The organism is Kitasatospora sp. GP82, assembly GCF_029892105.1.
Lineage (GTDB): Bacteria > Actinomycetota > Actinomycetes > Streptomycetales > Streptomycetaceae > Kitasatospora.
Window position 1 is genome coordinate 1 of sequence record NZ_JARZAJ010000024.1, and the last position, 57671, is coordinate 57671.

The 57671-nt window shown below is 71.9% G+C and carries 49 protein-coding genes and 3 tRNA genes (1 of these 52 running past the window's edge); 11 read left to right on the forward strand and 41 right to left on the reverse strand.

Annotated features, from left to right (window positions below; translation table 11 throughout):
• The coding region (locus P3T39_RS24035; RefSeq protein WP_280700909.1) for a phosphoenolpyruvate carboxylase at positions 1-447 on the forward strand (447 nt) is incomplete at its 5' end.
• Between the two features lie 80 nt (positions 448-527).
• On the opposite strand, the gene P3T39_RS24040 is transcribed toward P3T39_RS24035, so the two are convergent.
• The 6 genes from P3T39_RS24040 to P3T39_RS24065 form a co-directional block, all read right to left on the reverse strand.
• On the reverse strand, positions 528-764 hold the full coding sequence (locus P3T39_RS24040; RefSeq protein ID WP_280700910.1) for a hypothetical protein: 237 nt from the start codon (positions 762-764) through the stop codon (positions 528-530).
• A 194-nt stretch (positions 765-958) separates the two neighbouring features.
• Positions 959-1540, reverse strand: a complete 582-nt coding sequence (gene pth / locus P3T39_RS24045; RefSeq protein ID WP_280700912.1) for an aminoacyl-tRNA hydrolase — start codon at positions 1538-1540, stop codon at positions 959-961.
• A 107-nt stretch (positions 1541-1647) separates the two neighbouring features.
• A complete protein-coding gene (locus P3T39_RS24050) occupies positions 1648-2235 on the reverse strand; it encodes a 50S ribosomal protein L25/general stress protein Ctc (RefSeq protein ID WP_280700914.1) in 588 nt (195 codons plus the stop codon).
• Between the two features lie 285 nt (positions 2236-2520).
• Positions 2521-3498 (reverse strand): ribose-phosphate diphosphokinase, encoded by a 978-nt coding sequence (locus P3T39_RS24055; RefSeq protein ID WP_280700916.1) that lies wholly within the window; start codon positions 3496-3498, stop codon positions 2521-2523.
• A gap of 200 nt (positions 3499-3698) precedes the next feature.
• Positions 3699-5174 carry a bifunctional UDP-N-acetylglucosamine diphosphorylase/glucosamine-1-phosphate N-acetyltransferase GlmU gene (glmU, locus tag P3T39_RS24060; RefSeq protein WP_280700918.1) on the reverse strand — a complete coding sequence of 492 codons (1476 nt, stop codon included), beginning with the start codon at positions 5172-5174 and terminating at the stop codon, positions 3699-3701.
• 163 nt (positions 5175-5337) lie between these two features.
• Positions 5338-5408 (reverse strand) — tRNA-Gln (locus tag P3T39_RS24065).
• 244 nt (positions 5409-5652) lie between these two features.
• Here P3T39_RS24065 and P3T39_RS24070 point away from each other — a divergent pair.
• The 3 genes from P3T39_RS24070 (at position 5653) to P3T39_RS24080 (ending at position 8025) form a co-directional block, all read left to right on the forward strand.
• On the forward strand, positions 5653-6609 hold the full coding sequence (locus P3T39_RS24070; protein WP_280701071.1) for an acyl-CoA desaturase: 957 nt from the start codon (positions 5653-5655) through the stop codon (positions 6607-6609).
• Between the two features lie 220 nt (positions 6610-6829).
• Positions 6830-7432, forward strand: coding sequence for a TetR/AcrR family transcriptional regulator (locus P3T39_RS24075; protein WP_280701072.1), 603 nt, complete (start codon positions 6830-6832; stop codon positions 7430-7432).
• 98 nt (positions 7433-7530) lie between these two features.
• Positions 7531-8025, forward strand: a complete 495-nt coding sequence (locus P3T39_RS24080; protein ID WP_280700919.1) for a MarR family transcriptional regulator — start codon at positions 7531-7533, stop codon at positions 8023-8025.
• 168 nt (positions 8026-8193) lie between these two features.
• Here P3T39_RS24080 and P3T39_RS24085 read toward each other — a convergent pair whose 3' ends face one another.
• The 7 genes from P3T39_RS24085 to P3T39_RS24115 all read right to left on the reverse strand — a co-directional run bounded on the left by P3T39_RS24085 (position 8194) and on the right by P3T39_RS24115 (position 14248).
• Positions 8194-9093: a response regulator transcription factor gene (locus P3T39_RS24085; protein WP_280700920.1), complete on the reverse strand. Its 900-nt coding sequence runs from the start codon at positions 9091-9093 to the stop codon at positions 8194-8196.
• Between the two features lie 203 nt (positions 9094-9296).
• Complete coding sequence (gene galK, locus P3T39_RS24090) at positions 9297-10427, reverse strand: galactokinase (protein ID WP_280700922.1); 1131 nt, start codon at positions 10425-10427, stop codon at positions 9297-9299.
• An 81-nt stretch (positions 10428-10508) separates the two neighbouring features.
• Complete coding sequence (gene galE / locus P3T39_RS24095; protein WP_280700924.1) at positions 10509-11477, reverse strand: UDP-glucose 4-epimerase GalE; 969 nt, start codon at positions 11475-11477, stop codon at positions 10509-10511.
• Positions 11474-12577 carry a galactose-1-phosphate uridylyltransferase gene (gene galT, locus P3T39_RS24100; protein ID WP_280700926.1) on the reverse strand — a complete coding sequence of 368 codons (1104 nt, stop codon included), beginning with the start codon at positions 12575-12577 and terminating at the stop codon, positions 11474-11476. The genes galE and galT overlap by 4 nt, the downstream gene beginning before the upstream one ends.
• Positions 12578-12702: 125 nt before the next feature.
• Positions 12703-13371, reverse strand: coding sequence for a LuxR C-terminal-related transcriptional regulator (locus tag P3T39_RS24105; RefSeq protein ID WP_280700928.1), 669 nt, complete (start codon positions 13369-13371; stop codon positions 12703-12705).
• 306 nt (positions 13372-13677) lie between these two features.
• Positions 13678-13750: transfer RNA gene (locus tag P3T39_RS24110), tRNA-Thr, on the reverse strand.
• Between the two features lie 102 nt (positions 13751-13852).
• Positions 13853-14248 carry a helix-turn-helix domain-containing protein gene (locus P3T39_RS24115; protein ID WP_280700930.1) on the reverse strand — a complete coding sequence of 132 codons (396 nt, stop codon included), beginning with the start codon at positions 14246-14248 and terminating at the stop codon, positions 13853-13855.
• Positions 14249-14387: 139 nt separating this feature from the next.
• On the opposite strand from P3T39_RS24115, the gene P3T39_RS24120 reads away from it, so the two are divergent.
• Positions 14388-14984, forward strand: a complete 597-nt coding sequence (locus P3T39_RS24120) for a flavodoxin family protein (RefSeq protein ID WP_280700933.1) — start codon at positions 14388-14390, stop codon at positions 14982-14984.
• Positions 14985-15021: 37 nt separating this feature from the next.
• On the opposite strand, the gene P3T39_RS24125 is transcribed toward P3T39_RS24120, so the two are convergent.
• The 6 genes from P3T39_RS24125 to P3T39_RS24150 form a co-directional block, all read right to left on the reverse strand.
• Complete coding sequence (locus P3T39_RS24125; RefSeq protein WP_280700935.1) at positions 15022-16377, reverse strand: MFS transporter; 1356 nt, start codon at positions 16375-16377, stop codon at positions 15022-15024.
• Positions 16378-16495: 118 nt separating this feature from the next.
• The gene (locus tag P3T39_RS24130) at positions 16496-17797 is read right to left on the reverse strand and encodes an SUKH-4 family immunity protein (RefSeq protein WP_280700937.1); all 1302 of its coding nucleotides are present in this window, start codon (positions 17795-17797) and stop codon (positions 16496-16498) included.
• A 38-nt stretch (positions 17798-17835) separates the two neighbouring features.
• Positions 17836-19752 (reverse strand): ATP-binding protein, encoded by a 1917-nt coding sequence (locus P3T39_RS24135; RefSeq protein WP_280700939.1) that lies wholly within the window; start codon positions 19750-19752, stop codon positions 17836-17838.
• Between the two features lie 47 nt (positions 19753-19799).
• On the reverse strand, positions 19800-21974 hold the full coding sequence (locus tag P3T39_RS24140; RefSeq protein WP_280700941.1) for an SUKH-4 family immunity protein: 2175 nt from the start codon (positions 21972-21974) through the stop codon (positions 19800-19802).
• Between the two features lie 27 nt (positions 21975-22001).
• On the reverse strand, positions 22002-27254 hold the full coding sequence (locus P3T39_RS24145; protein WP_280701073.1) for a toxin glutamine deamidase domain-containing protein: 5253 nt from the start codon (positions 27252-27254) through the stop codon (positions 22002-22004).
• Positions 27255-27344: 90 nt separating this feature from the next.
• Positions 27345-27662, reverse strand: coding sequence for a hypothetical protein (locus P3T39_RS24150; protein WP_280700943.1), 318 nt, complete (start codon positions 27660-27662; stop codon positions 27345-27347).
• Positions 27663-27965: 303 nt separating this feature from the next.
• Between P3T39_RS24150 and P3T39_RS24155 the strand changes: the two genes are divergently transcribed.
• Positions 27966-29867: an FUSC family protein gene (locus P3T39_RS24155; RefSeq protein ID WP_280700944.1), complete on the forward strand. Its 1902-nt coding sequence runs from the start codon at positions 27966-27968 to the stop codon at positions 29865-29867.
• Between the two features lie 7 nt (positions 29868-29874).
• Here the strand turns inward: P3T39_RS24155 and P3T39_RS24160 are convergent, their stop codons facing one another.
• The 3 genes from P3T39_RS24160 to P3T39_RS24170 all read right to left on the reverse strand — a co-directional run bounded on the left by P3T39_RS24160 (position 29875) and on the right by P3T39_RS24170 (position 32161).
• A complete protein-coding gene (locus P3T39_RS24160) occupies positions 29875-30012 on the reverse strand; it encodes a hypothetical protein (RefSeq protein ID WP_280700946.1) in 138 nt (45 codons plus the stop codon).
• A 64-nt stretch (positions 30013-30076) separates the two neighbouring features.
• Positions 30077-31870, reverse strand: coding sequence for an ABC-F family ATP-binding cassette domain-containing protein (locus P3T39_RS24165; RefSeq protein ID WP_280700948.1), 1794 nt, complete (start codon positions 31868-31870; stop codon positions 30077-30079).
• A 75-nt stretch (positions 31871-31945) separates the two neighbouring features.
• Entirely contained in the window at positions 31946-32161 is a 216-nt protein-coding gene (locus P3T39_RS24170; RefSeq protein WP_280700950.1) for a hypothetical protein, read from the reverse strand.
• Here P3T39_RS24170 and P3T39_RS24175 point away from each other — a divergent pair.
• Complete coding sequence (locus P3T39_RS24175; RefSeq protein WP_280700952.1) at positions 32141-32245, forward strand: DUF6191 domain-containing protein; 105 nt, start codon at positions 32141-32143, stop codon at positions 32243-32245. The two genes, P3T39_RS24170 and P3T39_RS24175, sit on opposite strands and share 21 nt — an antisense overlap.
• Here P3T39_RS24175 and P3T39_RS24180 read toward each other — a convergent pair.
• The 6 genes from P3T39_RS24180 to rsmI all read right to left on the reverse strand — a co-directional run bounded on the left by P3T39_RS24180 (position 32233) and on the right by rsmI (position 38230).
• A complete protein-coding gene (locus tag P3T39_RS24180; RefSeq protein WP_280700954.1) occupies positions 32233-33147 on the reverse strand; it encodes a 4-(cytidine 5'-diphospho)-2-C-methyl-D-erythritol kinase in 915 nt (304 codons plus the stop codon). The two genes, P3T39_RS24175 and P3T39_RS24180, sit on opposite strands and share 13 nt — an antisense overlap.
• Positions 33144-34025: a 16S rRNA (adenine(1518)-N(6)/adenine(1519)-N(6))-dimethyltransferase RsmA gene (gene rsmA / locus P3T39_RS24185; RefSeq protein ID WP_280700956.1), complete on the reverse strand. Its 882-nt coding sequence runs from the start codon at positions 34023-34025 to the stop codon at positions 33144-33146. The genes P3T39_RS24180 and rsmA overlap by 4 nt, the downstream gene beginning before the upstream one ends.
• Before the next feature lie 34 nt (positions 34026-34059).
• Complete coding sequence (locus tag P3T39_RS24190; RefSeq protein WP_280700958.1) at positions 34060-34938, reverse strand: TatD family hydrolase; 879 nt, start codon at positions 34936-34938, stop codon at positions 34060-34062.
• Entirely contained in the window at positions 34938-36557 is a 1620-nt protein-coding gene (gene metG, locus P3T39_RS24195; RefSeq protein ID WP_280700962.1) for a methionine--tRNA ligase, read from the reverse strand. The genes P3T39_RS24190 and metG overlap by 1 nt, the downstream gene beginning before the upstream one ends.
• Positions 36558-36691: 134 nt before the next feature.
• Complete coding sequence (locus P3T39_RS24200; protein WP_280700963.1) at positions 36692-37141, reverse strand: hypothetical protein; 450 nt, start codon at positions 37139-37141, stop codon at positions 36692-36694.
• A gap of 246 nt (positions 37142-37387) precedes the next feature.
• Entirely contained in the window at positions 37388-38230 is an 843-nt protein-coding gene (rsmI, locus tag P3T39_RS24205) for a 16S rRNA (cytidine(1402)-2'-O)-methyltransferase (RefSeq protein WP_280700965.1), read from the reverse strand.
• A 251-nt stretch (positions 38231-38481) separates the two neighbouring features.
• Between rsmI and P3T39_RS24210 the strand changes: the two genes are divergently transcribed.
• Together P3T39_RS24210 and P3T39_RS24215 are read left to right on the forward strand one after the other, a co-directional pair.
• Positions 38482-40320, forward strand: a complete 1839-nt coding sequence (locus P3T39_RS24210; RefSeq protein ID WP_280701074.1) for a phospholipid carrier-dependent glycosyltransferase — start codon at positions 38482-38484, stop codon at positions 40318-40320.
• A gap of 124 nt (positions 40321-40444) precedes the next feature.
• Entirely contained in the window at positions 40445-42127 is a 1683-nt protein-coding gene (locus tag P3T39_RS24215; protein WP_280700968.1) for a penicillin-binding transpeptidase domain-containing protein, read from the forward strand.
• A 7-nt stretch (positions 42128-42134) separates the two neighbouring features.
• On the opposite strand, the gene P3T39_RS24220 is transcribed toward P3T39_RS24215, so the two are convergent.
• From P3T39_RS24220 to P3T39_RS24245, 6 genes are all read right to left on the reverse strand, one after another.
• Positions 42135-43730, reverse strand: coding sequence for a N,N-dimethylformamidase beta subunit family domain-containing protein (locus P3T39_RS24220; RefSeq protein ID WP_280701075.1), 1596 nt, complete (start codon positions 43728-43730; stop codon positions 42135-42137).
• A gap of 235 nt (positions 43731-43965) precedes the next feature.
• Positions 43966-45447, reverse strand: a complete 1482-nt coding sequence (locus tag P3T39_RS24225; RefSeq protein ID WP_280700970.1) for an amino acid permease — start codon at positions 45445-45447, stop codon at positions 43966-43968.
• Positions 45448-45936: 489 nt separating this feature from the next.
• Complete coding sequence (locus P3T39_RS24230; RefSeq protein WP_280700972.1) at positions 45937-47460, reverse strand: penicillin-binding transpeptidase domain-containing protein; 1524 nt, start codon at positions 47458-47460, stop codon at positions 45937-45939.
• Positions 47461-47463: 3 nt separating this feature from the next.
• Complete coding sequence (locus tag P3T39_RS24235; RefSeq protein WP_280700974.1) at positions 47464-48813, reverse strand: FtsW/RodA/SpoVE family cell cycle protein; 1350 nt, start codon at positions 48811-48813, stop codon at positions 47464-47466.
• Between the two features lie 342 nt (positions 48814-49155).
• Positions 49156-49827, reverse strand: coding sequence for an ABC transporter (locus P3T39_RS24240; RefSeq protein ID WP_280700976.1), 672 nt, complete (start codon positions 49825-49827; stop codon positions 49156-49158).
• 88 nt (positions 49828-49915) lie between these two features.
• Positions 49916-50743 carry an ATP-binding cassette domain-containing protein gene (locus P3T39_RS24245; protein WP_280700978.1) on the reverse strand — a complete coding sequence of 276 codons (828 nt, stop codon included), beginning with the start codon at positions 50741-50743 and terminating at the stop codon, positions 49916-49918.
• Positions 50744-50864: 121 nt separating this feature from the next.
• Here P3T39_RS24245 and P3T39_RS24250 point away from each other — a divergent pair, with 121 nt between their 5' ends.
• Together P3T39_RS24250 and P3T39_RS24255 are read left to right on the forward strand one after the other, a co-directional pair.
• Positions 50865-52172, forward strand: a complete 1308-nt coding sequence (locus P3T39_RS24250) for a VWA domain-containing protein (protein ID WP_280700981.1) — start codon at positions 50865-50867, stop codon at positions 52170-52172.
• Entirely contained in the window at positions 52172-53062 is an 891-nt protein-coding gene (locus P3T39_RS24255) for a peptidase (protein ID WP_280700982.1), read from the forward strand. Before P3T39_RS24250 ends, P3T39_RS24255 begins: the two co-directional genes overlap by 1 nt.
• Before the next feature lie 396 nt (positions 53063-53458).
• Here the strand turns inward: P3T39_RS24255 and P3T39_RS24260 are convergent, their stop codons facing one another.
• The 7 genes from P3T39_RS24260 to glp all read right to left on the reverse strand — a co-directional run.
• On the reverse strand, positions 53459-53647 hold the full coding sequence (locus P3T39_RS24260) for a hypothetical protein (RefSeq protein WP_280700984.1): 189 nt from the start codon (positions 53645-53647) through the stop codon (positions 53459-53461).
• Positions 53648-53995: 348 nt separating this feature from the next.
• Positions 53996-54069, reverse strand: a tRNA-Ala gene (locus P3T39_RS24265).
• 95 nt (positions 54070-54164) lie between these two features.
• The gene (locus tag P3T39_RS24270) at positions 54165-55187 is read right to left on the reverse strand and encodes a hypothetical protein (protein WP_280700985.1); all 1023 of its coding nucleotides are present in this window, start codon (positions 55185-55187) and stop codon (positions 54165-54167) included.
• 150 nt (positions 55188-55337) lie between these two features.
• Positions 55338-55964, reverse strand: a complete 627-nt coding sequence (locus tag P3T39_RS24275; protein ID WP_280701076.1) for a GNAT family protein — start codon at positions 55962-55964, stop codon at positions 55338-55340.
• Positions 55961-56461, reverse strand: a complete 501-nt coding sequence (locus tag P3T39_RS24280; protein ID WP_280700988.1) for a MogA/MoaB family molybdenum cofactor biosynthesis protein — start codon at positions 56459-56461, stop codon at positions 55961-55963. Before P3T39_RS24280 ends, P3T39_RS24275 begins: the two co-directional genes overlap by 4 nt.
• Positions 56458-56955 (reverse strand): cyclic pyranopterin monophosphate synthase MoaC, encoded by a 498-nt coding sequence (gene moaC / locus P3T39_RS24285; RefSeq protein ID WP_280700990.1) that lies wholly within the window; start codon positions 56953-56955, stop codon positions 56458-56460. The genes P3T39_RS24280 and moaC overlap by 4 nt, the downstream gene beginning before the upstream one ends.
• A gap of 89 nt (positions 56956-57044) precedes the next feature.
• Positions 57045-57671 carry the final stretch of a gephyrin-like molybdotransferase Glp gene (gene glp, locus P3T39_RS24290; protein WP_280701077.1) on the reverse strand. The gene runs 642 nt beyond the window's last position, so only the last 627 of its 1269 coding nucleotides appear in the window; the start codon falls outside the window, past its right edge; it ends in the stop codon at positions 57045-57047.

Sequence of the window (57671 nt, forward strand, 5' to 3'; positions counted from 1 at the left end):
TCAGGCCTCGCCGCCGCCCGCGAGGCCGGACTGGGCGACGTCCTGAAGGAGATGTACGGACAGTGGCACTTCTTCCGCAACTTCCTGTCCAACGTCGCCATGACGCTGGCCAAGACCGACCTGCGGATCGCCCGCCACTACGTCGAGCAGCTCGTTCCCGCCGAACTGCACCACGTCTTCGACCAGATCGTGGCTGAGCACGAGCTGACCCTGCGTGAGGTGCTGCGCCTCACCGGCGAGAGCGAACTGCTGGAGCACAACCCGGTGCTGAAGCAGACCTTCACCGTCCGCGACGCCTACCTCGACCCGATCTCGTACCTCCAGGTCGCCCTGCTGCGCCGCCAGCGTGAACTGGTCGACCAGGGCCGCCCGGAGGACCCGCTGCGGGCCCGCGCCCTGCTGCTGACCGTCAACGGCATCGCCGCCGGCCTGCGCAACACCGGCTGACGCCCAGTCACCACAGGGTCCCTCAGGGGCTGGCGTGAGCTTTAGGAGCGCACGCCGGCCCCTGCTCAAGGTTTCCCTTGTCAGTGGATGGTGATCTGGCCCGCGCGCTTGCGCTTCACCCAGAGCGTCGCACCGCCCGCGACCATCACCAGGCCTCCCGCGACGGCGTACAGCCCGGCCGATCCGCCCACCTGTCCGGCGACCGGCGGCGACAGCTGCGCCGCGGCCGGCTCGGGCGTGACCGCCGTGTCGCCCGAGGAGTCGGCGGCCGCTGCCGCCGGTGCACCCAGTGCGGTGAGGCCGGCGAACAGTGCCACTCCGCCGACCGCACGCCCCACCCGGACGCGTCGTGACCGAATCACGGTCCCTACCCCCAGATCCATGCCCTCAACCCTGCGTGTACGGGCAAGACCGTATCGGATCGGGACGGTCGATCCCACACCGATCACGCCCGTATCGGACAAGCGTTGCACGACCGTTGTGCAAGGGGGCGCGCCGGATTGACAGAGTGTCAGGAGTTGTATGTGCCCTGGGCGCGCTCCAGGCCCTCGGTGAGCAGCGCCTCGACCGCGTCGGCGGACCGGTCCACGAACCAGTCCAGCTCCTTGCGCTCGGCGGTGGAGAAGTCCTTGAGGACGAAGTCCGCGACCTCCATCCGGCCCGGCGGGCGGCCGATGCCGCAGCGCACCCGGTGGTAGCCGGGGCCCAGCGACTTGGTGATCGACTTCAGCCCGTTGTGGCCGTTGTCGCCGCCGCCCAGCTTGAGGCGCAGGGTCGCGTAGTCGATGTCCAGCTCGTCGTGGACGGCGACGATCGCCGAGGTCGGCGCCTTGTAGAAGTCGCGCAGCGCGGTGGTCGGACCGCCCGAGAGGTTCATGAAGGTCATCGGCTTGGCCAGCACCACCCGCTGCCCGGCCAGCCGGCCCTCGGCGACCTGGGCCCGGCTCTTGTGGGCCTTGAACCTGGCACCCATGCGCTCGGCGAGCAGGTCCACCACCATGAAGCCGATGTTGTGCCGGTTGCGGGCGAAGCCGTCCCCGGGGTTGCCAAGACCGACGATCAGCCAGGGGCCCTCGTACACGTCGTCACTCATCGAACCGCTCCTCACTCGATTCCCTCATCATCCCGGACACGCCGCTGCCCCGGCCGCTCCTGGGGAGCGGACCGGGGCAGCGGTCGGAAAAGCTTTCAGCGCAAGGCTCAGGCCTCGGCGGTCTCGCCCTCGGCGGTCTCCTCGACGGCCTCGGGGGCCTGGGCGCCGATGACCTGCAGGACGACGGCGTCGGCGTCGACGGCCAGCACGGTGCCCTTCGGCAGGGTGATGTCCTTGGCGTGGATGGAGGCACCGGCCTCCAGGCCCTCGACCGAGACGGTGACGGACTCGGGCAGGTGGGTGGCCTCGGCCTCGACCGGCAGGGTGTTCAGCACGTGCTCGACCAGGTTGCCACCGGGGGCCAGCTCGCCCTCGACGAGGACCGGGATCTCGACGGTGACCTTCTCGCCGCGCTTGACCAGCAGCAGGTCGACGTGCTCGATGGTGCGCTTGATGGCCTCGCGCTGGACGGCCTTCGGCAGGACGTACTCGTCCTTGCCCTCGATCGGCACGACCAGGAGGGCGTTCGGGGTCTTCAGAGCCATCATCAGGTCGTGGCCGGGCAGGTTCAGGTGAACCGGGGTGTGGCCGTGGCCGTAGACGACACCGGGGACGAAGCCGGCACGACGGGCGCGACGGGCGGCACCCTTGCCGAACTCGGTACGGGCTTCAGCGGCAAGGCGGATCTCGGACACGACTGCACTCCTCGTGAGAACTGGCGCGGGGGTGCAGGCGACTGGCGAGAAGCCGCCGGGGCCACACCCTCAAGTACATTGGGGGCCACTCGGCGGCGGACGGTACTGCGGTCGGCCAGGAATCGGCCGAAGCAGCGCGTCGATCACGGATCAGGTACCCGTACGGGCACACGACATCCCTCGCCGAGCAGTCTCAAGAGTCTAACCGCACCCCCTGTCGAGCACGAAATCGGCCCCGGTACCTCGCGGTACCGGGGCCGTTCGTACTGGGAGCCTACGGGGGTGTCAGTGCACGCCCTCGAACAGGCTGGTGACCGAGCCCTCCTCGAAGACCTCGCGGATCGCGGCGGCGATCGACGGGGCGATGGAGAGGGTGGTCACCTTGTCGAGCTGGAGCTCGGCCGGGGTCGGCAGGGTGTTGGTGAAGACGAACTCGCTGACCCGGGAGTTCTTCAGGCGGTCGGAGGCGGGACCGGAGAGGACACCGTGGGTGGCGGCCACGATGACGTCGGCGGCGCCGTTGTCGAACAGCGCGTCGGCGGCGGCGCAGATGGTGCCGGCGGTGTCGATCATGTCGTCGACCAGGACGCAGACGCGGCCCTTGACGTCACCGACCACCTCGGCCGAGAGGATGGTGTTGGCCTGGCTCATGTCGCGGCGCTTGTGGATGATCGCCAGCGGGGCGTCCAGGCGGTCGCACCACTGGTCGGCCACCTTCACCCGGCCGGCGTCCGGCGAGACGATGGTCAGCTTGGTGCGGTCGACCTTCTCGCCCACGTAGTCGCAGAGCATCGGCAGCGCGAACAGGTGGTCCACCGGGCCGTCGAAGAAGCCCTGGATCTGCGCGGTGTGCAGGTCCACGGCCATCAGGCGGTCGGCCCCGGCCTGGCGCAGCAGGTCGGCGATCAGGCGGGCCGAGATCGGCTCGCGGCCCAGGTGCTTCTTGTCCTGGCGGGCGTAGCCGTAGAACGGCAGGATCGCGGTGATGCTCTTGGCGGAGGCCCGCTTCAGAGCGTCGATCATGATCAACTGCTCCATGATCCACTGGTTGATGGGAGCCGTGTGGCTCTGCATCACAAAGCAGTCCGCCCCACGTGCGGACTCCAGGAAGCGGACGTAGATCTCGCCGTTGGCGAAGTCCAGGGCCTTGGTCGGCACCAGTTCGGTGCCCAGGGCCTCGGCCACCTCCCTCGCCAGCTCCGGGTGGGCACGGCCGGAGAAGAGCTTCAGTTTCTTCTCACCCGACGTCGTGATCCCGCTCACTGCACCGTCTCCTCGCGTTGCTGCCGCACATGAACCCGCCGCGCCGCGCCAGGCAGGGCCTGACCGGTGGTCAACGGGGGATTGGGAGTACGCCCGGACACGGGCAGTCGGCCCAGTGGCGCACGTATGTACTCCAGGTTACGCGCCCCGGCCGGAAGCGTCCGCCCCGGGACCACTCCTCAAGATCCCCCGTAACCCGTTCAGTCCTCGACCGTCTCGACCGTCTCGGCGGTCTCACCCGTCGCAGCCGCGGCGGCACGCGCCGAGGCGGTACCGGGGCGCTTGCGCTCCACCCAGCCCGGGATGTTGCGCTGCTGCGCCCGGGAGACGCCCAGCGCACCGGCCGGAACATCGCTGATGATCACCGATCCGGCCGCAGTGTAGGCGCCGTCCCCGACCGTCACCGGGGCGATGAACATGTTGTCCGAGCCCGTGCGGCAGTGGGAGCCGATGGTGGTGCGGTGCTTGTTCACACCGTCGTAGTTCACCGTGACGGAGGCCGCACCGATGTTGCTGCCCTCCCCGATCGTGGTGTCCCCGATGTAGGAGAGGTGCGGCACCTTGGAACCCTCGCCGACCTCGGAGTTCTTGATCTCCACATAGGTCCCGGCCTTGGCCTTGCGGGCCAGCTTCGTCCCCGGGCGCAGGTACGCGTACGGGCCGACGGAGGCCAGCTCGCCGATCTCGGCGCCGAACGTCGTGGCGTTGCTCACATGCGCGTCGGCGCCGACCAGCGTGTCGGTCAGGGTGCAGTTCGGGCCGACCTCGCTGCCCTCGCCCAGGTGGGTCGTGCCGTGCAGCTGGGTGTTCGGCAGGACGACCGCGTCCGGCTCGTACGTCACCTGGACGTCGAACCAGGTGGACGCCGGGTCCACCACGGTGACGCCGGCCCGCATCGCACGCTCGACCAGCCGGGCGTTCAGGATCCGGCGGGCCTCGGCCAGCTGGACCCGGTCGTTGATGCCCAGGATGTCGCGGAAATCACCCGCGACGACCGCACCCACCCGGTGACCGGCCGCGCGCAGGATCCCCAGGGTGTCGGTGAGGTACTCCTCGCCCTGCGAGTTGTTGGTGTTCAGGCGGCCGAGCGCCTCCACGAGCAGCTTGGCGTCGAAGGCGAAGACACCCGAGTTGATCTCGTCGATCGCCCGCTGGGCCTCGGTCGCATCCTTCTCCTCGACGATTGCGGCCACCGCGCCGTCGCTCTCGCTGCGCAGGATCCGGCCGTAGCCGAAGGCGTCGGGGACGACCGCCGTGAGGACCGTCACGCCGTTGCCCTGCTCGGCGTGCGCCTCGACCAGCGCGGCCAGCGTGGCGGCGGTCAGCAGCGGGGCGTCGCCGGTGGTGACCACCACAGTGCCGTCCAGCTCGATCCCGTCGGCGGACAGCGACTCCAGCGCGGTGCGCACCGCGTGCCCGGTGCCGTTCTGCTCCAGCTGCACGGCCGTACGCGCGTCCGGGTACTGCTCCGCCAGGTGCTGCTGGACCAGCTCACGCATGTGCCCGACCACCACAACCAGCTGACTGGGCGTCAACTCCTGGGCCGCGGCGACCGCGTGGCCGACCAGCGAGCGCCCGCAGATCTCGTGCAGCACCTTGGGCAGGCGCTTCGACTTCATCCGAGTCCCGCCACCAGCGGCGAGCACGATCACGGCGGCAGGATTGTTGGCACTCACGCGGGAGGCTCCTCGGTCGGTTCGGGGGGAGGGTTCACAGTGGGGAGCCCGAGCCTCGGATCCGCACATCCGTGCCCAGGCAGCACCGAGGATAGTGCGATCACGGCCGAGTGGCGTTCGGCCCCCGGCCTGCTCTGCGCTCGGCCGAGGGCTGCACAGTGTGCTCCCGGAGGAGGATTCGAACCCCCATAAGCTGGACCAAAACCAGCTGTCCTGCCCTTAGACGATCCGGGACGGACGTACTGCGCCGCCCGTCGAGGGGCAGCGCGGTCCACAGCCTACGGGGTTCGGGCCCGGGCATCCACCACCAATCGCAAAGAGCCTGCCACGCCGCGTGCCCGCCGCGCCCGGGCCCGCACTGCGACACGTGCTCCACTCCGGGATTCCCTGCTGTGCAGCATACCTACGATGCCGTAGGTTACGGCTACGTAGGTTTCGTTGCTCCCCCGCCGCTCCCACAAGGAACGCAACCATGACCATGCAGGCCAGCGAAGCGCCCCCGGAACCGACCGAGGTCGCGGCCACCCAGCTCTCGGCCACCAGAGGTGGCGAGCGACAGGGGCTCGCCGAGCGGATCGCGCTCGCGCTCTTCATCGGAGTGCCGTTCCTGGCCCTGCTCGCGGCCGCGCCGGTCGCCTGGGGGTGGGGACTCGGCGTGCGGGACCTGGCGATCATGGCGGTGATGTACTTCCTCACCTGCCACGGCGTCACGATCGGTTACCACCGCTACTTCACCCACGGCTCCTTCAAGGCCAACCACACACTGCGGATCGCCCTGGCCCTCGCCGGGAGCCTGGCCGTCGAGGGCCCGCTGGTGCGCTGGGTGGCCGACCACCGCCGGCACCACCGCTTCAGCGACAAGGAGGGCGACCCACACTCCCCCTGGCGCTTCGGCGAAACCGTTCCGGCGCTGATGAAGGGCCTGTGGTGGGCCCACACCGGCTGGCTGTTCGACCAGGAGCAGACCCCGCAGCTCAAGTACGCCCCCGACCTGGTCCGCGACCCGGCCATGCGGCGGATCTCCCGGCTGTTCTGGCTCTGGACGGCCATCTCCGTCCTGCTCCCGCCGCTGGTCGGCGGCCTGCTCTCGATGTCCTGGCAGGGCGCGCTGACCGCCCTCTTCTGGGGCTCGCTGGTCCGGATCGCCCTGCTGCACCACGTCACCTGGTCGATCAACTCCATCTGCCACGCGATCGGCGAGCGCCCCTTCAAGTCCCGCGACCGCTCCGGCAACGTCTGGTGGCTGGCGGTGCTCTCCTGCGGTGAGTCCTGGCACAACCTGCACCACGCCGATCCCACTTCCGCCCGGCACGGCGTCCTGCGCGGCCAGATCGACTCCTCGGCCCGGGTGATCCGCTGGTTCGAGCAGGCGGGGTGGGCCCATGACGTGCGCTGGCCCGACGCGGAGCGGATCGCCGCCCGCCGCACCACGTGAGCGAGCGCTCGGGCGGGCGTGCGCGAGGGCGAGCGGGCGGGCGTGTGAATCGAGCTGGGGCATGAGCCGCTCCCTGCAGCATGATGTAGGGGTGAACGGGAGCAACGGAGACAGCGCAGGCGGCCACCACCGGACCTCGGCAGCGGGGGCCGCCGGCCCCGAGGCCACCCGTACGCGATCCGCTGCGCCCACCCGGACCGGAAAGGGCGGCCGGGTCCGGATGACCGGCAAGCAGCGCCGCGAGCAGCTGCTGGACATCGGCCGGTCGGTCTTCGCGGAACGCGGCTACGACGGCACCTCGGTCGAGGAGATCGCCGAGCGGGCCGGGGTGTCCAAGCCGGTGGTCTACGAGCACTTCGGTGGCAAGGAGGGGCTCTACGCGGTCGTGGTCGACCGCGAGATGCAGCTGCTGCTCGACATGGTCACCGGAGCGCTGACCGGAGGCCACTCCCGTGAGCTGCTGGAGCAGGCGGCCTTCGCGCTGATGGACTACATCGACACCTCCACCGACGGCTTCAAGATCCTCGTCCGGGACTCGCCGGTCGCCCAGTCCACCGGCACCTTCGCCTCGCTGATCAGCGACATCGCCACCCAGGTCGAGGACATCCTGGGCCTGGAGTTCAAGGCCCGGGGCTTCGACCCGCGGCTGGCACCGATGTACTCGCAGATGCTGGTGGGCATGGTCGCACTGACCGGCCAGTGGTGGCTGGAGGTGCGCAAGCCGCAGAAGGCCGAGGTGGCGGCCCACCTGGTCAACCTCGCCTGGCACGGCCTTGAGGGCCTGGAGCGCCACCCCAAGCTGGTCGGCGAGCGGAAGCAGTAGGCGACGCGGGGGCCGATTCGGGGTTTCTTGATGTCGAGATTGTTCATCTTGATGTCAAGAGGCTTCATATCGACACACCCACCGATACACTGATCCACATGGAGGACGAGGTCGACCGCCTGGTCGCAGCATGGCGCCGCGAGCGCCCCGACCTCGACGTGGGGCCGCTTGAGGTACTCAGCCGGGTCAGTCGGCTCGCGCGTCACCTCGACCGCGCCCGCCGCACCGCCTTCGCCGAGCACGGACTCGAACCGTGGGAGTTCGACGTCCTGACCGCCCTCCGCCGGGCCGGATCGCCGTACCAGCTCTCCCCCGGCCAGCTGCTCACCCAGACCCTGGTCACCTCCGGCACGATGACCAACCGGATCGACCGGCTGACCGAAAAGGGCCTGGTCAAGCGCCTGCCGGACCCGGACGACCGCCGCGGTGTCCTGGTCCGGCTCACCCGGGACGGCCGCGACCGCGCCGACCAGGCACTCGCCGGGCTGCTCGCCCACGAACGCGCACTGCTCGCCGAACTCAGCAGCGACCAGCAGCACGACCTCGCCACCCTGCTGCGGCAACTGGTCGCCCCCTTCGACAGCGCAAGCTGAGATGCCCCGGGGCGCGGGGAACTGCGGGGCTCCGCGCGGGGCGTGAGGACCGGTCTTCAGGGGCGCGGGGAACTGCGCGGCTTTCGGTGGGGCACGAGGGGTTGGTTTTCAGGGGCGCGGGGCCCTGCTTGATCAGCCGCGCCCCTGAGAATGCGCCGCAGGCATCTGTCAGCCCGGGCCAGGCCGGGCGGCCGTGGCGGGGAGGGGCGGTTCGGAGGGGCTGACGCCGGCGCGGCGGGCCACTGCCACGGCGGCGAGTGTGGAGTGCACGCCCAACTTGCCCAGGACGTTCTGCATATGGGTACGGACGGTGTGCGGCGAGAGATAGAGCCGCTCGGCCACCGCCTGGCGCCCGAGCCCGGCGACCATGCAGCGGAGCACCTCCTCCTCACGCGGCGTCAGCGTCTCCACCAGACGCTCGCTCTCCGTCCGGTCCCGCCGGGCGGACGTCAACTCCCGTACCACTCCGGTCAGCAGGGCCGGGGGCAGATGCGTCTCGTCGCGCAGCACTCCCCTGATCACCGTCATCAGACGCGGCAGCGAACTGTCCTTGGCGACCCAGCCGCAGGCGCCGGCCTGAAGCGCCCGTACCGCCCGGCCCGGGTCGTCCTCCGCTGCGAGCACGACCGCGCGCAGCGCCGGGTGCGTACGGCAGACGCGGGCGAGCAGGGCCAGGCCGTCACCGCTGGGCGCGAGCGAGGCGGTCGGGGCGGGGTGTCCGCCCGAGGGGATCGGCATCGCCGGAACGCGGTGCGGCGTGCCCAGCGGCAGGCCGGGAAGGCGCCGCGGAGCCGCGACCGCGGGGATCCGTCTCGCACCGGACTGCTGCTCGGGTTCGGCGAGCGGACGCGGGCGGCGTGGCGGCGGCCCGGCCGGGGCCAGGTCGGCGTCGATGAGGACGACGTCGAAGGCGCGCCCCTCGGCACCGGCATGCTCCAGGGCGCGCTCGGCCGCGAGTGCGCTCCCCGCTGCGCCGACCTCGACGTCGGATTCGGCGGCGAGTGTCGCCGCCAGTGCTTCGGCGAAGATGCGGTGGTCGTCGACCACCAGGACCCGGATCCGCCCCATCGTCGTACCCCCTGCTCAGGCGCCCGACCCCCACCGGTACCGGACTCAGCGTACGGCGTGGGAGACAGCTCGGCGAAGCTTTGCCGAACTTTCGCACCACCGCCGGATCGGACACCGGAAGTAGTGAACCAGAGCCCGCTCCAGCCATGCTGAGGAACTGTCATGTCGGTTTCTCCGAGCAGGGACGCCCGCCCGGCAGCCGGTCAGACGAGGCGGCGGGCGCCCTGGGACGGGGTGGCCGCGAAGGTGCGGGGACGGGCGTAACCCGCGTCGGCGAAAGCGGTGGTGACGGCCTCGGCGACGGCGTCCAGGGCCCCGGCGGCGACCAGGGCGAGGACGGAGCCGCCGAAGCCGCCGCCGGTCATCCGGGCACCGAGCGCACCGGCCCGCACGGCCGTGTCGGCGGCCAGGTCGGTCTCGGGGCAGGAGACCCGGAAGTCGTCCCGGAGCGAGGCGTGCCCGGCCGTGAGAACCGGACCGAGCAGGGCAGGATCGCCCGCGTCCAGCAGTGCCATGGCCTGTTCGACCCTGACGTTCTCGGTGACCACATGCCGGACCAGCGGCCGCAGTTCGGCAGGCAGCCGGTCGAGTGCCGGTTTCAGCCCGGCGTACGGGAGGTCGCGCAGGGCGCGCAGTCCGAGCAGCTGCGCCGAGCGCTCGCAACCGGCGCGCAGTTCGGCATACGCGCCGTCGGCCAGGTCGTGCTTGACCCTGGTGTCGATCACCAGCAGCCGCAGGCCCTGCCCGTTCAGGTCGAGCGGCACCTGTCGGCGGGTGAGGTCACGGGTGTCGAGCAGGAGCGCACCGCCCTCCCGGCAGCACATCGAGGCCATCTGGTCCATCACGCCGCAGGGCACACCGACGAACTCGTTCTCGGCACGCTGGGCCAGCAGGGCCAGCTCCGGCGCGGAGAGGGCGAGTCCGTACAGGTCCCGGTACGCGGTGGCGACCGCGCACTCCAGCGCGGCGGAGGAGGAGAGCCCGGCACCGGTGGGGACGTCGCTGTCGAACCAGAGATCCGCACCGCCGACCTCGTGTCCGGCCGCGCGCAGCGTCCAGACCACGGCGGCCGGGTACCTGGCCCAGCCCTCGACGCGTCCCGGCATCAGATCGGCGACCCGCAGTTCGGTGACCCGGCCGTCGCCCTGCTCGCTGTAGAGCCGCAGCAGGCCGTCGCTCCGGCGGCGGGCGGCCGCGCGGACGGTGTGCGGCAGGGCGAGGGGCAGCACGAAGCCGTCGTTGTAGTCGGTGTGCTCGCCGATCAGGTTGACCCGGCCGGGCGCCGCCCACACCCCCGCCGGTGCGGCGCCGTACACGCTGTGGAAGTCAGCCATGATTCCCCTCGGTCACTGTCCCCCGCTACGAACTGCCGATCACACAGGGCCCATCACGCAGCGCCCATCACACAGCGCCCATCACGAACCCGCGCCGTGCCGGTCCAGGGCGAACGCCCAGGCATCGGCCACGATGTCGTCCAGCTGCGAGCGGCGCGGCCGCCAGTCGAGCACCTCGTGGGCTCGCTGCGCGGAGGCGACGAGTACGGCCGGGTCGCCGGGACGGCGCTCGGCGGTGACGACGGTGATCTCCCGGCCGGTGACGCGGCGGACGGACTCGATCACCTCGCGGACCGAGAAGCCGCTGCCGTTGCCGAGGTTGCAGATCAGGTGCTCACCGGGCCTGGCGGCGTCCAGGGCTGCCAGGTGGGCCTCGGCGAGGTCGGCGACGTGGATGTAGTCGCGGATGCAGGTGCCGTCGGGGGTCGGGTAGTCGTCGCCGTAGACGGCGATGTGCGGGCGGTGGCCGAGCGCGGCCTGGAAGACCAGCGGGATCAGGTGCGACTCGGGTTCGTGCCGCTCGCCGTAGGAGCCGTACGCCCCGGCCACGTTGAAGTAGCGGAGGCTGACGGCAGCCAGGCCGTGCGCGGCGCACTCACTGGCGATCAGGTGGTCCACGGCGAGCTTGGTGGCGCCGTAGGTGTTGGTCGGGGAGGTGCGGGCGGTCTCGGCGATCGGGACCACCTCGGGCTCGCCGTAGACGGCGGCGGTGGAGGAGAAGACCAGCTTGCGCACGCCCGCCTTGCGCATCGCGCTGACCAGTTCGAGCGAACCGGCCACGTTGTTGCGCCAGTACTTCTCCGGGTCCGTGACGGACTCGCCGACCTGGGAGGAGGCGGCGAAGTGCAGCACCGCGTCGTACGAACCGTCCAGCACCTCGGCCGCGTCCTGGACGCGGCCCCGGACGAACTCGGCTCCCGCCGGTACGCCGCCCAGGAAGCCGGTGGACAGATCGTCGAGCACGGTGACCTGGTGGCCGACCTCCAGCAGGTGGCAGGCGACCACGCTGCCGACGTAGCCGGCACCACCCGTGACCAGGTACTTGTTCACGTTGCAACCTCCCGCAAGTGCTGTGCCGCCGCCTCTGGCGACACGTCGTTGACGAACGCGTCCATTCCGGATTCGACCCCGGCCAGGAACTTGAGCCTGCCCACCGTACGCCGGATCGTGAACAGCTCCAGGTGAAGCGCGAGTTCGTCACCCCCACGGGTGGGGGCCTGGTGCCAGGCCGCGATGTACGGCGTCGGTGCGACCGGGGCAGTCTGCCCCCGTTGGATGAAGAGCCGGTCAAAACGGCGCAGCAATTCGAGGTAGAGCAGGGGAAACTCCGCGCGTTCGGGTTCGGTCAGGCGGGTCAGGTCGGTGACCCTGCGGTTGGGGTAGAGGTGGCACTCGTAGGGCCAGCGGGCGGCGTACGGGACGAAGGCCGTCCAGTGCTCGCCCGCGAGGACCACCCGTTCGGGGTCGGCGCGTTCGGCGGCCAGCAGGTCCTCGAAGAGGTTGCGGCCGGTGCGGGCGCGGTGGGCCGTGGCGGCGGTGAGCATCTTGACGGTGCGTGGGGTGGTGAAGGGGAAGGCGTAGATCTGGCCGTGCGGGTGGGCCAGGGTGACCCCGATCTCGGTGCCCCGGTTCTCGAAGCAGAAGACCTGGCGGACGCCGGGGAGGGCGGCGAGGGCGGCGGTGCGGTCGGTCCAGGCGTCCAGGACCAGGCGGGCCCTGGCCTCGGTGAGGTCGGCGAAGGAGAGGCCGTGGTCGGCGGTGAAGCAGACCACCTCGCAGCGGCCGGTGCCGGGGGAGGAGAGGTGCAGCGGGTCGGGGCTGCCGCTGCCGCCGGTCGCGGTGCTGCGGGCCAGTGAGGGGAAGCGGTTCTCGAAGACCACGACGTCGTAGTCGGCGGCGGGGATCTCGCTGAGGCGGCCGTCCCGGGAGGGGCAGAGCGGGCACTCGTCGGCCGGGGGGTGGTAGGTCCGGCCCTGCCGGTGGGCGGCGATGGTGACCCAGTCGCCGGTGGCGGGGTCGCGGCGGACCTCGGAGAGCGGGGCGCCCCGCTCCAGCGGCCGCAGGTCGGGGGCGTCCCGCACGGCGGAGTCGTCCGCGTCGAAGTAGATGAGCTCGCGGCCGTCCGCCAGCCTGGTCATGGTCTTCTGCACGGCCTCCCCTTCCCGGACGCAGGATGGGAACATATTCAAACAGAAAGCACCATGAGTCAACATGTGTGCGCAACATGTCCCGCCAGGGGAGCGGACGACAGGTCGGGCGGCCGGGGCGCTGAACGTCAGGCGCGGTGGGCCCGGTCGAGGAGACCGGTGCGGGCGGCGACAGCGGTGGCTTCCAGGCGGGTGCGGGCGCCCAGCTTCATCAGGACCCGCTGGACGTGGGTGCGGGCGGTACTGGGGGCGATCCCCATGCCGGCGGCGATCGCGGCGGTGTCCTCGCCCTCGGCGATCCGCAGCAGCACCTGGACCTCACGGCGGGTCAGCAGCCGCAGCAGTCGCAGCGCGTCGTCGTCCGGCTCGGCCATCGGCCGGAGCAGCCGCTCGAAGGCCCCCTGGAGGACATCCACGGCGACGGCGGCCTCCCCCGCCCTGACCCGGACGATGGCCCGTTCCACGACCTCGATCCGCTCGTCGCTGCGGACGTACCCGGCAGCCCCGGCGGCGAAGGCGGTGGCGACCCGGCCGGGCTCGCCGACCGGACCCAGAACGACGACGGAGATCTCGGGGCGCTCCCGCCGCAGGCGGCGTACGGGGTCGAAGGCGTCCGGTTCGCCGGGACCCGCCACGCCGAGCAGGCAGACCTCGGGGCGGCGTCCGACGATCAGGTCACCGACCGCGCGGGAGGGCGAGCCGACCGCGAGTACGCGGTGCCCGCGCAGCTGCAGGGCCGTCGCCAGCGCCTCCGCCAGCAGCCGGTGGTCGTCGACCACCACGAGCCGAACGCCCATGGCGCCCTCCCAGTCCCAGCTCGGTGGCGCGAAGCGACACCACATGGCTACAGCAGTGCGCCGTCAGGCGCCGGTCAGGGCTTGGCCGTCATGAGATCGCTACGGCAGCCGGACGAGAAGCCCCTCCCTCGGAACGGGGAGGAGTCGCTGACGCACCATCACAGCGCATTCCGCACTCGATCCGCTAGGCCCTGTCCGGGGTCGGGGGTGCTGCCAGGATGCGTCTACCCGAATGTGCTGACGGGACACCAGCGGGATGCGAAGAAGGCCCCCGCCTTGCGGCGGGGGCCTTCTTGCTCTCTGCGGAGCCCCCATGCGGAATCGAACCGCAGACCTTCTCCTTACCATGGAGACGCTCTACCGACTGAGCTATAGGGGCCTGTCCCGCGGGTTTCTCTCCCGCTCGAACGAGGAAGACATTACCCGGTCATCGGCCCGAAAGTGAAATCGGCCGATCCGACGACGGCCGGCCGGTGCCGCACTACGCACAGGCCGCACCGTGGGCCGCGTCGAACTCCGTCCTGGCCTCCAGCACCGAGTCGCTGTTCTCCTCGACCCAGTGGGCGATCGGGACGACCCGTTCGGCGAGCGAGTGCCCGAGCGGCAGCAGGTCGTAGACGACACGCGGCGGCGTCTCGGGATGGACGGTGCGGCGCACCAGGCCGTCCCGTTCGAGCCCGCGCAGGGTCTGGGTGAGCATCTTGCGGCTCACCCCGACGACCGAGCGCTGGAGTTCGGAGAACCGCTGCTCGCCCAGCTTGTGCAGGCTGAGCAGCAACAGCAGCGACCACTTGTCAGCCAGCTCGGCGAAGACGTTCCTGCTGGGACAGAAGGCGGCGAAGACGTCGTAGTCGGGGTGCTGCTGCTCAGTTGCCATGCGATCCAGAGTACGCCGACGGTCTCTATCCCGCACTTGGTAACCAACGGAGACTTGGTCTATATTGGAGACCAGGCCGGGGAGGCGGCACCACGCCTCCCCGGTCCTCGCGCCCCGACGTCTCAGGAGTCAGTTCGCCATGACCACCACCCGCCCCACCGTCGCCATCGCCTACCACTCCGGCTACGGCCACACCGCTGTGCTCGCCGAGGCCGTTGCCCGCGGTGTCGTCACGGGTGGCGCCGAGGCCGTCCAGATAGCCGTCGACACCATCACCGACGAGCAGTGGGCCCAGCTGGACGCCGCCGACGCGATCGTCTTCGGCTCGCCGACCTACATGGGCACGGCCTCGGGCGCCTTCCACACCTTCGCCGAGGCCTCCTCCAAGCGCTGGTTCACCCTGGCCTGGAAGGACAAGCTGGCCGCCGGCTTCACCAACTCCAGCTCCAAGAGCGGCGACAAGCTGCACACCCTCCAGTTCTTCAGCATCCTGGCCGCCCAGCACGGCATGCAGTGGGTCGGTCTGGGCCTGCACCCGGGCTGGAACAGCACCAGCGCCTCCGAGAACGACATCAACCGTCTCGGCTTCTTCCTCGGCGCCGCCGCCCAGAGCAACAACGACCAGGGCCCGGAGGGCGTCCACAAGGCGGACGTCAACACCGCCGAGCACCTCGGCGAGCGCGTCGCCAAGCAGGCCGCCGTCCAGGTCGCCGGCCGCGCCGCCCTGGGCATCTGACCCGACGCGAGCACCGCGCCCGGCACCGGGCGAGGCGTCAACTCCCCCGAGCCGCCGTGCCCCCGACTCCGCCGAGGGCACGGCGGCTCCGTGCGTCCAGCGTGCTGCCGCGCGTCTCCGCCAGCGCGCACAGGCAGAGCAGCGACACCACCCCAAGCCCGGCCAGGTACCAGCCGACCGGCTCCGCCGTGCCGTACGTCCCGGTCAGCCGGGTCGCCACCAGCGGTGCCGTCGCCCCGCCGACCACCCCGCCGATGTTGTAGGTGAGCGAGGCCCCGGTGTACCGCACCCGGGTCGGGAACAGCTCCGGCAGATACGCCGCCACCGGCCCGAACAGGCAGCCGAGCACCACCAGCGCACCGACCACGGCCAGCGCCACCAGCGGTGGCCGTACCGTCTCCAGCAGCGGGAAGAGCAGCAGCGCCCAGCCGATCGATACCACGGTGGCGAACTGCAGCGTCCGGCGACGGCCCCAGCGGTCACTGAGACCGGCGGAGCACCAGGCCGCCGCGCCCTTCAGCACCGCTCCCCCCATCAGCAGGGCAAGCATCAGATTGCGGCCCACGCCCAACTGCTCGGTGGCGTAGGCCAGGGAGAAGGTGGTGGTCAGATAGAACAGCGCATATCCGACCATAGTCCCGCCCCCCGCGAGCAGCACCGTGCGGCCGTGCTCGCGCAACACTTCAAGGGCGGGGGCCTTGGCCCGTTCACGCTCGTCCGCGAAGACCGGCGTCTCGGTGATCCGCATCCGGACGAACAGGCCGACCGCGACCAGCCCGGACGAGGCCAGGAACGGCACCCGCCAGCCCCAGCTGCCGAACGTCTGCTCACCGAGCGTCTCCGAGAGCAGCAGGAACACCCCGGTGGCGAGGAAGAATCCGGCGCAGGGCCCGAGTTGCAGGTACGCGCCGTACCGGCCGCGCCGATCGGGCGGGGCGTTCTCGGCGAGCAGCAGCGCCGCACCGCCCCACTCCCCGCCCAGGCCGAAGCCCTGGAGGGTACGCAGCAGCACCAGCGCCGCCGGCGACCAGAACCCCCACGCCCCGTACCCGGGCAGCAGCCCGACCGCCACGGTGGACAGGCCCATCAGCAGCAGCGAGGCCACCAGCGTGGCCTTGCGGCCGAGCCGGTCGCCGAAGTGGCCGAACAGCAGCGCGCCGAGCGGTCGGCCCGCAAAGGCCACCGCGTACACCGAGAAGGAGGCCAGCAGGCCACCGGTGCGGCCGAGTTCGGGGAAGAACACCCGGCCGAAGCCCAGGGCCGCGGCGGTGCCGTAGATGAAGAAGTCGTAGTACTCGATCGTGGTGCCGATCAGGGCGGCGACGGCAACCGGACGGAGACTCGCACCGCCGGGCGACGGCGCGTCAGGAGTTCTTGCTGGTGCAGGAGTCATGACGCCCACAGTGACGCTCCGCCGACCTGCGACGACAGCGTGCACGCGGGTGATTCGGAAGCGCCGGTCCCGGCATCCGCCGGGGTGGTGCGCCGTCGAACGACCGCCCGGGCGGGGCCTAGAGCAGGCCGTCCCAGAGCTGCTCGACGATGACGGCCCACCAGTTCTCCGGATCGCCGAACACCGTGCCGTCCAGCGCGGCCAGTTCCCGCTGAAGGGCGTCCACCGCGGCGCCCGCGGCATACGGGTCGAGGCCGCGCAGAGCGGGCCTGCGGGCCGCGAACAGCGCCAGGCAGCGGACGTAGCAGGAGACGTCGGCGTTGAGGTAGCGGCCGGTGCCGTTGTCCGGGTCCACCGCCCAGAGGCGGCCGACGCCCGCGCCGGTGCCACTGCCGCCGTCGCCGCACTGGACGGCGATCAGCGCATGCCCGTCCGTGCCCAACAGGACGTACTCGGCGAGCACTTCGCGGGCCTGGTCGGGGACCCGGCTGCCCCGGCCGGTGGCGTCGAGGTGACCGGCGACGTCCACCAGCGAGGGCAGCACCTCGAAGAAGCCCTCGACCCCGACCGGCAGCCCGGCCCAGAGCAGGGTCTCGCGGGACGCCTCCGGGAGCCGGCTCCCCGAGAGGTCGACGGCGTCGAAGCGGTGCACACCGTCCGCGCCGAACTGCTCGGCCAGCCGCCGCCCGAGCTCCGGGTCGCGCTCTGCCTCGGCCGCCGGCACCGCGCGCGGGAAGGGCACCCGGTTGGGGCGCGGCGGCACCGGGCGGCCCGCGCCACGGAACAGCTGCTCGGTGGATTCGGTCAGTGCCCGCACCCCGGCGGCCCGGCGGTCGTAGCGCGGGCCGTAGTCCTGGGCGTACGAGAAGGAGGCGGCGGGCAGCTCGGCGAGCAGCGTCGCCGCGCAGTAACCGCCGGGCAGTTCGCACGGGCGCAGGTCGGTGTGGACGGCGAGGACGTCCTCCGGCGGGACGCCCTGATGCCGAAGGCTGCGCCAGGCCCGCACCTCGGGGTGGCCCAGGCCGGGTCCCGACATCTGGAACAGGCTCTGCTCCTCGCCCTGCGCATCCCGGTAGGTCAGCACCGCCGTCGAACCCGGTCCGGTGACCGGCGGCAGCGCCGGGTCGTACGATCCCGCGCCGAGCTTGTCGCGGTAGAGCTGTACGACCTCCTCGACCGGCACGGACGGCCAGGTGGTCAGCTCACCGGTCTCGCGGTCCACCACGGCACAGGCCGAGCCGACCTCGGCCGGTGCCCGCCGCTCACCCGTGGCCGGGTCGGCGGCAGCGGCCTGCTGCTCGGCCCAGACCGCCCAGCCGAGGTCGAACTCGTGCACCGCGATCGGGCGCCACTGCTCCTCGGGCAGCCCGCCGTTGATCCACTGGTGGGCCGCCTCGATCGCCTGCTCACGGGTCGTCACGCGGTCGCTCTCCTTCGGAGCCGGATGGGTGATTCAGACTATCGGGCGGCAGGCTCGACGTGCCCTGCGTGAGACCGGCCGGGCACCTGCCCGGGCTTTCGTGGTCGCCGGGCTTCGGCCCCCGATGCCGCCGCCACCAGGCACAGCGCGCTGACGCCCCGGGCATCGGCGAGCAGCAGGACACCGTCCGGGGTGAGGTCCGCACCCCCGAGGGGCTCCGCCGAGACGAACGCGGCCACCTGCTCACCGGCCGCGCCGCTGTCGTCCAGACGCCAGACCCGCAGGTAGTCGCCGCCGACGCTGAGCGCCAGACCGGCGGCGGCCCGCTGCTCGCCGCTCGGCCGGGTCAGCCCGTCCGGGGCGGCGGCCAGCGGCTCGCCCGTCCGGGCATCGAAGGCGACCAGCCCGGCCGTACCTCCCTCGGCGGCCGACCCGGCTCCGGGTCCTGGGACGACGGCCACCAGCGCGGCCGCGCCCTCCGGGGTGAGCGCGGCCGTGACGGCCGTGACCCCCGGGAGCGGCCTGGCCCAGAGCGTCCGCCAGGGCAGCGCGGACCCGAACTCGGCCGCCGCCACCCCGTCCTGACGGAAGGCGTGCTCCAGCAGCGCGGCCCGCAGCTCGGGCCCCGCCTCGTTACGGGTGAACAGCGGGGCCAGCCGGAGCCAGGTACGGGCCTGCGCGGGCAACGGCACGCCGCTCGCCACCAGATGCTCGACGGCGGCCCGCAGCGACACCTGCTCGGCGTGCAGCAGGAAGCCCGGATCGGCCAGCAGCTCCGGCAGCACCCCGCCGTCCAGCGCATGCCCGGCCAACTGCTCGCGCAGATAGGGCGCGGCGGCCTCCCAGCGGTCGCCGCCGCCCGTCGGGAGGGTGGCCAGCAGTGCCTGGGCGATCCGCCGCTGCGCCTCGCGGGCGGCGCTGCCGAAGCGTTCACGGACCTCGTCAGCGACGGCCGGGTGGACGATCCGGACGGCCGGATCGTCCTCCTCACCGTCCAGTTCGATGAACGGCAGCAGCAGCGCCTGCCCCTCGGCGATCGCCCGGGACAGGTCCTTGCCGGCCACCGCCGAGGCGAGCGCCGCCCAGAGTCCGAACGGCAGCGCGGCGCCAGGACCCGCCAGGGCGAGCGGCGCCAGAATCCGGCGGAGCGTCAGCTCGTTCACCCCGCAGCGCTCGGCGTGCAGGTCCAGCGCATCGCCGACGCCGCCCGGCAGCCTGACCGGTCCGCCCTCGGGCGTGGCCCGCAGCGAGTGGGCGGCGAGCTGGACCACCAGCGGGCTCCGGGCGTGACGCGCCAGGTCGACCGGAGCCACCGGCAGCCCGTCCACCGCCGCCCCGGCCTGGAGGGCCAGCGCCTCCTCGTCCGCCCACGGCTCCCGATCGAGGTCGATCACCCGCGCCAGCCCGGCGGGCAGCTCGCGCACCAGCCGGTCGGCCTGCGCACGGGGCAGGTCCGCGAGCAGCCGGACGTCCGGCGCGAGCGCGAGCGGGCGCAGCACCTCGGCGGCGACCCGGGCCGCTTCCTCCGTCGCCCGCAGCACCCCGGCCCGGTCCGTGTCGGCGACCACCACCGAGGCGGCCTGCCCCCTCGGCTCGGCCAGCGACCGGTACAGCTCCTCGGTGCGCTCGGCCACCAGACCCAGCTGGTCGGCCACCGACCAGAGCAGCTGGACGGCACTCAGCCCGCTCGCGCCGAAGACCATCGGCGCGGCCTGCCCGGCGGGCGGCACGGTGGCCGGATCCAGGGTTTCCAGGTCGAACTGCTCGCGGTACCCGGGCTCGCACAGCATCAGAAACCCTGTCAGCAGCCGTGACCGGCCGCTGCCCGGGTCTCCCGTCAGCAGCACCACCTTGGGCGCACCCTCGCCCCCGGCCCGCCAGAGCGCCAGCTCGCGCAGGGCAGCCGCCCGTCCGCCGACATAGGGATGCGGCTGATAGGTGGTCAGGTCGGTCACGTCGCAGTCTCCAAAGTCAGATGCCTGATGCCCTCGCCCGCCTGCGCTCAGCCCCAGTTGGCCGGCTCCAGGACGTACTCCCAGCAGTCGGAGGCCGCCGCCTGCGGATCGACACCGTCCAGCCACAGCCGAAGCTCGGCGAGCACCTCGTACTGGTCGGGCCCGTGGTGCACGCGGTAGACGTCCAGGTACCGGGACTCCAGCGCGACCATCGAGAGGAACGAGCGGAGGCCGGTGCCGACCAGCGGCTCGCGAGGGTGGTCCCACTCCGAGGCGTCGGCGGGCAGCATCCGCAGCACCCTGCCGTCGGCGCCGTCGAGCAGCAGCGGGCAGCCCATCCACTCCCCGAGGGGGTAGAACGGCCCGCTCCCGTCGGGCTGTTGGGCGTCGTCGACCGAATCCCAGGCCTGCGGCACGAAGCCCTGAGGCGTCAGCGGGTCCAGCCAGAGGCCGATCAGCCCCTCCAGCGCGGGCACGCCGACCTCGGTCAGCACCCGCCGGGTCGGCTCGTGCCGGACTCCCTCCGGGACGTCCTCCGGACGCAGCCGGTGGACGGTCTCCGGCCGGAAGGAGCGCTCCAGCAGAGCACGGGTGTCCGCGCCCTCCGCGGCTTCGTACGGCCGCGGAAGGACCTCGCCGTAGGGGAGGGCGAGCGGAGCCGGCCGGCTGTCCGGAACCCGGCGGAGCAGCGCGGGCTCGATCCTCAGCGCGCAGGTCCCCTGACTTCCCGCCACCACCAGCAGGTCGCCCACCGCGCCGAACTGCTCGGCGCCGGGATGGTGGAACACGCCCAGGCGGCGTCCGTCCGCCGCGTCGAAGACCTCGGCGGACCGCAGGCCGGGTTCGATGCGCAGCCGTGGTGCGGCCGGGGAGTCCTCGGGGAGCAGCTCGAGCTCGTCCGGCTCCTCGTCGGCCTCCAGCGGACCGGCCAGCAGCTCGCCGGTGCCGGCGTCCCGGACCAGCGCGTTCCCGTCCTCGTCCTCGACGAACACCGCCGGACCGCCCGCCCAGGACACCGCCGCGACCCCGACGGGTCCGGCGGCGAGAGCGGCCCCGGGCAGGGTGAAGTCGCCGGCGGCCCGCCAGTGGGACCAGGCCGTGGTGAACGGCAGCGGCTCCGGCGAAGCGGCGGCGAGCTGCGCCGCCCGCTCGAACAGGCCCCGGGTGAAGGCATCGTGGCTCAGCCAGGCCACCCACTCGCCGTGCGGGGCGCCCGCCAGACCGTAGCCGGTCAGATAGTGCAGGGCGGCGGCGTCCGTGCCCGGGGCGATGCCGTCCCGGTAGCAGGCGCCGAAGCCCTCCAGCAGTGCGTCCTGCGGGACCCGGGCGAGGGCGCGGGGGTCGGCCAGCAGGTCGTCGAAGCGCCCGGCCGCCGCCGCGTGGCCGGGCAGCGAACGGCTCGCCCAGTCCGCCGGGGTGCCGGCGAGCAGCGCGGCGGCCATCCGCTCGTGGACCAACTCTGCTGCCGCACCGGGAAGCTCCCTCAGCGCCTGGGCAACGGCGGCCGAACGGAGGCCGATCAGCGAGTCCGCGCCGACGGACAGCCAGGGAAGCTCGTCGGCCCAGGCGAGCAGCTCGTCCTCGGCCGCCTCGACCTCGGCCGCGCGGCACAGTGCGGCCCATGCCTCGACCGGGACCTCGCGGAGTTGGGCATGTGCCAGCGCCCGCAGGGCCGCTACGGCACGCGGCGGGACAGCCTGCCGCACGGCCTCGGCGACCGTCTCCCGTGAGGCGCCCGGCAGTTCGATCACCCGGCAGTCCGCCGGTCGCGACTGCGGCGCCGACGCCACCTCGGTGACCAGTCTGAACGGAGCGCGCTCCCGGGCATACCCGAGCGTGGTCAGCACCTGGGCGACCCGGGCGGGCTCGCCGCTGGTACTCAGGGCGCCCGCCCACTGGGTGTTGGCCACCAGGACGGTGCGGGGCTCCTTCTCGCCCCGGAAGAGACGCCCGAGGTCGTCGAGGCTGTCCACACCGTCCCGCTGGGCCGGGTCCAGCTGGTCGATCAGCCCCCGGACCAGCCCGTCCGCGCTCAGGCCGCCCGCGTCCACGTAGAGAGCCTCGGGGAACCGGGCCCGAAGCACCTCCAGCAGCGCGGTCTTCCCGGCCTCCGCCGCTCCCGAGGCCCCTGCCACGTAGAGCCGTCCAGCCCGTTCCGGGCCGCTCAGCCAGGCGCGGGCCTCCTCGACGGCGGCGGCCAGGGCGGCCTCGTCACGACTCACGCGAGATCTCCATCCACATCCATCGGGTCATTCGTCCAGGTCCATCGGGGTGGCGGTGTTCGGACTGTCGACGTCCATCGACTCGGGCTGCGAGGGCAGATGCGGTTGCGGCTGCGGGTTGGCCTGCTGCTGGGGCAGGTGCGGCTGCTGAGCCGGAGCGGGCTGCGGCGCCGGAGTTCCGTGGCCCAGGCCGTTCTTCTGGGCCTTCTCCCAGGCCTGGCCGACCCGGGTGACGTGCTGCCTGAGATCGGCGTCCATGCCCTTCTTCTGCTTGAGCCACGCCTTCTCGTACGCCGCCTTCTGCTTGTCGTACTCGTCCATCTTCTCCTTGGCGGCCTTCTTCGCCTCCTCGTCGGCCCCCTTCGGCGCAGGCGCGGGCTTCTCCCCGACCGGGAAGTCGGGCATCTCGCCCTTGCGGTAGCCCGTCGCATAGTAGATGGGGGTTCCCCCGTACTTCGTCGACAGGTAGTCCGAGCAGTGGCCGTGGCCCGGCCCCCTCCCGCACGGCTCCCGCTCGGTGTAGAGGCTCACGACCTCGTACCTCTTGTCGGCCGTCCCGTGTTCCTTGTTGAGCTTCTCGATCCAGTTGCCGAGGTGCGGCTCCGAGTGCAGCGGCCTGATGCCCTTGCGGTCGGCCGACGGCGGCACCGAGCTCTCCACCACGTAGTGGACATCGCCGGTCGTCTTGTCCTTGACCTCCACCACCGCGTAGTTCTTCTCGGTGAAGTCGGGCCGGTGCGGCCCCGCCTTCTCGACGGCGCCGGTCACCGTCTTCGTCTTGAAGCCGGATTTGATCGCGTCCCGGACGCCCTTCTGGCCCTTGAGCGCCTGGTCCGCCTTGGTCTCCGAATGGTCCACCGCACCACGGGACTTCCCGTCCTTGGCACCACCCGGCAGATCACCGCCCTTCGAGTCCTTGCCGTCCCGGGCGGCCTTGTCCGACTCCGCGTACGGGAAGTCCCGGTGCTCGGGGCTCTCCCCGACACCGTGCTGCCCGTGGAACGAGTGGCTCATCCGGCCGAGCGCCGCCACCACCGCACCCTGCTCACCGGGGTGCATGTCGCGGAAGCCGGGCAGCGCATGCTCCAGCTCGCTCTTCTTGAAGGTCTGGCCGTTGGGGCCCTCGGTCTTCTGCAGCATCTTGGCCAGATGCTGCGGGTTCTCCTCGGCCCAGCGGTCGAGCTGCTTGTAGACGTGGTCCATCTCCACGGAACGGACGGGGTTCGTCTCGCGCAGCTTCTTCTGCTCCGCGTCCGCGTGCACCCCGTGATCGAGGTGGTCCGTGCTCTCCGGGTCGCCGTGGCGCGGGTGCTCGGTCTCCTTGCCCTTGCCCTTGTCCTTCGGGGCGTGGTCGGTGCCGTCGTCGTGCTTGGCCTCGTGTTCGGAGGAGCCGGCGGGCGGCTCCTTCTCCACCTTCTTGGCCGGCCGGTCGTTGCCCTCGCCGCCGTCCAGGGGGCGTTTCTCGCGGCCGGCCGGATCGGCGGGACGACGCGAGTCGTGCGAGGTGTGGTCCGCCGAGTGGTGATCCGCCTGATGGTCGATCGGACGACGGTCGCGGTCGAGGGGGATGGCCCAGACGCCGTGCTTGCCGTCGTGGATCGGGTGGTCGCTGCGCGCGCCGGTCTGGTTGTCGAGGTAGGTGATCTTGCCGTTGTGGTTGACCGCGTTCCAGGCGTGGGCGCGGCCGTGCGCGTCCTGCGTGATGATGACGGCCTGCGAGCCGTGGCCCGACTTGTGGAGCTGGTCCTCCAGGTGGTGGTACGCCTGCCGGCCATTTCCCAAGTCGCGGAACGGAGCGCCGAGTTGCTTCTCCGCACGGTCACGCCCGCCGTGCTCACCGGCGTCGCTGCCGTCGTGGCTGCGGGGCGCGGCGGCGGTGGGGTGGCCGCTGTAGGTGTCGGCGCTGGAGAGCGCGACGTCGAGGCAGTTGTTGTTGCGGCCCGGCTCACGGTGACCGTCGCCGTTGATCGCACCCGGCCAGTCGCCGTGCGGGTCCGGGTGGCGCTGCGGGGTGCCGTCCGGATTGCGCGGGATCCGGCTCTCCAGCTCGTGCTGGTGCCGAGGCTCCACCGGGGCCAGCCCGCCCGGGGTGTCGTGCGGGCGGCTCTCGGAGAGCGGGTGGTCGTGAGCGGGAGCGTGGTGCTCCGGGGTGTTGTGGTCAGGGGTGTTGTGATCAGGGGTGTTGTGATCAGGGGTGTTGTGATCACGGGCCGCGTGGTCCTGAGAGGTGTGCTCCTGAGGCGCGTGCCCCTGGGGAGCGTGGGCAGGCGCCTTGTGGTCGGGGGTGCGGTCGGCTGCCTTGGGGCCGTTGTCCTGGTGGTGCGGGGTGGACTGCTCAGGTACGCGGTGGTCCGACGGGCGCGGCTCGGACGTACGCGGCTGCGGCGTACGGGAGTCCGGGCGGTGCGGGGTTGCCGACGGGCCGTCGGCCGACGGGCGGGACGGCCGGACCGGGCCCGGTGCGCCCGAGCCTGTCCCCCGGGCGGGACGTGACGGAATGCCGCTGCCGCCACCCTCCGAAGGCGTACGGGACGGGCGCACCGGGCCGGTGTTCACCGGCTGGGCGCTGTGCGCGGGACCGCCGCCGCCCTCCGTCGGGCGCGGCATCCGGGACGGAGCAGTGCCGGTCGGTGCGGCAGCACCGGCGGCCGGGGCTCCACCCGGATGCGGCATACCGCCGGGCATACCACCCGAAGGCGGCGTCGCCGCAGGAGAGTTGTCCTGACGGGCCCCGGAGGCGGGCGGGGCGTCCGCAGTGGTGTGCGGGCCCGTGTCGGTCGGGCGCTCCATGGTGCCGGCGGACGCGGATTCGGTACGGGCCGGGCCGTCGGGGTGCTCGCCACCCTGACGGTGCGTCGGCTGCGAAGCCGCGCCGCCACCGTCGTGGGACCTCACCGGCCCCGTGGTGAAGCCGCCCGAACCGCCCGAGGCGTGCACCGGGCCGGTGGCGAAGGCACCCGGCACGGCGGAGGGACGCGCCGGACCGGCGTTCTGCGCGCCGCCGTGATCTCCACCCGAATCGGCAGGACGGTCGGCGGGACGGTCGGCGGAGTGCCCAGCCGGACGGTCGGCCCCGGACTGATCGCCATGGTGACTGCCGCCGGCGTGATCTCCGGACGAAGTCCCGGTCGAGGAGGACGTGTTGTGGTTCGGTGCGGATTCACCGCCGCCCGAGTGGTCCGGCCCGTGTCCGGCAGGACCGTTGTGGTCCGCCCGGCCCTGCCCCGAGTGGGACGCGTTCGGGGCGGAGTTCGTCGAGGTACCGGTGTCACCGTGCGGTTGCGACGGGCCATCGTGCCCGGACGTGCCCGAGTGCCCACCCGCCGGAGCGCCCTCCGACCCCTGCCCGCCATGCGACGGCCCAGCGGCACCACCCGAGTGCTCGGAGGAGCCACCGCGCTGCGGCGGATTCTGACCATGGGACTGGCCCTGCCCCTGGTGCGAACCCGACGGAGTGGCGGAACCACCCGAGTGATCAGCCGACCCACCATGCTGCGGTGCCTCCTGACCATGGGACTGGCCCTGCCCCTGGTGCGAACCCGTCGAGGTGGCGGCACCACCCGAGTGCTCGGAGGAGCCACCGTGCTGCGGCGCCTCCTGACCATGGGACTGACCCTGTCCCTGGTGCGAACCCGTCGAGGTGGCGGGGGCACCCGAATGCCCGGTGGCGCCACCGTGCTCCGACTGTCCTCCCGTGCCCTGATGCTGCCCACCCGCGTGGCCGTCCGACGTCTGCCCACCGTGCGAAGGAGCGGGGCCACCAGCCGAGTGATCGGCCGACCCTCCGTGCTGCGGTTGCTCCGACGGCCCCTGATGCTGCCCACCGGCAGACGAACCGTCGGATCCGTGCCCGGCGGCAGCACCCCCGTGCTCGGACGAACCCGCGTGGCCACCCGGCGCCTGCCCACCGTGCGAAGGAGCAGGAGCACCATTCGAATGACTGGCCGGCCCACCGTGCTGCGGCGCCTCCTGACCATGGGACTGGCCCTGGCCCGGGTGGGAGCCGGTCGGGGCGGAGTTCACGGACGTGCCCGCGCCACCGTGGTGCGGCTGCGACTGCGTCCCGGGACCGGCGGCCGAGGAGGAGTGGCCACCCGCGCCCGAGCCTGCCCCGTCGGAAGTGTGGCTCGGCGTGGGCGAGTTGTGAACGCGTGTGCCGAACGGATCGGACGCGGGCCCCGAGTCGGGACGCGGGCGCGGGATGTTCGTGCTGTGCTCGCCGGCACCACCGTTCCCGCCGGTGTGCGAGCCGGTGACCCCACCACCCGTGGGTGCGGAGGTGGTGGTGTGCGAGGAGCCGCCGCCACCGGAGCCCTCCGAAGAGCCCCCGGAGTGGGCCCCGCCCGAGTCGCCGCCCGAGCCCGAACCCGGACCTGACGAGTCCGGCCGCGTACTCCCCGTGTGCCCGGACCCACTGCCGCCGCTGCCGCCACCGCCGTGCTCGCCGCCGCCTCCGTGGCCGGAGCCTCCGGTGTCACTGCCACCGTGCCCGCCGCTGCTGCCGCCACTGTCGCTGCCCGAGTGGCCCCCGCCACCGTGGCCGCCTTCGCCGCCACCCGTCAGGTGGTGCTTGGCCTTTCCCGCCGCGCCGGAGACCAGGCTGTCCCGCAGGCCCTGCCCGAAGGAGTTCGGCATGTCCTTGACCGAGTCCTTGGCGGCCTTCACCCCGGCGCCGCCGATCGCGCCCAGGTCGAAGCCCTGCTGCGCGCCGAAGTTCATCTTGACGCCCTGCTTGACGAACTCGCTGACCATGGCCTCCAGGGCCTGGATCACCGGCTCCTTCAGCGTCTGCAACAGCGTCTGGACCAGGGCCTTGCGCAGCTCGTCCAGGACCTTCCGGACGATCAGCCGGGTCGCCTGGGTGGCGGCGGCGACCCCGACCTCCGAGAGGCCGAAGGTGAACGGTGCCGCCGCCTGGGCCGCGATGATCTCGACAGCCAGCGCGATCAACTGCGCGATGATCGCGACCTTGCCGGCCACGGTGGCGATCGCGGCGGCCTCCAGCGCGGTGGCCATCAGGTCGGCGGCGGACTTGGCGTCGTTGAGGTAGCCGCCGCCGTTGTCGAACTTGCGCCACATCTCGGCGAAGGCGTCGATCTCCTTGCCCGAGTTGTCGCCGGTCACCCGCTGCGCGGAACTGGTGCCGCGCTCGCGCAGGCGGTCGACCTCCTCGCCGAACTTCCGCCAGACCGCCGCTGCTTCCTGCAGCTTGTCCTCGTCGGCGTGGGGCCAGTTGTAGCCCAGCATCTCCAGCACCCAGACGAGCTCGCCCGGCAGCATCAGTGACACGCGCTACTCCCCCTGCTCCCCCGCTCCCCGTGAGCCGGGTCTCGATCCATCAGGTGTTCCGCAACGATCCCGGACCGAAGGTCAGTAGACCTGTCCCAGTCCGGTGCTGAGCTGTTCGTCGGTGCTGCTGACCGCGTCCGCCATCTGCTGGAGACCCTCTCCGATCTTGCCGATCTGCTCCGAGAGGTGGTCCATCGACTCGACGATGCCGTCCTTGGCGCCCTTGTAGACCACCCCGAAGTACTCGCCGATCTGGTCGTCGCCCCAGGGCTCGCCGAGCGCCTCCAGGCCACTGGAGAGAGTCATGGTGGCGCGCGCGAAGTCGTTCGAGATGCTGTCGAACTCCCGCCCCTCGCCCTGGAGTTCCCACGGCTTGATGTCGAACTGGCCGTCAGCCACCCGGTCCGCCTCCCCCTGAAGCCTCTTGATCCTGACTCCCCGGCAGAGGACACGCCTGCCGGTCTGTCAGGGTACCTAACTATCCGCCGCGGGCCCCACCCGTCCGGGCCATCCGTGACAACAACTCCACAGAGGCACTCCGTCGGCCTCGACGGCGCGTCGATAGACTTGGGTCCGGCCCGGTTCGCCCTGGTCCGACCTCATCTGCCGCGCAATGTCGCACAGCAGCGATGCCCGGACGCCTCCCGGACTCTCCCGCCCCGGCGGCCTGGCAGGCCTCAGCGGAAGGCATGTGATCCCCTCTTGTCAGCGTCCGACCGCTCGCCCGCGTGGTGGGCCCACGCCGCCCGTCCGGCCAGGCCGCCGCTGCCCCGGGCCCTGATGGTCAGGGCCGCCCTCGGCATGGGGACCCCTCTCGTCCTCGGCCTGCTGTTCGGGCGGCTCGACCTCGGCGTCTTCGCCGGTCTCGGCGCGATGCACGCGACCATGAACGACCGCACCGAGCCGACCCGGCTGCGCGCTCCGAGGATCGCCACCGCCCTGCTCGCCTCCGCCCTCGGCATGCTGATCGGCGCGGCGCTCCAGCACGCGGGCAGCCGACCGCTGACCGTCGGTCTCGCCCTCACCGCCGTCGCCTTCGCCTCCGGCGCGATCAGCGCGACCGGACCACGCGGTTCGGCCGCCGGCATGCTGCTGCTGGTCTCGGCCTCCCTCGGCGGCGGCATGGCACTCCCGCACCCGTGGTGGGTGGCCCCCTTGATGATGCCGATCGGCGCGGCCTACGTCGTCCTGCTCGGCCTGCCGCACCGTGCGCGCGCCGGCTTCCCGCGCTCGGACCCGCGCCGCCGTGCGCTCGCCGCCGCGTACGAGGCCCTCGGCGACACGCTCGGCGCACTCGGCACGCCGCAGGGCGCTGCCTCCCGCCAGGTACTGACGGCCCGGTTGAACCAGCTCCAGGACCTGCTGCCGCACGCCCGCCCCGGCCGCCCCGAGCCCGCGCACGTCCAGCGGCTGCGCCGGATGTACGAGGCAGGGCTGGCGGCGAGCGAGACGGCCACCGGACTGCTCTGGGCCTGGCGCCCGGTCCCGCCGGAGGTCGCGGCACTGCCGGGTGCGCTGGCCCGCGCCGTCCTCGGCGGCCCGCAGCCCGCGTACCCGGACTGGGATCCCGACACACCGGGGCTCAAGGCACTGGACGTCGCCCTGCGCGCCGCCACCGACACCGTGGCCGGTCGGCCCGCCGAACTCGGCACCGCTCCCGCCCCGCCGCCCGACCCCTGGCGACTGCGGGTCCGGCTGCTGTCCCGCGGTTCCGTCCGGTACGGCCTGCGGGTCGCGCTGTGCATCGCGGTGGCGGAGGCGACCACCACCGCCCTGCCGCTCAACCGCAGTTACTGGGTGCCGATGACGGTCGCGTTCGTCCTCAAACCGGACCTGGGGTCGGTCTTCCTGCGCGCGGTCAGCCGCTCGGTCGGCACGGTGCTCGGCGTGGCCGTGACGGCGGCACTGCTGTCGCTCACCACCGACGAGTGGGCGCTGGCCGTGATCGCCTCCGTCTGCGTCGCCCTGCTGCCGTACTCGGCGGCGGCGCACTACGGGCTCAACACGGCCGTGATGACTCCGATGGCCCTGGTGCTGGTCCAGCTCGGCGGGGAGAGCGGGGCGGCCGAGTTCTGGCCGCGCGTCCTGGACACCGCCCTGGCCAGCGTGATCGTGCTGGTCTTCGGCTACCTGCTCTGGCCCGAGCGGCCCCCGCACCGGATCGAACCGCGCCTGGTCACCGCCGCCACCACGCTGCGCGAGTACCTGGCCTCGGTGGTCGGGAACCCGCAGACGCCCGTCTCCGAGGTCTGGCTGCGGCGTACGGCCTACCGGGCGCTGGCCGACGCCCGCCAGGAGGTGCAGCACGGGCTCACCGAACCCCCGCCCGCCGGACGCCTGGCCACCCAGTGGCTGCCCGCGACCGCCGCCCTGGAACGTCTCAGCGGCGCGGTCGCCGCGTACGCCGCCCAGATCCGCTACGGCGGCCGGGTGCCCGAACCCGGCGAGATCGACCGGGTGTTCAGCGCCCTGGACCGCCTCACCGCCGCCGCCCGCGCCCACCAGCCGCCGACCGTAAAAGCCGCCCGGCCGACCGGACCGCACGATCCCTCGCACAGCGCGATCGGCCGGGCGGCCGACGAACTCGATGTCCTGCTGGGCTGACGCTACATCAGCAGCAGGCCCCATTTCCGCCGTCCTTGTGGACGAGCGGCGCGGGTGCCGGAGCCGCGGAGCTGGGCACCGCCACGAACAGCAGCGCGGCTCCGACGATCACCCCGGTGACAACGGCGACAACGGACTTGAGCACTGCGCACCTCCCCCTTCGAATGCTCGAACGATGCCAGGAGTCAAGCCACATTGACGACGAAGTGTCAATGGTCGGCGAGCTCCAGCCAGGCCATCTCCAGCTCCTCCTTCTCGTCCCGGACCTTGCGCAGCTGGGCGTCCAGCTCCGCGACCTTGGAGAAGTCGGCGGCGTTCTCCGCGAGTTGGGCATGCAGCTTGGACTCCTGCTGGTCCAGCTTGGCGATCTGCCGCTCCAGCTTCTGCATCTCCTTCTTCACCGCCCGCAGGTCCGCGGCCGGCTTCGCCGCCGCAACCGGGGCGGCGACAGCCGGCGCAGCCGCCTCGGCCAGCTGGGCCCGGCGCTCCAGGTACTCGTCCACGCCGCCCGGCAGCATCCGCATCCGCTGGTCGCCGAGCAGGGCCTGCACGGTGTCCGTGGTGCGCTCGATGAAGAAGCGGTCGTGGCTGATCACGATCATCGAGCCCGGCCAGCCGTCGAGCAGGTCCTCCAGCTGGTTGAGGGTCTCGATGTCGAGGTCGTTGGTGGGCTCGTCCAGGAAGAGCACGTTCGGCTCGTCCATCAGCAGGCGCAGCAGCTGGAGACGGCGGCGCTCGCCACCGGAGAGGTCACCGACCGGCGTCCACTGCTTGTCCTTGCTGAAACCGAACTGCTCGCACAGCTGACCGGCACTCATCTCCCGGCCCTTGCCGAGGTCAACCCGGCCCCGGACCTGCTCGACGGCCTGCAACACCCGGGTCTGAGGGTCCAGTTCGGCGATCTCCTGGGAGAGGTACGCGAGCCGTACGGTCTTGCCGACCTTGATCACGCCGGATGCGGGCTGCACATCGCCCTCGGTGGCGTACGCGGCCTGCATGGCGCGCAGCAGCGAGGTCTTGCCCGCGCCGTTGACGCCGAGCAGGCCGATCCGGTCGCCGGGGCCGAGCTGCCAGGTGAGCCGCTCGAGCAGCAGCTTCGGCCCCGCCTTGACGGTGACGTCCTCCAGCTCGAAGACGGTGCGGCCGAGGCGGGCGTTGGCGAACTTCATCAGCTCGCTCTTGTCGCGCGGTTCCGGGACGTCGGCGATCAGGGCGTTGGCGGCCTCGATCCGGTAGCGCGGCTTCGAGGTGCGGGCGGGGGCGCCGCGGCGCAGCCAGGCCAGCTCCTTGCGGGCCAGGTTCTGCCGCTTCTGCTCCTCGGTGGCCTCGATCCTGGAGCGCTCGGCACGGGCGAAGACGTAGTCGGAGTAGCCGCCCTCGTACTCGCGGACCTCGCCGCGCTGGACGTCCCACATCCGGGTGCAGACCTGGTCGAGGAACCAGCGGTCGTGGGTGACGCAGACCAGCGCCGAGCGGCGCTTCTGCAGGTGCTGGGCGAGCCAGGCGATGCCCTCGACGTCGAGGTGGTTGGTGGGCTCGTCCAGCACGATCAGGTCGGGCTCGCCGAGCAGCAGCTTGGCCAGCGCGATCCGGCGGCGTTCGCCACCGGAGAGCGGGCCGATCACGGTGTCCAGGCCGTCGGCGAAGCCGGGCAGGTCGAGGCCGCCGAACAGGCCCTGGATGATGTCGCGGATCCGGGCGTCGCCGAGCCACTCGTGGTCGGCCCGGTCGGCGATCACCTCGTGCCGGATGGTGGCCTCGGGGTCGAGCGAGTCGTGCTGGGTGAGCACCGCCAGGTGCAGCCCGCCGGAGTGGGTGATCCGGCCGCTGTCGGGCTCCTCCAGCTTGGCGAGCATCCGGATCAGGGTGGTCTTCCCGTCTCCGTTCCGCCCGACGACCCCGATCCGGTCGCCCTCGCTGACGCCGAGGCTGACCTTGTCGAGCAGGATGCGCGTCCCGTAGATCTTGGTGATGGACTCGATGGTGGCGAGGTTGACGGCCACTGCTGCTGCGCTCCTGGGAGGGGTCGGGAGTGTTCTCCGACCTCCCAGCCTAGTGGTCGCCGTCCCCCGAGCGGGCTACGGGAAGATCGCCTCGATCACCACCACCACGAGCGCCCCGAAGAAGGTCAGCACCGCCACCGCCCCGAAGAACAGGAACAGGCCGAAGACCCGCCCGGTACGCGCGGTGCGGGTGCAACCGCCACCGAGGAGCTGCACGCCCTGCTCTACCCGGGCAAGCGGGTCCAGCTGGAAGAGCGCCGGATCGCCCTGGTGCTGCGCGACGACGAGCACGACGGCGCCCCGAAGCACACCGGCATCGACCTCGCCCGGGGCACCGCCCGGATCAGCCGGCCGCCGGGCCCTCAGCGGACCTGAGCGCCCGGCACCGGCCCGTACGTCGCCTGGGCGGCCCGGCAAGTCCCGGACTCCTCAAGGGACTTGGCGATCTCAGCAGCCGCGTCGGCGTCCTTCGCCAGGAAGGCGCAGGTCGGTCCCGAGCCGGACACCAGGGCACCGGCCGCCCCTGCCTCGATACCGGCCCTGAGGGTGTCGGCGAGGGCGGGGCGCAACGAGAGGGCGGCGGCCTGGAGGTCGTTGGTGAGGGCGGCGGCCAGGGCGACCGGGTCGCCGGCGGCGAGCGCCGCGAGCAGCGCCGGATCGGCGTCCGGGGTCGGGACGTCGGCCTCCGAGGAGCCGGTGCCCGCCTCCTCGCGCAGCCGGTCGCACTCGCGGAAGACGGCCGGGGTCGAGAGCCCGCCGTCGGCAACGGCGAAGACCCAGTGGAAGGTGCCGGTGACCGGCAGCCGCTCCAGCAGCTCGCCCCGCCCGCGCCCCAGCGCGACACCGCCGACCAGCGCGAACGGCACGTCCGAACCGAGCTCGGCGGCCAGCTCCAGCAGCGTCTCCAACGGGGTGTCCAGGCCCCACAGCGCGTCACAGGCCACCAGCGCGGCAGCCCCGTCGGCGCTGCCGCCCGCCATGCCGCCCGCCACCGGGATGGACTTGGCGATGTGCAGATGGACACCCGGCTCGATGCCGTGGTGCGCGGCCAGCAGCCGGGCGGCGCGGGCGGCGAGGTTGCTGTCGTCCAGCGGGACGCTCGCGGCATCCGGTCCGGTGCAGGAGAGGCTGACGCCTTCGGCGGCCTCGGCCGTCACCTCGTCGCCGAGGGCGACCGCGAAGAAGACGTTGGCCAGGTCGTGGAAGCCGTCGGCCCGCAGGCCGCCGACCCCGAGCTGGACGTTGACCTTGGCGGGGACGCGTACGGTGACGCTCACTCGGAGTCCTTGGCGGGCTTGTGCTCGGCGATGGCGGCGAACTGCTCCACCGTCAGCATCTCGCCGCGCAGCTTGTGGTCGATCCCGGCGGCGGCCAGCGCCTGCTCGGCGGCGGCCGGGGAGCCGGCCCAGCCGGCCAGCGCGGCGCGCAGGGTCTTACGGCGCTGGGCGAAGGCCGCGTCCACCACCGCGAAGACCTCCGCGCGGCTGGCCGAGGTCTTCGGCGGCTCGCGTCGGATCAGCGAGACCAGTCCGGAGTCCACGTTCGGCGCGGGCCAGAAGACGTTGCGGCCGATCGCCCCGGCCCGCTTCACCTCCGCGTACCAGTTGGCCTTGACCGACGGCACCCCGTACACCTTGTTGCCGGGCTTGGCGGCGAGCCGGTCGGCGACCTCGGACTGCACCATCACCAGCGTGCGCTCGATGCTCGGGAAGGTGGCGAGCATGTGCAGCAGGACCGGAACGGCCACGTTGTAGGGGAGGTTGGCGACCAGCGCGGTGGGCGGCGGCCCCGGCAGCTCGGCGACCTCCATGGCGTCGCTCAGCACCAGGTTGAAGTGCTCGGCCCGCTCGGGCATCCGGGCGGCCACGGTGGTCGGCAGGTGCTGGGCCAGCAGCGGGTCGATCTCCACCGCCGTGACATGTGCCGCGACCTCCAGCAGCGCCAGCGTCAGCGACCCGAGGCCGGGCCCGACCTCCACCACCGCGTCCTCGGCCGTCACCCCGGCGGCCCGGACGATCCGGCGCACGGTGTTGCCGTCGATGACGAAGTTCTGCCCGCGCTGCTTGGTCGGCTTCACGCCGAACGCCTCCGCCAGCTCGCGGATGTCGGAGGCGCCAAGAAGGTGGCTGTCAGGGGTGGGGTCGGTGCTGCTCACGCGCCAAGGATACGGGCGGACGGGCCCGGCCCGATCAGTAGCCGAAGGCCCGCGCCGTGTTCGCCGCGATCGCCGTGGCCAGTTCGTCCTCGTGCAGGTCCAGGGTCGCGGCCATCGAGCGCACCGTGACCGGGATCAGGTACGGCGCGTTGGGGCGGCCCCGATAGGGGTGGGGGGTGAGGAAGGGAGCGTCGGTCTCGACCAGGACGCGGTCCAGCGGCGTGACGGCCAGGGCGTCCCGCAGCGGCTGGTTGGCCTTGAAGGTGACGGGCCCGGCGAAGGAGAGGTACCAGCCGTGCTCGGCGCAGATCTTGGCCATGGGGGCGTCGCCGGAGTAGCAGTGGAAGACGGTGCGCTCGGGCGCACCCTCCTCCAGCAGGACGGCGATGACGTCCTCGTGCGCGTCCCGGTCGTGGATGACCAGCGCCTTGCCGTGGCGCTTGGCGATCTCGATGTGCCGCCGGAAGGACTCCTTCTGGATGTCCACGCCCTCAGGACCGGTGCGGAAGTAGTCGAGCCCGGTCTCGCCGACGGCGCGGACCTGCGGCAGGGCCGCCAGCGCGTCTATCTCGGCGAGCGCCGCGTCGAGCGCCGCCGCGCCCCCGGCCGGACGCTGCTGCCCCGACCAGCCGTCGGGGTCACCGAGGAAGATCCTCGGCGCCTCGTTGGGGTGCAGCGCGACGGCCGCGTGCACCTGCTCGAACTCCTCGGCCAGGGACGCCGCCCAGCGCGAACCGGGTACGTCGCAGCCCACCTGGACGACCGCGGTCACCCCGACCGAGGCGGCCTTGGCCAGGCCCTCGGCGGGGGAACCCGACTGCATGTCCAGGTGGGTGTGCGAGTCGGCCACCGCCACCGCCAGCGGCTCGGGCAGCGGTGGCGGGGTGGCGCGGTCGTCCTTGGCGTTGGCCATCAGGCTGCGGGCTTCTCTTCCAGGCGGGGGAACAGGATGTCGCCCTTGGTGACGGTGGTCCCGGCGGGCAGCCGGCCCCAGTCGGCGACGGTGGCGATGGTCTGGGCGCCCAGCGCGCCCAGCGACGCCTCGGCGCCGAGGGAGTCCCACAGCTTCTGCGAGGCGACCGGCATCAGCGGGTTGAGCAGTACGGCGGTGGCCCGCAGCGCCTCGGCGGCGGTGTAGAGGATGGTGGCCAGACGGGCCTGGCCCTCCTCCGATGTGTCCTTCGCGACCTTCCACGGCTCCTGCTCGGTCAGGTAGCCGTTGACCAGCTTGACGAAGTCGAAGACCGCCGCGATACCACCCGCGAAGTCCAGCTCCTCGCCGATCTTCCGGTCGGCCAGCTCGGTGGCCTTGACCAGCGCGTCGGCGACGACCTGCTCGGCATCGCCGTGGGCGGTCGCGGAGGGCAGCGAGCCCTCGAAGTACTTGCCGACCATGGCGGCGACGCGCGAGGCGAGGTTGCCGAAGTCGTTGGCCAGCTCGGAGGTGTACCGGGCCGTGAAGTCCTCCCAGGAGAACGAGCCGTCGGTACCGAACGGGATCGCCCGCAGGAAGTAGTAGCGGTACGCGTCCACGCCGAAGTGCGAGGTCAGATCGGTCGGCGCGATACCGGTCAGGTTGGACTTGGACATCTTCTCGCCGCCGACCATCAGCCAGCCGTTGGCGACGACCCGCTTGGGCAGCGGCAGACCCGCGGCCATCAGCATCGCGGGCCAGATCACCGCGTGGAAGCGCAGGATGTCCTTGCCCACCAGGTGCACCGAGGCCGGCCACAGCTCGGCGAAGCGCTCCGGGTCCGCACCGTAACCGGCGGCGGTGATGTAGTTCTGCAGGGCGTCCACCCACACGTAGAGCACGTGCTTCTCGTCCCAGGGCAGCGGCACGCCCCAGTTGAAGGTGGACCGGGAGATCGACAGGTCCTTGAGGTCCTGCTCGACGAAGCGCAGCACCTCGTTGCGGGCGGAGGCGGGCGCGATGAAGTCCGGGTTCTGGGCGTAGAACTCCAGCAGCTTCGGGCCGTAGGCGGAGAGCCGGAAGAAGTAGTTCTCCTCCTCCAGCCACTCGACCGGCCTCTTGTGCACGGCGCAGAGCTTCTCGTCCTCGCTCGCGCCGGGCAGCAGTTCGCCGGGCAGCTTGTACTCCTCGCAGGCCACGCAGTACGGGCCGGAGTAGCCGCCCTTGTAGATCTCGCCCTTGTCGTACAGGTCCTGGACGAACTCCTGGACGCGGTCGGTGTGCCGCTTCTGGGTGGTCCGGACGAAGTCGTCGTTGGCGATGTTCAGGTGCTGCCAGAGCGGCTTCCACGCCTCCTCGACCAGCTTGTCGCACCACTCCTGCGGGGTGACGCCGTTGGCCTCGGCCGTGCGCAGGATCTTCTGACCGTGCTCGTCCGTGCCGGTGAGGTACCAGACCTTCTCGCCGCGCTGGCGATGCCAGCGGGTGAGCACGTCGCCCGCCACGGTCGTGTACGCGTGGCCCAGGTGCGGGCGATCGTTCACGTAGTAGATCGGAGTGGTGACGTAGTAGGCCGAGGTCGAGGGCTCGGTGGTGCTGTGGTCTTCAGTGGCCGCCATGCTCCGAAATCTTAGCCGCGCAAACGAACCACCCTCGACCGACTTGACCCCTCCGGCAATTGGGGGTGGTCCCGTTCACCCGGAACTTCCGCCGAGCGGAAATCGGGCCCTCACACGGCGGCCTCGGACCGGCCTCAGGCAGCGCGGCCGAACATGCTGCGGACCCAGGCCCGGAAGCTGCGCCGCACCCGGACCGGTCGCCCGATCGGACCCTCGTCGTCGGGCTCGGCGTGCGCGGCGTACCCGGGACCGTGGTGCCAGGAGTGCTCGGCCGTGGCCACCCGGCCCTCGCGCATGATCCGCACGGTGTGTCCGCCGCACCCCGGGCAGGTCGGCTGGAGCAGCGGCGAGGGCACGCGGACACCGTTCGCGTGGTACTCGATCACCGTGTGCCCGTCCCGGGCCACGTGGTGCTCGATCTCGTACGCCTGCTCCCACCCGTAGCCGCAGCTCAGGCAGGCGAAGGAGTACGCCTCCCTGACGGTCTCCACGGGGGTGGGCGGCCTGCTCGTCAGGCCGAGGCCGCCCGACGCGGTGTCGCGCACTGCATTGCCACTCAGAGGGCTACCGATCGTCTCGCTCATAGCCGTCTCCCAGCGCCCGCCGGACGTCCGTCCGGCTCGGGTCTTTCCCTCTCAGGGAATGCCCGGAGCATGCCTTCCGCTACCCGGCTTGCCAAGTCTTGGCGCCGAATTGGAAAGGGCTGTACGAAGCCCTGCCCAGCCCCCTGACCAGGGGGCATGAACCGGGGCCTTCCTCTACGGTACGACCGGGGAAACGACCGGGCACACCATGCCGAGCGCGCGTTCGAGTGACGGCTGCCAGCGGGATCAGGCGTGCTTGGCCGCCACCACCGCGTCGAAGACCTCCCGCTTCGGAAGTCCGAGCTCCGCCGCGACCGCCGCGATGGCCTCCTTGCGCCGCTCCCCGGCCTCCTCGCGGGCCGCGACCAGCTCGGCCAGCTGCGCCGGGCCGTACTCCTTCGGCGCGGCCGGCGGGGCACCGGCGACCACGACCGTGATCTCGCCCTTGACCCCGTCCGCCGCCCAGGCGGCGAGCTCGGTCAGCGGACCGCGCTTGACCTCCTCGTAGGTCTTGGTCAGCTCGCGGCAGACCGCCGCGGGGCGGTCCCCGCCGAAGGCCGTGGCCATCGCGGCCAGAGCCTCGGCGATCCGGTGCGGGGCCTCGAAGAAGACCATGGTGCGGGGCTCGGCGGCGATCTCGGCCAGCTGGCGGGCCCGGTCACCGGTCTTGCGCGGCAGAAAGCCCTCGAAGGTGAAGCGGTCCACCGGGAGGCCGGAGAGCGCCAGTGCGGTCAGCACGGCGGACGGCCCGGGCACGGCGGTGACCTTGATGCCGGCGGCGACCGCGGCGTCCACCAGGCGGTAGCCGGGGTCGGAGACCGAGGGCATCCCGGCATCCGTCACCAGCAGCACCCGGGCACCGCCCTGAAGAGCCTCGACCAGTTCGGGCGTACGGGCCACCTCGTTGCCCTCGAAGTACGAGACCACGCGCCCCGTCGGGGTCACCCCCAGCGCCTGGGTCAGCCGGCGCAGCCGCCGGGTGTCCTCGGCGGCGATCACATCCGCGGTGGCCAGCTCGGTGAGCAGCCGGGGCGGGGCGTCCGAGACGTCGCCGATGGGTGTGCCTGCGAGAACCAGTACTCCTGTCACGCCCCCTATCCTCGCAGCCCGTCGGCCACCCACTCACCGACGCAACCGGTCCGCCCCTCGGGGGCGCGGGGCTCTGCTTGATCAACTGCGTGCGCGGTCAACCCCCACTTCGGTTCCCGAACCCAGTGACCCCGACTTGCACTGCCCCTGAAGGTTCTCCGCCTGCCCTGAAGGGGTTTCCCCCTTGCCCCGAAGGGTTTCCTCTTGCCTGCTCATGGCCCACCCCTACGATGTGGCGGGTGAGCGGCAAGATGGCACCTGAGACGCCCATTGGCGTGGACCACACCGAGCAGGGCGGCGTGGGTCTGCTGCCCGCGCCCGAAGAGCCGCCTGTGGGGGCCGTCCCGGCCCCGCGCGAGGCCGGCCCGGTGCGGTCGGGCTGGGAGCGGGGGCTGGCCAGGTACGGCTACCGGGCACCGGTGCGGCCGGAGATCGCCGAACAGCTGGTCCCGCCGATGCCGGACGGCCCGAAGGTGACGCCCCGCCGGGTGGCGCCCCCGAGGCTGCTGGCAGCGCGCGGTATCACCCTGCCCGCGCCCCTCTGGTCCTGGCTGTGCCGCTGGTCCGGCTGGCTGGGGCCGATCGCGGTGGCACTGTTCGGCGGGCTGCTGCGCTTCTCCAACCTCGGCCAGCCGGCCTCCCTGATCTTCGACGAGACGTACTACGCCAAGGACGCGTACGCGCTCTGGCACGGCGGCTACGAGACCAGCTGGCCGGACGACGCCAACGCCCGGATCGTGGCCCCGCACCCGAGCATCCCGTTCCGGACCGACCCCGCGTACATCGTGCATCCGCCGGTCGGCAAGTGGCTGATCGGCATCGGCGAGCAGCTGTTCGGGATGCACCCCTTCGGCTGGCGGTTCATGGTGGCGCTGCTCGGGACGGTCTCGATCCTGATGCTCGCCCGGATCGCGCGCCGCCTCTTCCGCTCGACCCTGCTGGGCTGTGTCGCCGGGCTGCTGCTCGCGGTGGACGGCCTGCACTTCGTGATGAGCCGCTCGGCGCTGCTCGACCTGATCGTCATGTTCTGGATGCTGGCGTCTTTCGGCTTCCTGCTGCTGGACCGCGACCGCACCCGGGAGCTGATCGCCCGTCGGCTCCTGACGCAGCCGGGCGGCGAGTGGCTGGGCCTGGGCTGGCGCCCGTACCGGCTGGCGGCGGCCGTCTGTATCGGTCTGACCTGTGCCACCAAGTGGAGCGGCATGTACGTGCTGCTGGCGTTCTGGCTGCTCACCGCCTGCTGGGACATCGGCGCCCGGCGGCTGGCGGGGGCACGGCGCTGGCTGCGCCTCGGGCTGTGGGACGCGACGCTGGCGCTGCCGGTGATGTCGCTGATCGCGGTCGGGGTGTACCTGGCCTCCTGGACGGGCTGGTTCCTCAGCAGCAGCACCCCCGGCCAGGGCGGCTACGGCCGGGACTGGGCGCTGCACCGGGCCGGGCTGTCGCCGGAGTACGTGCTCGGCGTGAAGATGCCGTTCCAGTTCGACATGACCTGGGTGCCGGACGCGCTGCGCAGCCTCTGGCACTACCACGCGACGATGTACAGCTTCCACGTCGGCCTGACCAGCCCGCACACCTACCAGTCCAACCCGTGGAGCTGGCTGATCCTGGGCCGACCGGTCTCGTACTTCTACGAGTCGCCGAAGTACGGCCAGAACGGCTGCACCGCGAGCGAGTGCGCCCGCGAGGTGCTCGGGATCGGGACGCCGATCCTGTGGTGGGCCGGCGTGGTGGCCCTGGTGTACTGCCTGTACCGCTGGGCGCTGCGGCGGGACTGGCGGGCGGGCGCGGTGCTGTGCGGCCTGGCCGCCGGGTACCTGCCGTGGTTCATGTACCAGCAGCGGACGATCTTCCTCTTCTACGCCGTCGCCTTCGTGCCCTTCCTGGTGCTGGCCGTGACGATGATGATCGGCGCGCTGATCGGCCCGGCGGGCGCCTCGCACGACCGGCGGGTGATCGGCACCACGGCGGCGGCGCTGCTGGTGCTGGCGATCATGTGGAACTTCCTCTACTTCCTCCCGCTGTACACCGGTCAGATGATCCCGATGCAGGACTGGCGGGCCAGGATGTGGTTCACAACCTGGGTCTGAGCCCGCCGCCCGGCCCGCAGTTGTACCGAATGGGTCACGAGTGCAGGGCCTCCATGGGGCTGACGAAACGGTCCGCCTAGGGTGGCTCGGTAGGCACAATCGGAACCACGGGGGGAACCGAGCCATGAACAAGGGCGCGAAGATAGGCATCGCCACCGTCTGCACCGGGATGCTCTCGGTCGCCGGATACGGGGCGTTCAACATCGCCAATGCGCTGATGAACGGCACCACGGGCAAGTCCGACCACGCACAGCCCGAGGTCGGCACAGTGGTCGCGCAGGCGCCGAGCGCGCAGCAGGCACAGGACTCGGCGACAGCCTTCCTCGCCGCCTGGGCCAAGGGCGACCTGGAGGCGGCGGGTGCGCTGACCGACAGCCCGGACACCGCCACCGCCACGCTGGCGGCCTTCCGCGACAAGGTCAAACCGAGCTCGCTCACGCTGGCTGTCGGCGGCCCGGCGACCGCCGCCGCCTCGGCCGCGCCGGGCGCCGCACCGGCCGGGCAGATCCCGCTGGGCTTCAAGGCCACGGTGGAGTTCGACGGGAGCAGCACCCCGTGGAGCTACGACGGTGTGCTCGGCATGGTCAGGCTGAGCAACGGCAAGAGCGCCGTGCACTGGACTCCGACCGTGATCAATCCCCAGCTGACCTCGGGCAAGAGCATCTCCGTCCGGCCGCTGCCCGCCTCGGGCTCCTCCTCGCTCACCGACCGCAACGGCGCGCCGCTCGGCAACTACCCCTCGCTCCAGCCGCTGCTGGGCGAGTTGGGCGACCGGGTACCGTCCGGCACCCCCGGCACCCCCGGCACGGGCGTGGTGATCACCGACGACAGCGGGCAGAACGCACCGCAGAAGGTCTTCACCATCACCGAGCCCAAGGCCGGCCAGTCGGTCAAGCTGACCATCGACGGGAAGCTGCAGGCCGCGGCCGAGAAGGCCGTGCGGGAAGCGACCGGCGGGGGCGCCGAGTTCGCCTCGCTGGTCGCCGTCGAGCCCAGCACCGGGAAGGTCCTGGCCATCGCCAACGCCCCTGCCTCCGGCCAGAACCGGGCCTTCCTCGGTGCGATGGCCCCCGGCTCCACGATGAAGGTGATCACCGCCGCCGCCCTGCTGGAGGCCGGCATCTCCCCGGACGCCGCGATGCCCTGCAAGCAGAACTTCTCGGTGAACGGCTTCAGTTTCAAGAACGACAACGACGAGTCGGGCGAGGGCTGGAAGTTCAGCAAGGACTTCGCCGAGTCCTGCAACACCGCCTTCATCCAGCAGGGCATGACCAGCCTCAAGGGCAGCGAACTCCGGGACACCGCACGGGAGTTCTTCGGCATCGGGGACGGCGTCTGGAAGACCGGCCTGAAGCTGGCCCCCGCAAGCGTCCCGGCGCCGGGCAGCACCACCGAGCGGGCCGCCCAGCTGATCGGCCAGGGCCAGATCACCATGAACTCGCTCACCATGGCCTCGGTCGCCGCCACCGTCGAGAACGGCACCTTCCACCAGCCGATCGTCATCCCGGGCTACGACCAGGCACCCGCGGGGCGCAAGCTGTCCTCGTCCACTCTCAGGGGGCTGCGCCAGATGATGCACCTGACCGCCACGGACGGCACCGCCGCCACCGCGATGTCCGGGATCAGCGGCAACATCGGGGCCAAGACCGGCACCGCGCAGGTGAACGGCCAGTCCTCGGACAACAGTTGGTTCACCGCCTACGCCGACGACCTCGCCGTGGCCGCCGAGGTCCAGGGCGGCGGCCACGGCTCCGAGACCGCGGGACCGGCCGCCGCCAAGGTGCTCCGCGTCGGCAACGACGAGTGACCGGCCGTCAGCCCTTGCCGTAGACGGCCTCGACGTTGTCGCTCGCCGGGTGCGTGCGCCCGGCGGGCCCGGCGGCGAAGGCCCGGAGCAGGTTCTCGGTGACCTGCCGGGTCACCGCCCCGGCCTTGGCGTCCATACCGTGATCCGCCCGGCCGCCGCCGGGGCCGTTGGCGTCCAGCGACTCCACCCAGCGCATCGTCCCGCTCGCGAACACCCCCGCGCCGCTCGGCACCGTGTAGTACGCGGAGTCGGCGAAGCTGCGCCGCCCGTCGCAGACCACCGGTGAGTGCGCCAGGATCTCGATCGGCCGGGGGGTGGAGAAGCCGGTGAGCACCCGGTCGTACTCGACCCCGACCAGGTGCGGGAAGCTGTCGCCCCCCTGGACCCCCGAGCCTGCGAACAGCCAGTGCCCCGGGTTGGTCACCACATACGGGGCGTCAACCGGGTAGCCGTCGTAGATCACCCCGAGCAGCGAACTCTCCGGGTCGGCCCCGGGCACCTCGCGGAAGTCGGTGGTCGCGGGCTTCCCCTCCCTGAAGCCCGGATCCTCCTGGTAGTCGGCCTTGTAGCAGACCACCGTACGGTCCGGGCCGAGGTCCGAAGGCTCGAAGCGGACCCGGCGGAAGCAGCAGTTGGCGCCCAGGATCGCCAGATTGGTCCCGGCGTCCCTGGCGGCCGTGAAGTGCGCCCGCTGCTCCGGCGACCAGTACTCGTCATGGCCCAGCGAGAGCACGGCGGCGGCCCCGTGCAGCAGTTGCGGATCCCGGGCGACATCCACACCGGTGGCGTACGCCAGTGGCAGACCGAGCCGCTCCGCCAGCGCGATCAGCGGCGCCTCGTACACCAGGAACAGCCCGGCGCCGTCGTCGTACAGGTACGGCCGGTCGAAGGTGACCTCCAGCGATCGGGTCGCCAGGCCGCCGGTCGGGCCGTTGTAGAGGCTGTACCCGCCCCACTCGTTGTACGCCTGCCAGGTCGCCGGGGCGTTGACGATCACCGTCCTGCCCGCGGTGGACGCCGAGCGGACGGTGACCGGGACGAAGCGCTGCCCCGAACCGTCCTCGGCGTCCAGGCGGAGCAGATAACTGCCCTCGGGCCAGCCCTCGGTGTCCACCGTGGTGGTCCTGGCCCAGCCGGTGCGGACCGACCGGGTCCGCTGATCGACCGTAGGGTCGGCCTGCCGGCTGCCGGGCAGCCGCTCGGAACGCCAGACCAGCCGGCCCCGCACGCCGCCGTACCAGCCCATCCGGTACGCGGAGACGGTGAAACCCGGCGCGGTCGTCGACACATGGAGGCCGAACCGCTCGCCGGGCAGCACGCTCACCCGGTCCGCGAACCCCTCGATCGCGCGCGCCGGGCCCGCTTTGGAGACCGACCAGTCGTCGTTGCCCGGACGGTCGTTCTCGGCCTGCGTCGCGGACGGGCCGGGGCTGCGGCTCGGGCCGGGGCTCGGGGAGCCACCGGCCGGCTTGGCGGTGCCTGCGCCGGCAGCTGCGCTCGGCGTACCGCCGGGGCCGCAGGCACTCAGCCCGGCCGCCGCCGCACCGGCGGCCAGCCCCAGAAACCTCCGCCGTCCGTGACCCGACGTCCGCTGCTCGCCCATGCCCGGCTCCTGCGCCACCTGGGTCTCCCCGCTCGTCCGCGTGTCGGCCTCAACGTGACCTACCCAAACTCATGACCGGACGTCGGGCACCCTCTGGCGGCGTCCGGAGTACAACACCCCGCTCCCGGCGCCGCCCCGGGGCGCGAGGCTCCGTCCCAGGACCGGCCGGGACAAGCGGAGGGGCTGCCGGGGAGATCTCCCCGGCAGCCCCTCGACTCGGTGTGTCAGCCCGTCGTCAGCCGACCGGGGTGACCTCGCTCTCCGTCCGGTTGAGCTTGGAGTGCTTGACGCTGTAGCCGAAGTAGACGGCGGCGGCGATCACAAGGGCGACCCCGAAGAACAGGAAGGTCACCGGGTGCAGGCCCTTGATCAGGTAGAGGCAGAAGCCCACGCTGAGCACCGGGACGACCGGGTAGCCGGGCACCTTGAAGCCGCGCGGCAGGTTCGGCTGGGTGCGGCGCAGAATGATCACACCGACCGAGACCACCGAGAACGCCACCAGGGTGCCCAGGCTGGTCAGGTCGGTCAGGATGTCGAGCGGGACGAAGGCGGCCAGGGCGGCGACTCCCGCGCCGACCACCAGGGTGTTCCAGACCGGGGTGCCGGTCTTCGGCGAGATCTCGGCGAACTTCTTCGGCAGCATGCCGTCGCGGCCCATCGAGTACAGGATGCGGGTCTGGCCGTAGATCACCACGAGGGTGACGCTGAAGATCGAGATGATCGCACCGAGCGCGAACATCAGGCCCGGCCAGCTCTGACCGGTGACGTCCTGCAGGATCTGCGCGAGGCCGGCCTCCTGGCCGTCGAACTTCTTCCACGACTGGGCACCCAGCGCGGCGATCGCGACACCGACGTACAGCAGGGTGACGACGACCAGCGAGATGATGATCGCCAGCGGCAGGGTGCGGCGGGGGTTCTTGACCTCCTCGCCGGCCGTGGACACCGCGTCCAGGCCGATGAACGAGAAGAAGATGCTGGACGCGGCCACCTGGACACCGCCGAAGCCGAGCGGCATGAACGGGCTGAGGTTGCCCGAGCGGAAGCCGGTCAGACCGATCGCGATGAAGAGCACCAGGATGACGATCTTGATACCGACCATGGTCGCGTTGACCTTCGCCGACTCGCTGGCGCCACGGATCAGCAGCACCACGACCATGCCCACCAGGACCACGGCGGGCAGGTTGAAGTAGCCGCCGTCACCGGGCGGCGCCGCCATCCACTCGGGGATCTGGAAGCCGAAGGCCAGGTCGAAGAACTTGTTCAGGTACTGGCCCCAGCTCACCGCGATCGCGGAGGCCGAGACCCCGTACTCAAGCAGCAGACAGATGCCGACGCCGAAGGCCACGATCTCGCCGAGCGTCGCATAGGCGTAGGAGTACGAGGAGCCGGAGACCGGGATCGCGGAGGCCATCTCCGCGTAGCAGAGCGCGGTCAGCCCGGCCGTGATCGCCGCCAGCACGAAGGAGACGATCACCGCAGGGCCGGCCTCGGGCACCGCGCTGCTCAGCACGAAGAAGATGCCGGTACCTACGGTTGCCCCGATACCGATCGAGGAGAGCTGCCAGAGGCCGATCGAGCGGCGCAGATGTATCCCGGAGCGGCCGCCCCCCTCGGGCGCCCCGGCGGGCAGGCTGTCGGCCGAACCGCTCTCGGCGATCAGGGTGTCGATCGGCTTCCGTCTGAACAGACGCGCGCTGGTGGTGCTTCGGGTGGTCAACGCGTTGGTTCCTTCTAGGCGGGGGAGGGTGTCCTGGCAGCTGTTCCGCGCCTGCCCTGTGGGGGAGGGCATGCGGACCAACCGAACAAAGATGGGACAGTCCACGCGAATGCGCCAGTCGCGCAATCGGCGAGAGCCGAGGTCCGCCTTGTACGAATCGTCGTATGGCGTCCACCAAACCCGACAGATCGCAGGCGGCGGTTCACCCGAAAAGCAGCTATAGAACACCGGGAACCCTACATCCCGACACCGGCTGATCACATCCGGCCCTGTTGCCGCACCTCAGCCGCCTCCAGACTCGCCGATCACTCCCCGATTCGCACCGGAACATTCACGCCGGGAAGCCGGAGCCGGTCTTCAACTCGACTGCCACCGCTGGAAATCGCGCACCGCGCCGCAACAATGGACACCCGATCCGATCCAGCGCGGCGAACGGCGCATTCGGCGGCCGCACCACGATGCGATAACGATGTCGGCCGCCGGCGGCTGTCAGCGGCCGTTGTCGAGGATCGACTGCATCACGGACTTGGCGATCGGGGCGGCCAGCCCGCCGCCGGTGACGTCGGTGGCGCTGCTGTCGGCGATGACCACGGCGACCGCGACCGGGGGGACGTCGCGGGAGCCGCCGGGCTTGGCCCAGGAGATGAACCAGGCATAGGGGGTGCCGGTGTTGTCCACACCGTGCTGGGCGGTGCCCGTCTTGCCGCCGACAGTGGCTCCGCCGATCCGGGCGTTGCGGCCGGTGCCGTTCTCCACCACGTCGGTCATCAACTGCTGCACCTGTGCGGCGACCGGCGCCGTCATCGCCTTCCTGTAGACGGCGGGCTTCATGACCTGGACGGCGGTGCCGTCGCTCCTGGCCAGCTTGTCCACAAGCTGTGGATACATCACCGTGCCGTTGTCGGCGACACCCGCCGCGACCATGGCCATCACCAGCGGCGTGGCGGCGGTGTCGTACTGGCCGATCGAGGAGAGCGCGACCTGCGACTGGTTCATCCTGGTGTCGAAATTGCTGCGCGCGGCCCGGACCGGAATGTCCAGCCTGGGGTCGTTGAAGCCGAAGTTCTCGGCCATCGCCGCCATCTTGTCCAGGCCGGTCCTGACCCCGAGATATCCCATCACGCTGTTGCACGAGTAGGTCATCGCGGTGTCCAGCGAGAGGTCCGGGGAGTTGCAGGCGCCGGTGTCGTTGACCAGCGGTGTGGTGGTGCCCGGCATGACGTACGGATACGGGGCCCCGGTACCGGCCTGGATGTCGTTGACGACCCCGTCGGCCAGTGCGGCAGCGGCCGTGACCACCTTGAAGGTCGAGCCCGGCGGGTAGATCTGCCGCAGGGCCCGGTTGAGCATCGGCTGGTTGGTGTCCGCCTGGAGCCTGCCCCACGCCGCCTGGTCGGACCCGCTGCTGCCCGCGAGGGCACCCGGGTCGTAGGAGGGCGTGGTGGCCAGGGCGAGGATCCGCCCGGTGGCCGGTTCGATCGCCGCGACGGCGCCCTTCTGACCGTTCAGGCCCTCCGTCGCGGCCTGCTGGGCGGCCTTGTCGATAGTGGTGTAGACATCACCGCCGGGGTTCTGCCTGCGGGCGATCTCGTCCCACAGCGCCCAGCCGGCAAGGCGGTTGTCGGTGCCGGAGAGCAGCTCGTCGTAGACGCCTTCGAGCTGGCTGTTGCCGTACGTCTGCGAGGAGTAGCCGGTGATCGCCGCGTACCGGGAGCCGTCGGTGTAGGTGCGCTTGTAGTCGTAGCGGCCACCGGTGGCGACCGAGCCGGTGATCGGCTGGCCCGCCACCAGGATGTTGCCGCGCGGCTGGCGGAAGCGCTCGACGGTGAGCCGCTGGTTGGCCACGTTGTGGTTCAGCGAGTCGGCCTGGAAGACCTGGACCCGAGTGGCCTGGACCGCCAGCGCGACGATCAGCAGCAGACAGAAGGTACCGGCCCGGCGGCCGGTGGTGGAGATGCCGGGCAGGCCCTGCGCGCCGTTGGCCGAGGCTTTGGCACGGTTGCGTCCGAACATTGCCTACTCCCCCTCGGGCAGCGGTCGGCGGGCGATGTCGCTCATCCGCACCAGCAGCGCGACGATGATCCAGTTGGTCACCACCGAGGAACCGCCCTGGGCGACGAACGGCAGCGTCATCCCGGTCAGCGGGATCAGGCCGAGCACCCCGCCCGCGACGACGAAGACCTGTAGGCCGACGATCGCCGCCAGGCCGATCGCCAGCAGCCGCCCGAACGGGTCCTTGAGCGCGATCCCGGTCCGGAAGCCGCGCGAGATCAGCAGCGCGTACAGCAGGAGGATCGCCACCAGGCCGACCAGACCGAGCTCCTCGCCGATGGTGGCCAGGATGAAATCGGACTTGGCCGCGAAGCCGATCAGGATCGAGTGGCCGAGCCCCAGTCCCGCGCCGAGCACCCCGCCCCAGGCGAAGGCGAACAGCGACTGGGCGATCTGGTTGGCGCCCTGCCCGGCCGAGATGGAGGCGAGCGGGTCCAGCCAGTCCGTCACCCGGCTGTGCACATGCGGCGAGAGCCACCCCACCGCGACCGCCCCCACCGCCGCCAGGAAGAGCCCGATCGCGATCCAGCCGCTGCGGGCCGTGGCCACGTACAGCATCACCACGAAGAGACCGAAGAAGAGCAGCGAGGTGCCGAGGTCGGTCTCCAGCACCAGGACGCCGACGAAGGCTGCCCAGATCAGCAGCACCGGACCGAGCACCCGCCCGCGCGGAAGCTGGAACCTCCAGATCCGACGGCCCGTCAGCGCGAGCGCGTCGCGGTGCACCGCGAGGTACGCGGCGAAGAAGACCGCCAGCAGGATCTTGGCGAACTCGCCCGGCTGGAAGGAGAGCGGGCCGACGGTGATCCAGATCCGCGAGCCGTACACCGGCGGGAAGAAGATCGGCAGGATCAGCAGCACCAGCGCCACCAGCGCCCCGATGTAGGCGTACCGCTGGAGGATCTTGTGGTCTCGGAGCACCACCACCACGCCGATGAAGAGAGCGACCCCGAGGGTGGACCAGAGCAGTTGGGTGGGAGCCGCCTCGCTCTTCGGAGTAGCGCGGTCCAGACGGTAGATGACGACCAGCCCGATGCCGTTGAGCAGGATCGCGATCGGCAGCAGCAGCGGGTCCGCGTACTCGGCCTTCCAGCGGATCACGCCGTGCGCGAGCAGGGCCAGCACTCCCAGCGCGATCCCGTACGCCGCGGCTCCCGGGGGCACCTTGCCGTCGATGTTGACGCCGACTTCGACATAGCCGAGGACGGCGACCAGCACCGCGCCGAGCACCAGGGCGAGTTCGGTGTTGCGACGGCTCTTGACCGGGCGGGCGACGGGTGCGCCCGACCTGGCTGCGGCGGAGGGAGAGGCCACGGGCCCTCCTGTTCGGTTCTCGGGTGCGGGCGGGGACGAACGGGCAACGGCCCTGTCCGCCCCCGAGGGTGATACGTGCTCGGCTCAGGTGCCGGACCCCGCCCGCGCGGCCCGGGCGATCTCGCGCAGGTGATCCTCCTCGTCACGGACCTGCTGTGCGGTGGCGAGGCCGGGATGGGCGATCGCAAACAGGTTGCTCACGGGGGCGGTCCTTCCGCTCGACTGGCATGGCGACGGGTCGCGGCACACAGGGCCGGCTCCCTCGACCCTAACGATGATTTGCCATATTTATGGCTGTTGGGTGCGGTGTGTCCGATATTGCGGATGCCGGCCGGGACCTGCTCAGTCCGAACGGCGAGCGGCCACGGCAGCGGCTCCCGCGACCCCCAGTGCCGCCAGAACGACCGCCCCGGCGAGCGCCGCCACAGGGAAGGCGACCCGAGCCGTACGGTTGGCGGTGACCAGCGCGCGGACGACGGCGTTCGCGGGTGAGCCCGGCACCACGAGCAGCAGCGTCGCCAGCCCCAGGCTCACCGGAATGCCGTACTGCGAGCGCAGCAGTACGGGCCGCGTGCACAGCGCCCCGATCAGCAGACCGAGCAGCACGCAGACCACGGTCGCCAGCAGACCGGCCACCAGCGCCTCCCCCACGGGCGCCTGGGCATGCCGGTTGGCGTCCACCTCGCCGCTGACCGCCCAGACGGCCAGCAGCCCCGCCAGACCGAGCGTCAGACCGGCGGTCAACGCCGCCGCCAGCGCCGCCAGATGCACCCTTCGGCGGCCGGCCGCCGCCGCCAGGCAGGCCCGCGAAGCAGCCGGCTCGGCGGTCGTCGTGCACCGCACGTACCAGGCGGTCACGGGCACCAGGACCGCCGCGGCGAAGCCGAGGGCACCGAGCAGGGTCTCCCCCGCGCTGATGCCGATCACCATCAGCAACGCGTACGCGAGGAACGGCGGCAGCCAGCGCTGCGAGCGCAGCAGCAGCTCCACCTGGTAACGGATCAGAACGCTCACCTGAGTGCCTCCTGGGAACACGACGAACCGAACCGGCGGACCGGCTCCGACCCCACCCGGAGGCCGTACCCCTCGACGCGGCCCGTCATCACGCCTCCCCCTCCGGGTGGACGGCGCGGATGTGGGCGGGCGGGGTCGCCGTGAGGAGGTGGCGCAGGAGGGCGTCGGAGTGGGGTGCGGGGACCTTCAGCAGGGTGGTGCCGTCGGGTCGCGGCTCGCGCTGCGGCGCACCGGGGAGCCGGTCAGGGAGCCGGCCGTCCACCTCGATGCGCACCAGTCGCTGCCCCGACGGCCCGTCCGGTACGGCGTCCACCGCCCGTAGCGAGCCGTCCTGGACGAGGTACGCGGCGGTGATGAGCCCGGCCAGCCGGTTGGGGTCGTGGTCGACGAAGAGGACCCGTCCGCCACGGGCGGCCCGGTCGGCGGCCACCTCGTCGAGCAGGCTGCGGGCCGCCTGGTCGAGCCCGGTCCAGGCTTCGTCCAGCAGCAGGAGCTCGGCGTCGGCGAGCAGTGCCTGGATGACGGCGACCTTCTGGCAGGTGCCCTTGGAGAGGCGGCTCAGCGGGGTTCCGGCCCGGTCGGCGATGCCGAAGCGGTCCAGCCAGTGCGCGGCCCGGCGGTCCGCCTCCGCGGCCGACAGGCCGTGCACCCGCCCGAGGTGGTGCAGGTAGGTCCGGGCGTCGAAGGGCAGTGCGGGCGGGAAGCGTTCGGGCACGTACGCCCTGCGGCCGGGGCCGTCGATGCTGCCGGTGCTGGGCGGCTCGACCCCGGCGATCAGCTTGAGCAGCGTGGACTTGCCGCTGCCGTTGGCCCCTTCGATCCGTACGAGTTCGCCGGGCCCGACCGCGAGCGTGGCCTCCTTCAGGATCCACGGGCCGCGCCGGCCGTACCGCTTGCCCACCCGACTCAGCCTCACCGGCGCCTCCCCGAAACCGCTCCGCCCTTCCCTCGCAGGGTAGTTCGCGCCCTCTGCGGATCCGTACCGGGCATTGGTCTTTCGGAAGTGATGATCCATAGGATGGCGGCCCGTGACGACCATGAGACGACGACGATTGCAGGTCAGGCGGCCGCTGGGCCTGCTTGCCGCACTGGCGATATCCGCCGGAGCCCTGCTCAGCGGCCTGCCCGCACATGCCGACGAGACCACCCCCGCGAGTTCCGACGCACCGAGGGTCGACCTCATCCTCGACGTGAGCGGTTCCATGAGGACCGCCGACCTCGACGGCAAGAGCCGGATCTCGGTTGCCCAGCAGTCCATCGACGAGGTGATCGACGCCCTGCCGTCCGAGACCGACTTCGGTATCCGGACGCTCGGCGCGACCTACCCGGGCAACGACAAGAGCATCGGCTGCAAGGACACCCAGCAGCTCTTCCCGATCGGCAAGACCAACAAGGTCGAGGCCAAGACGGCCGTGGCCACCCTGCGCCCGACCGGCTGGACCCCGATCGGCCTCGCCCTGCGGGGGGCCGCCCAGGACCTCGGCACCGGTCAGACCACCCGCCGGGTGGTCCTGATCACCGACGGCGAGGACGACTGCGCCCCGCCCGACCCCTGCGACGTCGCCCGCGAGCTCGCCGCGCAGGGCACCCATCTGGTGGTGGACACGCTCGGCCTGGCGCACGACGACAAGACCCGCCAGCAGCTGCTCTGCATCGCCAACGCGACGGGCGGCACCTACACCGACGTCCGCACCCAGGACCAGCTCACCGGCAAGGTCAATCAGCTGGTCAAGGAGTCCGGGGACACCTACCGGATCACACCCGCCAAGACGAGCGGCACCGACAAGTGCGAGACCGCACCGGTGCTGAACCCCGGTGTCTACAGCGACCGCGAGAAGTTCGCCGAGCACCGCGTCTACCGGGTACCGGTCAAGCCGGGGCAGGAGCTGCGGGCCTCGGTCAGCGTCTCGATGGACCGCGCGGTGGCCCGTGACTACGGCGTACTGCTCCAGGCCACCGACCCGACCGGCCAGGAGCTGGTCCGCGGTACGGATGCGGGCAGCGGCCGTACGGACGTCGCCTCGACCGGCGTGCGCTGGTCCGCGTCCGGTGCCTCGGCCACCCCGGCCAAGGGCGCCGGTGCCGCCGGTGCCGCCGGTGACCAGGCGGTCTGCCTGGTCGTCAGCAACTCCTTCGCCCCGCAGCCGGGCGTGGCCGCCGACCCCGGACTGCCGCTGGAGCTGACCGTCGACGTGGCCGCCGCCTCCCCCGCCCCCGACGGCCCGGCCGCCGGGCTCGGCCGGGGCTGGGTGCTGCTGCTGGTGCTCACCGGCGCCGGGCTGCTGACCGGCCTGGTCTTCGGCTGGGTGGCGCGCTGGCGGATCGCTGTCTGGCGGGAGAACTGATGATGCGTACGGCAATCCGCTTCACCGCAGGCGCTCTGCTCGCACTCGGGCTGCTGCCCGCGCTGGCCCCGGCCGCCTCGGCGGCCTCCCCCTCGCCGAGCCCGTCCGGCAAGGGACTGGCCCCGGCGACCACGGCAGGCACCTCCTTCCTGACCGCGACCACGCTCGCAGCAGGCCAGGAAGCCTCGGTGGCCGCCTCCACCGGCGACTACCTCTACTGGGCGTTCCCCGCCTCCGAGGGGCAGACGGACACCGTGCAGGTGACCGTCACCCTGCCGCCGGCCGCCGAGCGGCACGCGCCGCAGACCTGGACGGTGGAGCTCTTCGACGGCCTCCGCCGCCGCCAGTCCTGCACCGCCGGGCCGCAGAACGCGACCGCCGCGCCGAACACCGCCTCGGTCTCGATCGGCTGCACGCTCCGGCAGATCCGCTCCTGGGCCGAGCCGTGGTCCGGTGATCCGCTGCCGGGCACCTACTACGTCCGCCTTACCACCACCGACGCGGACCAGCAGGATCTGGGCCTGGCCGCCCAGGTCCAGCTGCACGTCACCGCCAAGGGCGGGCCGAACGACGCCCAGCCCGAGGGCGGCGAGCTGAAGGCCCCGCTGGTGCCGCCGGTCAACGCGGGCTCCACCGCCGCGCCCGGCGCGAGCGGTGCGTCCGGCGCGCCCACCGCTGCGGCCGGTGCCGGCCCGGGTACCGGTCGGGCCGCCGCGCCCGTCGAGCCGAAGACGCACTGGTACTCGGACCTGTTCTCGGGCTGGAACACCCGCTGGTTCTGGACCCTCGGCGGTGGCGCACTGGCCGCCCTCGCCGGTGTCGGCGGCTACACCCTCACCCGCCACCCGCACGGCCGACGGCCCACCCCGCACCCGGGGTCGCACCACTAGCCCCGGTCCGGCCTCGCCCGGGCCCGGAACCGCAACGGCGGTTCCGGGCCCGCTGTGCTCAGTACCACTGCGCGGCAACGGATTACGACGCATGGCCGAAACCACTGCCTCCGCTTGGCCGCGTCTCATCCATGGATTGACGGATCATCATCCAATCCGATTGCCTATGCGACGGCCTCGCTCGCGTCAGAGCCGATCATGCCGACAACCGTACCGGCAGCCGGACCGCCAAGCGCCAGTGCTGCGGCCGGTCCAGGGTGTTCACGGGGGCCTCCCGCCGACGGAAGGCCCCACCTGACGTTCGTCACACTCCGTGCCCTGCAGGGCAGTTACTCAGGCTGGACTCCCGGAGTGCGGCGGTCGGTGACGGTTCTTGGCCGCCACGGTACGACGGCGTCATGCGGTACGCACATGGGGGCGGGCTGACGCCCAGCGGACCCGCTGCACCCGGCGTACGCGCTGATCCTGGCGCTCGGGCCGCAGCGCGGTGAAGTGCTGGGCCTCACCCGGGACTTGGTCGACCTGGACGCCGAGCTTCTGACGGTCGAAGCCCAACTGCAACGGATCCGGCGTCAGCTCGTCCACGACGAGACCAAGACCGAGGCGTCCGAAGCCGTCCTCCCGCTGCCCGGCATCTGCACCACGGCACTTCGGCTTCGCCGTACGTCCCGGACCGCCGCCAAGCGGGCCGCCGACGAGCTCTGGACGTGCACCCGCGGATCGCGATGCAGATCCTCCGGCACAGCAGGATCGCCGTCACGATGGAGATCTGCACGCACGTTCCCTCGGAGGCGACCCGCCGCTCGCCGAAGAAGCCCGGGAAGCACATCTCGGGCGACTCGGAGCAAGCCCCGGAGCAGCTGCCGTACTTCACTGCCGTACATACGATCAGAGGCCCTCCCGGACAATCCCGGAAGGGCCTCTGATGTTGGGTGGAGCTGAGGGGATTCGAACCCCTGACCCCCTCGATGCGAACGAGGTGCGCTACCGGACTGCGCCACAGCCCCAACGAGAAAGAACTCTAGCACCTTTTGGAGGGGGCCCGTGACCACCCCCGGGTGCCCCACCGCAGGGCGTTGACCGGTGGCGGGGCGGGGACGGGTCATTCGTTGGCGGCCCGGGGGCGGGTGAGGCAGTCGTCCTCCGACGGAGACGGGGCGGCCTCGGCGTACTGGTCGAAGAGAGGAGTCTTGCGGGGTTCGGCGGCGCGGCCGGAGTCCCAGATTCCCCGGGCGTTGAGGTCGAGACCGCGGGTGATCCGCGGCGCGACCGGGGCGGTGACGTACGTCGGCAGCGGGACGGGGACCGGCTCCCAGGACTCGGGGCCGGCGGCACCGTTCTCGCGCATGCCGTCCACCCACTCCTCGTGGTCGGTCGCCTCCACCAGGGCGGCGGCCGAACTCTCGGCAGGTTCGCGGCGGGCTGCGGCGTCAGCGGCCAGGCGCAGGTGCGGGCGCCCGGGATCGCCGAGGCCGTCACCGGGACGGTCGGCAAGGTGGTCGGCCGCGTGGTCGGCCGAGCCGTCCACGGACAGGTCGGACGCCCGTTCGGCGGGCCGGTCCTCGACGTCCGCCGAGGCCGGCTCGGAGCGGGGCACCCGGGCCCGCTCGCGCTCGCGGAGGCGTTCGGCGGCCTGGGCCGCGCGGGCCCGGTCCAGCTTGACCTCGTACCGCTGGCGTTCCAGTCGCCGGAGGTGGCCGATGTAGAGGGTGAGAAGGACCGCCGGGACGGCCGGGATCCAGAGGAAGGCCACACCCGCGACCGCAGCGGTCACCGCGCCCGCCGCGAAGGCGAGGAAGAGCGTGGTGACCATCCGCCGCCGCCGCGCCAGCAGTCGGGCCCGGCGCTCGGGCGCACCCGCATCCTGGCCGGACCCGGCGTCGGACGCCGGAGCGGACGTCGAGGTCGAGGTCGAGGTCGAGGTCGAGTTGTCGTCATCGTCACCGAGGGACCGGGCCACCCGCCGCTCCAGAGCCGATCGGCCGGCCAGCAGGCGGATCGCGGTACTGAAGCGTTCCGTCGGACGCGCCTCGTTGAGCTCGTCCTGCCTGCGGAGCCACATCGGCACCAGATAGGCAGCCCAGGCCCCTACGATGACTGCGTAGATAAGGCCGCTGCTGCTCACCTTTCACACGGTACGGGCGCAGGGGAAGGCCCGGCAGCAATTTGGCACGGCGTGTCGTGCGATCAAGCTGATTCTCCGACTATTTGCCGGTATTTGTGACCACTCACGGGGGCGGCGATGCCATATTGATATCTATATTCGAACATATATTCAATTACCATAGGGGCCACGCACGCTGATCGCCCGCCAGCGGGCCAGCATCCCTTCCGGCACCTCGTCGGCGGTCAGTGCGTAGACCAGGTGATCCCGCCAGTCTCCGTCGATGTGAAGATATCGTGGACGCATTCCTTCGGACCGGAAGCCGAGCTTTTCCACCACCCGGCGACTGGGACCGTTCTCGGGCCTGATGCAGACCTCCATCCGGTGCAGACCGAGGACCGCGAAGCAATAGTCCACGGAAAGCGCGACGGCGGTCGGCATGATGCCCCGCCCGGCCACCGCCTCGTCGATCCAGTAACCGACATTGGCCGAGCACATCGAGCCCCAGGTGATCCCGCCGACCGTGAGCTGTCCGACCAGCTCGCCCCGGTACAGGACCACGAAGGGCAGCATCCGCCCGGCCGCCGCCTCGCCGCGCAGGTAGCGGACCATCTGCCGGTACGTCGGCCGGGGCCCGGTGGCACGACCGGGCTGCGCGGGCGGGACGGTCGCCTCCCAGCGGCGCAGCCAGTCCCGGTTGCGTCGGCAGACCTCCTGCCAGGCGTGCTGGTCACGGGCCCGGATCGGGCGCAGCGTGACGTCGCCCTCGTGGAGCTCAACCTGCCAGCCGCTGTTCAGCGCCCGTCTCCCTCACCTGCGGAGGGCCTGGGGTGGTCACCGCCGCCGAGCTGGTCCACTGCGTGGGCGAGCAACGGTTCCAGTACGGCCAGACCGTCCTTGACGCCTCCGGTGGAGCCGGGCAGGTTGACGATCAGGGTGCGTCCGGCGAGGCCGGCCAGGCCGCGGGAGAGTGCCGAGGTGGGCACCTTCTCGCGCCCGTACGCGCGGATCGACTCGGCGATGCCGGGGATCTGGCGGTCGATCACCCGGGCGGTCATCTCGGGGGTGAGGTCCATCGGCGAGATGCCGGTGCCGCCGGTGGTGAGCACAACGTCGTACCCGGCGGCGACGGCCTCGCGCAGCACTGCCTCGACGGGTTCGCCGTCCGGGACCACGCGCGGTCCTTCCACCTCGAAGCCCATCCGTTGCAGGCCGCCGACCAGTAGCGGGCCGCCCTTGTCCTCGTACACCCCGGCAGAGGCCCGGTTGGAGACGGTGACGGCGAGCGCCTTCACTCGGACACCTCCGGGGCGTTCCAGTCGCCGCTCTTGCCGCCGGTCTTGGTGAGCACCCGGACGTTCTCGATCACAGCGCCCTTGTCGACGGCCTTCACCATGTCGATCACGGTGAGCCCGGCGACGGCGACCGCGGTGAGGGCCTCCATCTCGACTCCGGTGCGGTCGGCGGTCTTCACCGTCGCGGTGATCTCCACGGCCTCGTCGGTGACGCTCAGGTCGACCTTGACGCCGGAGATGGCGATCGGGTGGCAGAGCGGGACGAGGTCCGGGGTCCGCTTGGCGCCCATGATCCCGGCGATCCGCGCGACGGCGAGGGCATCCCCCTTGGGAACGCCCTCGCCGCGCAGCAGTTCGACCACCCGCGGTGCCACCCGCACCCGCCCGGCGGCGACCGCCGTCCGTACGGTGGTCTCCTTCTCGGAGACATCGACCATGCGGGCGGCGCCGGTGTCATCGACGTGCGTGAGACGGTCGCCGGAGGGTGCGGTCACGGGGAAACTCCAGGGGTACGGCCAGGTGGCACGGCATCAACACCGCGCTGCGGGTACGAATACCGCGCTACCGTACCTCCCCGCCCTGCTCAGTCCGTGAGAAGGACCACGTCCACGGCGCTGCCGCCGCTCAGGGAGGTGGTCTCCTCGGGGACGGCGATCAGGCAGTTCGCCCTGGCGAGCGCACCGACCAGGTGCGATCCCTCGCCGCCGACCGGGCGCACCTCGCCGTCCTGGTACCAGCCGCGCAGGAACTGCCGCCGCCCTGCCGGGGAACGCAGTTCGACCGGGCAGACGGCCCGGACGACGGGGCGGTGGATGTCGGTGGAGCCGAGCATGGTGCGGATCACCGGGCGGACGAACAGCTCGAAGGAGATGTACGAGCTGACGGGGTTCCCCGGCAGTGCCAGCAGCGGCACGCCGGCACCCGAGCCGATCCGGCCGAAGCCCTGCGGCTTTCCCGGTTGCATCCTCAGCCTGCGGAAGTCGACGCTGCCGTAGCTCTCGGCGCCGTCGCCCGGCTGCAGCGCCTCCTTGACGACGTCGTACGCGCCGACACTGACGCCACCGCTGGTGACGATCAGGTCGGCGCGCCCCAACTGGTCCTCCAGGACGGCCCGCAGCGTCGCCGGGTCGTCGGGGACGCCGCCCACGCGGTAGGCGATGGCGCCCGCGTCCCGGGCGGCGGCGGTGAGGGTGAAGCTGTTGGAGTCGGA

Coding starts and splice junctions, on each gene's coding strand:
- pth (WP_280700912.1), bottom strand. CDS start 1,540: ATGAGTGACGACGTGTACGAGGGCCCCTGGCTGATCGTCGGTCTTGGC.
- P3T39_RS24070 (WP_280701071.1), top strand. CDS start 5,653: ATGCAGGCCAGCGAAGCGCCCCCGGAACCGACCGAGGTCGCGGCCACC.
- P3T39_RS24075 (WP_280701072.1), top strand. CDS start 6,830: ATGACCGGCAAGCAGCGCCGCGAGCAGCTGCTGGACATCGGCCGGTCG.
- P3T39_RS24080 (WP_280700919.1), top strand. CDS start 7,531: ATGGAGGACGAGGTCGACCGCCTGGTCGCAGCATGGCGCCGCGAGCGC.
- P3T39_RS24085 (WP_280700920.1), bottom strand. CDS start 9,093: ATGGGGCGGATCCGGGTCCTGGTGGTCGACGACCACCGCATCTTCGCC.
- galK (WP_280700922.1), bottom strand. CDS start 10,427: ATGGCTGACTTCCACAGCGTGTACGGCGCCGCACCGGCGGGGGTGTGG.
- P3T39_RS24105 (WP_280700928.1), bottom strand. CDS start 13,371: ATGGGCGTTCGGCTCGTGGTGGTCGACGACCACCGGCTGCTGGCGGAG.
- P3T39_RS24115 (WP_280700930.1), bottom strand. CDS start 14,248: ATGGCAACTGAGCAGCAGCACCCCGACTACGACGTCTTCGCCGCCTTC.
- P3T39_RS24120 (WP_280700933.1), top strand. CDS start 14,388: ATGACCACCACCCGCCCCACCGTCGCCATCGCCTACCACTCCGGCTAC.
- P3T39_RS24125 (WP_280700935.1), bottom strand. CDS start 16,377: ATGACTCCTGCACCAGCAAGAACTCCTGACGCGCCGTCGCCCGGCGGT.
- P3T39_RS24145 (WP_280701073.1), bottom strand. CDS start 27,254: ATGCTGCCGGGCGAGCTCGTCTGGGTGCTGGAGATGCTGGGCTACAAC.
- P3T39_RS24190 (WP_280700958.1), bottom strand. CDS start 34,938: ATGGCCAACGCCAAGGACGACCGCGCCACCCCGCCACCGCTGCCCGAG.
- metG (WP_280700962.1), bottom strand. CDS start 36,557: ATGGCGGCCACTGAAGACCACAGCACCACCGAGCCCTCGACCTCGGCC.
- P3T39_RS24200 (WP_280700963.1), bottom strand. CDS start 37,141: ATGAGCGAGACGATCGGTAGCCCTCTGAGTGGCAATGCAGTGCGCGAC.
- P3T39_RS24210 (WP_280701074.1), top strand. CDS start 38,482: ATGGCACCTGAGACGCCCATTGGCGTGGACCACACCGAGCAGGGCGGC.
- P3T39_RS24215 (WP_280700968.1), top strand. CDS start 40,445: ATGAACAAGGGCGCGAAGATAGGCATCGCCACCGTCTGCACCGGGATG.
- P3T39_RS24220 (WP_280701075.1), bottom strand. CDS start 43,730: ATGGGCGAGCAGCGGACGTCGGGTCACGGACGGCGGAGGTTTCTGGGG.
- P3T39_RS24230 (WP_280700972.1), bottom strand. CDS start 47,460: ATGTTCGGACGCAACCGTGCCAAAGCCTCGGCCAACGGCGCGCAGGGC.
- P3T39_RS24250 (WP_280700981.1), top strand. CDS start 50,865: ATGAGACGACGACGATTGCAGGTCAGGCGGCCGCTGGGCCTGCTTGCC.
- P3T39_RS24255 (WP_280700982.1), top strand. CDS start 52,172: ATGATGCGTACGGCAATCCGCTTCACCGCAGGCGCTCTGCTCGCACTC.